Source organism: Cyanobacterium stanieri LEGE 03274 (assembly GCF_015207825.1).
GTDB classification, from domain to species: Bacteria; Cyanobacteriota; Cyanobacteriia; order Cyanobacteriales; family Cyanobacteriaceae; genus Cyanobacterium; species Cyanobacterium stanieri_B.
Genome location: NZ_JADEWC010000004.1, coordinates 57,672 through 115,342, shown reverse-complemented (window position 1 = coordinate 115,342; position 57,671 = coordinate 57,672). Strand labels below are relative to the sequence as shown.

Genomic DNA, 57,671 nt, shown 5'->3' with positions numbered 1-57,671 from the left:
GCGAAGGGGTAAACTTGCACTAGGTGCAAAGGATAATTAGTTATTTTATCCTGCTCCAAATTTTCCATAAAAGATTTACTCGGTATTATGGAAAAAATTTCAGTAAAACAAGATTTTTCAGTTGAAATTTTAATCCTTAACTAAAAGACATAGGTTGAGCTTTTTACTTTGATGGATTTTATTTCAGCAGTAATTATGGCAAAACCTATTTTAAGGTTAAGTGAACTATTAACACTGAATTTGAATTGGAACTTGATGGCAAACAAACAGATGATTACTATCATCCCCATGGGATTTGTTTGAATCGACATGAAGATTTTGTCCCGAAACAGAATTACTTCAATAAATTATTTACAACTTTTTCACTATTAATCTTCAAATATAAAAGGAATAAGAGGAAAACGGCATGACGCAGGCACAAGAAATTTTCGCAACTATTACCCCCACTGACGACATGGACGCACTTTTAGATCTTGAATCAACATCTAAGGGTAAGAGTAAAAGTTCTGTGAACGTAGATACAGAGTTAACGCAAATCATCTCTGAGGCAGATTCTATTGGAGTTGTTGATACGGGGACCAAAAAAGCAACGAAACTTTCTGCTAATCGTCGTCGAACTCAGACTAAGAAAAAGCCTTTTACTGAAGATTCTATTCGTGTTTACCTTCAAGAGATTGGGCGCATTAGACTTTTAAGGGCAGAAGAGGAAATTGAGTTAGCCCGTCAGATTGCAGACTTATTGGATTTAGAATATATCCGAGCTACTCAAATTGAGCATTTAGGACGTATTCCCACCGATGAGGAATGGGCGATTGCCTGTGATATTCCCAATATGCGACAGTTTAACCGTCGTTTGCACATTGGCAGAAGGGCAAAGGATAAGATGGTTCAATCAAATCTGCGTTTGGTGGTATCCATTGCCAAGAAGTATATGAACCGAGGGTTATCTTTTCAGGATTTGATTCAAGAGGGTTCGTTGGGTTTGATTCGCGCCGCTGAAAAATTTGACCACGAAAAGGGTTACAAATTCTCCACTTACGCCACATGGTGGATTCGTCAAGCCATTACCCGTGCGATCGCAGATCAATCCCGTACCATCCGCTTACCCGTGCATCTCTACGAAACCATCTCACGGATTAAGAAAACTACCAAAATGCTCTCCCAAAAAATGGGCAGGAAACCCACTGAGGAAGAAATCGCCGAAGACATGGAGATGACCATCGAAAAACTAAGATTCATCGCCAAGTCTGCGCAATTACCCATCTCCTTGGAAACCCCCATCGGTAAGGAAGAAGATTCTCGCTTAGGAGACTTTATCGAAGCTGATGGAGAAACCCCTGAAGATGAGGTATCCAAAAACCTCTTACGGGAAGACTTAGAAAATGTCCTCGATTCCCTTAGCCCCCGTGAAAGAGATGTCCTCAGACTTCGTTATGGCTTAGATGATGGACGCATGAAAACCCTAGAAGAAATCGGGCAGATATTCAATGTTACCCGTGAGCGCATCCGTCAAATTGAAGCGAAAGCATTACGCAAGTTGCGTCATCCTAACCGTAATAGTATCCTAAAAGAATACATCCGTTAGAAATAATCTCTCTTAATCTTCCCCCATGGTGAATAGATATGGGGGATTGTTTTCCCATTATAGAAAAAGCAATGACCACAAAATCAGATAAGAATTGGCAAGAAAAAATAGAAGAAATTGAAGCAGAAATTTATGAGGCTACCCCATTAAATCCTCCTAATAATGCTCAAGGAAGCGTTATTCCTATTATCCAAGGATGGTTTTCTGGCCTACCCACAGGGGGGAAGGTTATTATTAGCGTGTTTGGGGTAATGTTGTTATTTTCCCTTATTAGTACGGTATTTTCTATCCTTAAATCTTTACTCAGTATCCTTGTGATTGGGGTGGTTTTTTATATTGCCTATAAATTTGTTAATAGTAACAGCAAAGAATAATTGATAATGTAATTATTGGCGTTGATGAGTTAAGGTATGATTTCTTGTTGAGGAAGGGAACGGGGAACTGGGAATAGGGAACGGTTATAATATTTAGAAGTCTCAGTTCATTGTGTAATTCAATAATGTTTCATACTCAAAATCAGCAATGCCTAATTAATTATTTAACCATCGTGCCAAAAGCCCGAACTACAAACATTATTATTTGACCATCGGGCTAAAAGCCTGAACTACGAGCAAAAAATGATGTTTCTTAATCATCTGAATTTTATGTAACTTTTTATGACCAAAAAAGCGTTAATATGTGGCATCTCGGGGCAGGATGGAGCTTATTTAGCTCAATTATTATTGGCAAAAGGCTATGAGGTGGCTGGTACTTCGAGGGATGCTCAGATGTCTTCGTTTAAGAATTTAGAGCTGTTAGGTATTAAGGATCAAATTCAGTTGGAATCTATGGCACTGAATGATTTTCGCAGTGTCTTACAAATTTTGATGAAGACTGAGCCTGATGAGGTTTATAATTTGGCAGGACAAAGTTCGGTGGGTTTATCTTTTGAATTGCCTGTGGAAACCTTAGAAAGTATTGCTACGGGTACTTTAAATCTATTGGAAGCCATTCGTTTTACCCATCGCCCTATTAAGTTTTATAATGCTGGTTCGAGTGAGTGTTTTGGAGATATAGGAGTTAAGGCAGCCGATGAGAATACCCCTTTTCGCCCCCGTAGCCCCTATGGGGTAGCAAAGTCAACGGCTTTTTGGCAGGTAGCTAATTATCGAGAGGCTTATGATATTTTTGCTTGTACGGGCATTTTGTTTAATCATGAGTCATCGTTGCGCCCTCGTCGTTTTGTGACTCAAAAAATTATTGATCGGGTGATTGATATTGTGGAAGGTAGGGAGCAGGTTTTATCTTTGGGTAATATTAATATTAGTCGGGATTGGGGTTGGGCCCCTGAGTATGTGGAGGCGATGTATTTAATGTTGCAAGATGATTCCCCCGAAGATTTTGTTATTGCCACAGGGGTTAGTTATAAGTTAGAAGATTTTGTGGCTTGTGCGTTTGCTTATTTTGATTTAGATTGGCAAAAATATGTAGAGTGCGATCGCACTTTATTACGTCCCACTGATTTAGCCTTTAGTCAGGGTAACCCCCAAAAAGCAAAACAAATATTAGGTTGGGAAGCCCAGTATAAAATGCCCGATGTGGTCAAAGGAATGATTGAGGCAAAGATTAATAAATAAAAAAATTGCCTAAATCCTTGACAAAAAAAAATAAATTCGCCATAATAATAAATGTGCTGATTGCGGGTATAGCTCAGTGGTAGAGCGTCACCTTGCCAAGGTGAATGTCGCGCGTTCGAATCGCGTTACCCGCTTGAATAACTAATCTTCTTAAAAGCCGAGGTCTTCTTTGGCTTTTTTTGCTTCTATCTGAAGTGTGTGATCATCCATAGTTTGCCAGTCGGGTTCACCCACCTCCGCATAAAACTGCTGATCGTAGGCTCTCGTCCTCACCACCACGGGCATAGGCACTGCATGACCTAAGACTAAGGCTTGTTGTTTAGAGTCGAGTTTGGCTAAGACAGAACGTAATCCACTCGCTCCCGAAACCCCTGTAAAGATGGCATCAATATCCTTTTCATCATTCAAAAGACAGGTAACCCTAGTTCCCACCTGCGACATTACTTCATTATCAATACCTGAAGGACGTTGATCTACTACTAATAAGGTTACAAAATATTTGCGCATTTCACGGGCGATCGTACCGAAAATGGTTTGATGAACAATTTTAGAATCAAGAAAACGGTGCGCCTCCTCAATGGTAATGACTAAAGGACGGGGTTTATCCATCACATTTTTAGTTTGTAAGAAAGTCTCTGCTTTTTTCACATAAGCACGGTGAATCCTACGGGTAATCATATTCGTCACCAACATATAAGAAAGCATATTACCCTGAGAGCCAAACTCCACTACCACGTGTTTACCGCCGTCAAGAATGCCCAAAATTTCCTCGATATAATTGTGAGGACATACCGACTTCATATACTTCAGACTTTCTAAACGTTTTAACTTCCTCTGAAGTGCCATAATAGAGCCTTTATGTCCTTGTTTTTCATTACAGAAAAGTTCTATATCCTCATTAGTCATGTTGATGAGTTGATAAATCCAATTTCTGCCAAACTCCCCCGCCAAAATATTGGCATTATCTAAACTCGCTTCCGATAAACCTAACTCCCGACTAATGAGGCGTAAATCTTCGATTTCGATTTGGTCATAACTTAAAAATAAATCCCTTGAATTGGGAACACCTCGACGATGGGTAGATTTAGGATCTAGGGTATAAATTTCTACCTCCTTGGGAAATAATTGTCGTAAACCTTTCACCGTCCTTAAGTTTTTTCCTTCGCTGACGGCTTCCCAACCATATTCGGAGTGCATATCAAACATCAAATTAACCGCTGCCTGTTTACGGATAATGCCTGAAATGAGCAACCTAGTTAAAAAAGATTTCCCTGTGCCTGATTTACCAAAAATACCGTTACTACGTTCTACAAAACGATCTAAATCGATACAGATAGGCACTTCCATATCAAGGGGTTTACCGATGGCAAAATTTTTCTTGTGGGGATCGTCTTCCCAACCAAATACCGAGCGAAAATCCTTTTCGGTGGATTCATATACCTGACTAAAGTGGCTGGGGATGGTTTTTACGGGTAGGAGTTTTAATTGAGTGTCAAATTCTCCAAAGGCATTTTTGATGGTGACAGTGTCAGGATTATCGGCTTCAATGCTGTTGTCTATGGTTAACATAAGCATGGGGGCAATTTCGATGGTGCCGTAGGTGTCGCTCCCTGCTAATACTTCTCGCCAAAAATCGTCTTCGGGATCTGGAGGATGGGTAAAGATTCGGGGGGTAGATGTGCCTAGGGATACGTCGGTAAGGAGACAGAAAAATTTTGATCTGCTTCCTTGTACCACTAAGAATTTACCTACCCGCATTTCTTCTACGGATATATCGGGATGTAAGCGCACTTCTAATCCTTCGCTTAATGATCCTTCAATCACTGATCCTAAAGGCTGATTCAATTTTCCAAGTTCTCCGAAAAGTCAATTTTGTCAATTATATTAACTTTTTGTTGGTAAATTTGATCTTAGATGATAATTTTTCCTTGTCTGAGGATTTGCCAATTATCGTTTTGCCATTTTATTACTGTGGATGGGATGGCTTCGGTTATTTTATTTTCATGGTTTAGCACTGCGACGGTGGGAAATTTAAGGGCGATCGCCCCCATATCTGTCAAAGCATCTTCCCCTGATAAATTCGCACTGGTGGTGGCTAAGGGTCCTGTTTGCCGTAAAATTTCTCGGGCAATGGTGTGATTAGGTACTCTTACCCCGATACTGGTGGGGTTTAGGGGGTTCATGGTGACGGGTATTTTAGAGGATGCGGGTAATACCATGGTTAGCGCCCCGGGGAGGTATTTATGGGCCATTTCCTGCCACATTTTTAGCTCTTGATGGCTACCTTCAACATATTCCCATATGTCTGTAATGTCCCCTGTCATGAGAATGAGGGGTTTTTCGAGGGAACGTTGTTTAAGCTCAAAAATTAAGTCTGCCTTTTCGGGGGCAACCCCTAACGCTGGTACGGTATCCGTGGGGAAACTGACTACTTTAAGGGCGATCGCCTTTTGTACTAACTCTGATTGTGAAACAAGAACCATGGGGAAATAATTGATAATGGAAAATGGAGAATTGATAATGAAATTATAATATCAAGCCGTTGTCCCACCGTGTAAACAATTGACAATGAACAATTAAGTCCCACCGTGTAATGAATTACACGGCTAATGGTAGTTCGTTTAATTTATTGAACTAATTGATATTGCTAATTTGTAAGTGATCAAGCGGACTTGATATAAGAGGTTAAGTTGACGGCTCTACTGCTATCTTTTGACAACTAATTTTTGTTGGGAAAGGGGATTAAACCCCTTACTAATAAACAAAAACTACTTAATTTTTTGGTCAATAATTTTTTGCTCTTTGTCAGTCAACTCAGGGGCTTCACCGATCACCTCTCGATACATTTTAAGATAATCCACCGAAGAACGATACCAACTAAAATCTTGACTCATCGCCCTAATTTGTAGTTTTTCCCAAGCATCTTTAAAGCGGAAACCCTCATAAGCCCTAATCATACAAGTATATAAATCCAGAGGCTCATAACGATCAAAACCATAGCCCAAACCCTCTTCATTGGCAGGATCAAAAAATGGTACAGTATCCACTAAACCCCCTGTTTTGCGAACGATAGGAATAGCTCCATAACGCATTGCCAACATCTGACTAATACCGCAAGGCTCAAAACGAGAAGGCATCAAAAAGGCATCAATGCCGCTATATACTCGACGGGAAATGGTTTCATTGTGCAATAGTTGCACAGAAATGCGACCACGATAACGGGCAGAGATTTCCCATAATTGGGTTTCGTAAAAGCGATCGCCCGTACCCAGTATAATTAATTGAGCATCAGTATAAGCCAAAAATCGCTCCAAAGTCTGTAAAACAAGGTCAATACCCTTTTGTTCCACCAAACGAGTCACCATACCAATTAGAAAGGCGTTACGATTGATTTCTAACCCCGACTCCTCCTGTAACCTAACCTTATTTAGACGACGCTTTTCGATAGTTTTAGGGGTAAAGTTTTGCGCGATTAATCTATCAGTGGCAGGGTTATATTTTTCCGTATCAATGCCATTAATAATTCCCCTCGTCTTGCCACTAATCCAAGACAACAAACCGTGTAAATTCTCCCCATACTCAGGAGTCTTAATTTGTGCTGCATAGGTAGGAGAAACAGTATTTACCAAATCTGCAAACTGTAACCCCGCAGCCATGGCATTATCCCCCTGCATATGCCAAGGACACCATGTAATCTGTTCAAGCATTTCACGACCTGGCCCTTGGTAGGCTAAATTATGAATAGTAAACACAGTGCTAATATCAGGAGAATCACTCATCCACACAGGAATCATCCCCGTATGCCAATCATGACAGTGGATAATTTGAGGTTTCCAATAATTCCAAGCAAACTCCGCCGCCCCATTGGCAAAGAAAGTAAAGCGCCAATACTCATCATCACCGCCATAGACACTACGCCCAGAAAAACAAGGATGTCCAAATAGGTAAAGAGGAACATCCGTCTCAGGTAAAACCGTTTCATATACAGCGAACTTTTGAAACATGGCATCTCCCCACCACACAGGCTCGGTGGGAATATCCACTTTATCAGGCAAAAAGCCATAATAGGGCATAATTATCCTAACATCATGACCTAATTTTCTTAATACTTTTGGTAATGCCCCAACAACATCTCCCATACCCCCAACCTTTGCTATGGGTGACGCTTCCGCTGCCACAAATAAAATTCGCATAGTGATTCAGACTAGATGTGATTTCTTGATTGACTAGGGTGATTGTGACATAATCTTTGCACCTATGCCAAATTATTTTGGCGTTGTCGATTTTTACGAGGATTTTTCATCGAGATGGGCAATAGGCAATGGGCAACAGATAATCATCATTCATTATCGGTATTGCTTAATTATGGTATGAAATATGATTGAAAGACACTAGAAACTGAGGCATCAAAATATTATCACCATTGCCCGTTCCCCGTTCCCTATTCCCTGCTTAAACAAGAAATTATATCTAAAGTCAGCAACGCCTCAATTATCAATTATTCAACTGTCTGAAACCTAACACTTAAACTCTTTGCCTAATTATTCGATTCCAATTTCGTTGGTACGTTTGTATTGACGATAAGCGGCAAAAAATAATCCTAATAAGGTAACGGGAATTAGTCCGATGACAATCCCTAATAATAAAGGCTCTACCATTTTTTTCTCCTAGGTTGTTAACTTTTTTTAACTATAGATACTACTATATCATTGAGTTTGATACTGATTTAGATCAAATTCTTTCTCCATAAAGCTAAAGTTTACTGCCATTCTTCGGTTAGGGTGCGAAAATCAAAATCTGATACCCTAGAATGACATTCAACACAACTGGTGTGACTGACAGGGGAAGGCACTTCAACCCCCGGATGGAGGGCGAAAAAGTACCGGGATTGGGCGATAAATTTTGGTTCGGTTTCGTTGACGGAAATGGGGCGAGAATAGGTACTTAAATACTGCCACATTAATACTTGATTAAAACGGATTATTCCTTCTAGTCTGGTGCCGTAGTGGTTGAGGGGGTTTTCGAGGATGGTTTTCCATGTTTCGGTGGGTAAGACGGCGGGGGGTATGGCAATATGACAGGTGGAGCAGTTTTCAAGATAAATTTCTTTTCCTACTCTATGTCTCTCGGCAACCATATCTACAGATTTTGTACCTATGGGATTTGCCATTGCTTTGGTGGTAATACTGCCCATGATGATACTCCAACTAATGGTTACTATGGAGATTAAGATCAATATATATCTTTTTCTATCTTTGTCTGGTTTCATGGGGCGATCGCACTTTACTTTTGCAAAATAATAAACGTTTATCTATCATAACCTCCGTTGGGGATAATAGTTGTCAATGGGGAGAAGGGAACAGGGAACAGAGAACGGGGAACAGGCAATAGGTAATAGGCAAAAGACAAAAGATAATAATTAATTGTCCATTGTCCATTGTCCATTGTTAATTATCTTGAACAGTTTTATCCTAATTATTAAAATAATTAACTATCTCTTGTGCGATCATTTCAGTACCATTTTTCCTTAACTTTTCATTCGTTAAAGGAGGATTTAATTCTTGTTTCAAAAAAGTCCAATCAGACTCAAAAAATTGTTCATTATTTAATACTTGATGATAGCTATATTTTTTTAAACCATCCATTAATAAAGGAGTTTCCGCAAATCCTAAACGATCTAAAACCACTAACGGTAAATCCAATCTCATGGCTTCGGCGAAGGTACTATAACCAGGTTTAGTCATAATTCTGCCACACAAGGGCATAAAATCTACGGGACGAAGGTAAGTATCTGTTATCTTTAATAAATTGGGTAAATCGGGAGCATTTTTGTCAAAGGAAATGAATTGCCAGTCAGGAAAAAGGGCTAAATTATGATAGGGAATTGATTGTAATCCTAGCCCTCCAAAACTTAATAAAATTGTTTTTTCTTTTGGCTTATGAATGTTAAATTTATTCCTTAATTCTTGTTCCAAATAACGAGGATTACCCCCCGTTAATCCCATATCTTCCTTATGGTTAAAACTACTCATTTCTTCGTGCATGGGTAGGCGTAAGAGGCGATCGCACTGACCATAACAAGACTCTAACCATGATACAATGGGCTTAAAATCATCCCCCCAAGGACGATAAATAAAATCCCAGCCAAAATTACTCATCATCCAACAAGGAATCCCAGCTTTTTTGGCAATTTCTGTCACCATAGCAGGAATATCAGCAAATATAAGAGATACCCCATTAAGATTAATAAACTCTACCTCCCCCGCCACAATTTGCCCCTGACGTTGCCGAAAATCATTCATCTTTTCCAGGGTAGCCCCCAAATCCATCTGAATACTATCCCGCTGAATTACCCCAATATCAAACGCCCGAGGGCGATATATAAAATCACCTTCAATGTATGATTCTAACAACCAACGGGGCGCCGTCGTCACCATTACCAACAAAATTTCAGGGTTTATCCTTTGCACCGCAGCCGCCACCGAAGCCATGCGCACACAATGCCCAAAACCATGATTCGTTATCGCACAATATAATACAGGCCGTGACATAAATAAAAATTAAATCATTGACAGCAAATCTTATCCCATGGGAAATAATTATTTCTTTGTTTTTACTCCCAATTTTCTGAAAACTTTATCCATAAAAGTTGGGGGAGGGTTATAGGGTTTAGGTTTGCCTACCAATTTTGGCATCTTTTCAGGTTCATGTAAATAACGATAATGCAAGAAAATATCTCGATAGGGAAAATCAAGGTTTTCCCCTGCACATACCCTCGTAAAAACACTAGCAGGAATTCCTATGTAGTGCAGATAAGTTAGTCTAATTCCTTTGTCATATAAAAGATTGTTTTTATACTCAAAATGGGGAGAAGTTACGGCATTTCCTGTTATTTCTTCGGGGGGTAATTCAAGGGCGAAGTTATATTTTTGAAGATCAGTTATCATCGTCATGTAATTAAGAATAGTTTGATCAGGGGCCCAAGGATAAATTATTTCAGAGTCTTGATTTGCTATTTTTTGAATTGTATATTTTCTAAAATCTTGACTAAATAAACCTTTTTTTGAACCATAAAATCCAGAACAAAAAATATCAGATTTAATTCTTTCTTCAGGAAAAACTGTGAATAATTGAGGAGAGTTTATATTATATACATGAGATGGATCTTTATGTTGAAAATCATAAACTACAAAATCATACTCTGACAGCTTCTCAAAAATATAATCAAGGGAGTTCAAAATTAAGATGTCTGCGTCACAATAAATAAACTCAGAAAATATACTATGATCATCGAACCCACAAAATCTAGCATGAGTTCCTAATCTGTGAAAATCAAAAATCCCCTTTTTTTCCCAAGTTTTAGTGGCTAATGGGTTACTTTTCCAGACTTTGATTGCAAAATCCTTCCATTCATCTAAAATACTTTTATTATCAAATAATTCAACATTATCTCTTTTTTCAATTTCCTTTTTTACTTTTAAAGTGCGATCGTCATAAGGAATAACACAAACAGGAATATTTTTTCCATAATTAATTTCAATACTATTTAAGAGGGCAATTAATTGATCAAAAACAACATCATTCGCTAATGTATAAATACCTTTCATGAGAATTACTTTTTATTTATTTTATATTATATTGCTCTAATATTTCTGGAAAATATTTATTAATAATATCGCTATAATAGAACATTACTCTATCTTTAACAAAATGATCTGGTAGTTTTTCAATAATATTTATTTTATTTTCATTTCTATTTTCATGTCTAGTTAGTAAAGTATTAGGATTTATCTTTAGAAATTTAGCTATTTTAATATTAGAATGGTTCAGTTCATTAGTTCTTAACAAAAGACAATGATTCTTACATATATTTCCTAAAAATTCTCAATTTATTGATATTTTTTTACTAACAAATAAAAGGTAAGTAATACTATGATCACTTACCCTTAAAATTATATAGTTTTTATTTAATTTTATCCTCTATGGTGCGAGCGCATTTCCACGCAACAGACTACCGATGGTTTTAGCAGTAATCTTGAGTTGAGTTAAAGGATTGGCAGGTACTACGGTTTTGTAAAGGTAGCTATCGAAGGTAATTTTTTGTACATCGATGTCGGCGCACATTTCCACGAAGGCTTCACGGGTGGCATCACTACGATAGAAGACTCTTTGTAAGATGTCTAATACTAAATAGGTAGCACCGTATTGTTTATCCCAACGTTTGAGGTAGGTTTTTAAATCTGCTTCGGTGGGTACTTTTTGACCGTTGTTGCTAGTTTCCACAATCACTTCAGCGCACATTCTAGCGCTCTTAGCGGCGAAATAGATACCTTCCCCAGAAGATTTGGTAACAGTACCTGCGGCATCACCCACAAGGGCTACTCTACCGACTACACGGCGAGGGCGAGGATGTTCGGGGATGGGGTGCGCTTCTACTTTGATGATTTCGCCACCTTCTAGGCGTTTGGCGGCTCTTTGACGGATACCTGCTTGTAAGTCTTTGATCATGGCTTTGTTGACTTTCATGGTACCTGTACCCACAGCAACGTGATCATATTTGGGGAATACCCAAGCATAAAAGTCGGGGGATACATCGTTACCTACATACATTTCGGCTAATTCTTCGTAGTAGGCCATTTTGTCTTCGGGGAGTTTGATTCTTTCCTGGAAGGCGATCGCATAGTTATAGTCCCCTGCATCAATGGCTTTGGCGATACGAGAGTTGGCACCATCAGCACCAATAACAAGATCAACTTTAAGGGTTTTCATTTCCCCTTGGGCGCTACCATTGGAATGATCCGCATAATGAAGGGTATAGGGATCATTGTCGTTGCCTGGAATGTCTAATTGATATACGGTGCCATTGATGAGGTTTGCCCCTAGTTTGGCGGCGCGATCGCGCATAAACCCATCTAAAACTTCACGGCGACACATTCCAATGTATTCGTTATCTTTGAGAGTTTGACCGATGTTTACTTCAATATTAGAAGGGGAAATCATCTTCATCTTACGTACTCGACGATCAATGATTTCGGGAGGTAAATCAAACTCATCAACCATACATAGAGGAATAGCACCGCCACAAGGTTTAGCGTTATCTAGTTTTCTTTCAAACAAATAGGTTTCGATACCCGCTTTTGCTAAAATCTCGGCTGCTGAAGATCCAGAAGGTCCACCGCCTACTACTGCTACCCGAATTGTCACGGTATTCTTGCTCCTAAAATTTATATTTTTTATAAATTGCTTGTTCTATCTATTATAAAAAGGTAAGGGACAATGTCCCCCCTTTGAGAAAATTTTTCCATATTGCAACAGTCCTTAACAAAGAAAGCAATATTTCTTAATATTTCTCATGTTAGGGCAATAGGGAATGGGCAATGATTTTTTGGGGCGTTGCTGATTTTAGGTATGATTTAGGCAGAGAACAGGGAATAGGCAACGGTGAGAATATATGTTTTCACATCTCGATGTCTAATATCATTTAATTATATTTCACACGATAATCAAGCAACGCCTTTTTTACCCGTACTTTCACCATAAAACATTCTAACTGTCAATTGTTCATTGTCAATTGTCAATTATTAACTATATCGATCCAATAATGCTTGTAAACCGCCCTGAAAACCTGAACCCACAGCATTAATACGCCAATCGCCGTCTTGATTATATAATTCCGCCATGATAACGGCAGTTTCTACAGAAAAATCTTCGCTCAAGTCGTAGCGTAAAACCTCCTCTTTGGTTTGTACATCCACTAGGCGGATATAGGCGTTATTCACCTGACCAAAATTTTGTTTTCTTTTATCGGCTTCATAGATGGTAACGGTGATAACAACTTTTTTGACTTCGGGGGGGATTTTCCTTAAGTCAACAATTAAGCCTTCGTCATCTCCTTCCCCTTCCCCTGTGCGGTTATCTCCTAAAAGTTTAACGGATTGATCTGGATCTGGACTAACTAAGTTATTGTAAAAAATGAAATGTTTATCAGAGATAATCTTTTCATTAGTCCCTAGGAGGAAAAGTGAGACATCTAGGTCAAAATCTCCTCCCGTATCGGTAACGTTAACATCCCAACCTAATCCGATAAATCCAGCGACGAGACTAGGTGCTACTTTAGATAATGAAATTCTTTGTCCTTTTTCCAGTGAAATAGTCATAACTTATGAAATTTAGTGATATTGTTAGTCAATTATCCCCTGACAACCATAGTTTAAACGATAATCCTGACCTTAATCCTGAAATTATTTGTATTACGAGGATTCAAGAGACGATCGCCCATAGCCTCAGTTATATTGAGGGCAATAAATTTGCCAAAATGGTGGCTACCACTGCCGCCGATGCTCTTATTTTACCATTAGATAAATCTTTACAGGAACAAGCCACCCAAAGGGGCATTGCATGGCTATCCTCAAAACAACCTCGTCTCACCTTTGCTCGGGCGATCGCCCTTTTTTATCAACCCTACAAACCCTCTTCCGGGATACATCCCCGGGCGGTGATTAGTGAGGGAGTGATTATGGGCAAAAATGTTGCCATTGGTGCTAATGCGGTGATTAGTGAGGGAGTAAAATTAGGGAATGATGTGGTTATCCATCCTAATGTGGTGGTTTATCCTCAATGTGTTATCGGCGATCGCACCGAACTCCATAGTAACTGTAGCATCCATGAAAGAACCCACATGGGTTCAGATTGTGTAATCCATAGCGGGGCGGTAATTGGAGCAGAAGGATTTGGATTTGTTCCCATACCTCAGGGCTGGTATAAAATGCCCCAATCAGGTTATGTCATCCTAGAAGATGGAGTAGAAATAGGGTGTAATAGTACAATAGATCGCCCTGCCTTGGGAACTACAAAAATTGGTAAAAATACTAAGTTAGATAACCTTGTCCATGTGGGCCATAATTGTCAGATAGGGGAAAACTGCGCCTTTGCAGGGCAAGTAGGTTTGGCAGGGGGAGTAGAAATCGGTAATAGGGTTATTTTAGGAGGGCAAGTGGGAGTAGCTAATCAAGCCGTCATCGGTGATGGGGCAACGGCCACAGCTCAAACGGGAATTTCTAGTAGTGTTAAGGCAGGGGACATCGTTTCTGGTACACCTTCGATGCCCCATAGTCTCTACTTAAAATTAGCAGCCCTTTATAAACATATTCCCGAAATGTATAAACTTCATCGCACCTTGAAAAAAAATCTTTAGATAAAGTGCTAATGGGGAATTTGTCAAGCCATTTTTAGGACACAATGTAAATGAATAAATTATGAAATTATTGGTATTGAGTAATGGTCATGGAGAAGATACCATTGCCGTTAAAATCATCAAGGAATTACAGTTAATAGAGCCAGAAATGGTCATCGCCTCTTTACCCCTAGTGGGGGAAGGATTTGCCTACACTCAAGCTAATATACCCATTATTGCCCCCGTAAAACAGATGCCCTCAGGAGGATTTGTTTATATGGACAAAAAACAACTCTGGGGGGATATGAAACAAGGATTGATACAACTGACTATTGCTCAATATCAAGCCATCAAAAAATGGGCTAAGGGTGGGGGAAAAATATTGGCAGTGGGGGATATATTACCCTGTGTGTTTGCTTGGTTAAGTGGCGCTGAATTTAGCTTTGTACCTACGGCAAAATCTGAGTATTTCTGGAAAGATGAGGGGGGATGGTTACCCCATACCAATGGATTAGATCGTTTTTTTGGTAGTGTTTTTTATCCTTGGGAAAGATGGTTAATGAGTCATTCCCGTTGTCGGGGGGTATTTCCTCGAGATACCATCACCGCCCATAGTTTAGCCCAACGGCATATTAACGCTTTGGATGTGGGTAATCCCATGATGGATGGTATTGCTGATCATCATTTTAATCTGGAATTTGATCCCTATGAAAATCATTTAAAAATAGTGCTTTTACCAGGTTCGAGGATGCCCGAAGCCCTTGACAATTGGCAACTTATTCTTCGGGCTGTGGATTGTCTTTTAGAATCAATGGATTATCAATTTTTATTTCTAGGTGCGATCGCCCCTTCCCTACCCCTCGAACCATTTATAGAATCCCTTAATTCTTCATGGCGCCTCCGTAAAACCCAACAAAAACCCTTACCCATCAGGGATCAAAAAATAGTGAACTTTCAAGCAAAACAAGGTACATTAATTATTAGTCAGAGTGCCTATGCCGATTGTCTTCATTATGGCGACATGGCGATCGCCATGGCAGGGACAGCCACAGAGCAATTTATCGGACTAGGAAAAAGTGCCATAACCATTATCGGTAAAGGACCACAATTTAATCGTCAATTTGCCCAAAATCAAAGTTATCTGCTCGGAGATTCCATCAATGTATTAGAGAAACCAGAAGAAATAGTAAATAAAATAAAAAAAACCTTAGAAAATCCAGACTATTGGCAATTAGTAGCCGAAAATGGAAAAAAAAGAATGGGAAATCAGGGGGCATCTCGCAAAATCGCTCACCACTTAATCAATCAATTAATGTAAACGAAAAATCATGATTATGGACATCAAAGAATTAATCGAAAGATATGAAAACGGAGAAACCAACTTTGAAAAATTAGATCTCCATGGTCAAATTTTCAATGGTAATCTTAACTTGAGTCGTGCTAACCTCAAGGAATCTGATTTAAGTGGGGTAGAATTTGTTAACTGCTCATTGATTGAAACCAATCTTAAGGGTTGTAACCTTCAAAATGCCACCCTTCAAGGAGATATGACAGGCATCAACTTAATTACCTCTAACTTGACTCAAAGTAATCTTTCTAAATCTAACCTTACCGATGCTAGTTTACGGGCGGCCAATCTCACGGAGTCTAATTTGAGTGAGTCAAAATTAATTTATGCCCTTCTCCATGATTCCATCCTTAAGGATGCTAATTTAACTAAAGCCCAGATGACAAACTGTCTTTTGAGTCGGGCTAATTTGAGCGGTGCTAATCTTCAGGGAGCAAATTTACAGGGTTGTAACCTCACCAATGCCCTATTACTTAATACTAATTTGGAGGGGGCTAATCTTTCTTTTGCTCAGTTGAATAGTGTTAATGCGGTGGGTATTAATGCCACGAAAACGAATTTTAGTCATGCTAATTTGAGCGCTGGTAATTTTGCTAGTGGGGTTTTTCTTAGTGCTAATTTGACTGATGCCATGGTGACTTGGGTGAGTTTACGTAGTGCTGATTTTTCTAAGGCAAATTTTTCGGGAGCTAAGTTATCATGGTCTAATTTTATGAGGGCGAATCTGACTAATGCTAATTTGATTGATGCTCAAACTAATAATACTAATTTTGAAGGGGCTATCCTTGATGGGGTGGTTTTAAATTAATCTGCTGGATAATTTTACTCTGCATTACTTTTATTCCCTCAATACCTAATTAGGGTTTGTTGAAAAAGTGGAGTCGTCAGGGCGGGGAATAGGTAATGGTTTTTGCTCTTTAACTGTGTTTTTGCAAAAAAAAACATTATTTTTCTGTATTTTTTGATGGTTATAATGTGTTCAAATACTTGATATGTCTAGTTTATAATTCATTCAGAAGACCCTAATTATGGTTCGTTTAAAATCTTGGCAATGGTTTATTTTGGCTACCCCCGCGCTGGTGATGGTGTTATTTTTTGTGGTGGCTACGGGGTTACAGATTCATCGGTGGGGTATAAATTGGATTTGGGCAATATTTGTGGTGTTGTTTGTGGGGTGGCGTTGGCTGTTGGTAAGGTGGACTAAGCCTTTGATGCCTAGTGTGGAAAGTGCGATCGCCTCTGCCCAAGAAAGTTTAAATAATCGTTCTTCTTTTGATAATAATGATCCTGAAATTTTAACAAAACTTGAATCCGCTTTACAAAAGGTTATCCAAGAAAGCAAAGATGATCCTCCTTTGTGGGAAGATTTTCAACTTTTTTTCCAACGTTGTCAAGATTTGGTACAGGCGATCGCCCTTATTTATTATCCTGAAGAAAAATATCCCCTCCTCAATATTTACATACCCCAAGCATACAGTTTAATTAGAGGGACGGTGGATGATATGGATAAATGGATGAATCAATTATCCCCTGCCCTCAATCAAGTGTCCATTGCCCAAGGTTATCAGGGTTATCAACTATATCGTAAACTAGAACCCTCTGCCCGAAAATTAATCAAGGTATGGAATTGGGCGCAATGGGTGCTTAATCCTGCGGTGGCGGTGACTAAAATCGCCAGTAATACCACTACCCAACAGGCTAACCAAGAGTTATTAATTAATCTGAGTCAAATTTTAAGGGAAGTTGCCCTGAGTAATCTTGCTAGGCAAACGGCCTTGTTATACGGTAATGAAAGTTTATCCCTCGATAAGTTTGTTTCCCCTCAAAAAAGCCTTCCTAGCACCAATACTAAAACTTTACAGGAGATTCTTTCTGAGTCTCAAACCCCCGAACAAATTGAGCAAAAACCTGTTAATATTTTGTTAGTTGGTAGGACGGGAGCAGGAAAAAGTAGTTTAATTAATACTTTGTTTAATGCCCATACTGCAGAAGTTGATCTTTTACCTAGCACTACGGATATTAAAAGTTATCAATGGAAAGCTAACACGGGAGAGCAATTAAATCTTCTTGATACCCCCGGTTATGAGCAGATAAATCGCCCTGAATATCAAGAAAAGGTGTTGGATTATGCCCGTCATGGGGATATTGTTTTGCTACTTAATCCAGCCCTTGATCCTGCTTTACAAATGGATCGAGATTTTTTGGTTAAACTACGGGAGAATGCCCAAGATATTCCTATTTTTACTATTGTTACTCAAGTTGATCGTTTACGCCCTGTGCGTGAGTGGCAACCCCCCTATGATTGGCAAGAGGGAAATAAACCTAAGGAGGTTTCTATTCGGGAGGCGTTGAGGTATCGTCAGGAAAATTTAGGCTCGTTTTGTGAGGAGGTTTTACCTGTGGTTACTGCTAGTTATGGTGATGTTGTTCGAGAGTCTTGGTATGATAATATTTTAGCTATTCATATTCTAAGGGCGATCGCCCCTGCTAAACAAATTCGTTTGGCTCGTTTTTTCCGTAACCTAGAGGCTAAAAGCACGGCGGCGGCAAAGATTATTGATAAATATACCCTACAAATGGCGACAACCCAAGGATTAACAGCGCTACTTAAAAGCCCTGTACTACAGTTTATCTCTACTTTAACCACCGGTTCACCCCAATTAGCTTATATCCTTGCGCAAAGAATACCTGTTGAGCAATTACCGTTGGTGATTGGTAAGTTACAACTTGCCTATGATTTATTTTCTCTATTGGCTGAGGATAAACAATCTTTTGATTTACTTTCTTTATGGACTATTTTAATCGAAAATAATGGCACTCCTGATCAAGAAGCATGGGCTTTAGGTCATGGTTTAGTGGAATTTTGGACAAAAAATTTGACTTTTAATCAGTTTAAACAACGTTATCAATATTATCTTACCCAATGGACAATTGACAATTAACAATTAACAATGCACAATTAATAGACTTGTTGTGAATTAAATATCTACGTATCTTAAACCCTTATCAAATAAGAACGAAATTTGGCACAAAACCTATTTCGCAATAACTCAAATAATATTGATCAAAATCTGATAATTTGTTACTAATAATCATTATATTTTTTTACTTTTAAATAATGGCAATTTTACCTTCAAAATTAATTTTAGAACCCCTATTAAAAACTTGGTTATTGGAAGATATTGGCAGGGGTGATCGCACCACAAATGCCATATTCACCGAAGAAAATAGCCACCAAAAAGCCTACTGGCTATTAAAAGAAGATGGAGTAATAGCAGGTTTACCCATAGCAAAAATGGTGTTTCAATTATTAGATGAAAAGCTATTATTCACTGAACAAATAGAAGAAGGTAAATATTATTTAGCGGGGACAAAATTAGTAACCATGGCAGGAAAAATGGATGCCTTATTAACAGGAGAAAGGGTAGCCCTAAACCTCGTAATGCACCTTAGTGGCATCGCCACCATGACGAGAAAATATGTAGAAGCCATTGCCCATTATCCCACCCAATTAGTAGATACCCGTAAAACTACCCCAGGTTTAAGAATTTTAGAAAAATATGCCACCCAGATAGGCGGCGCCATCAACCATCGCATGGGTTTAGATGATGCGGTGATGATAAAAGATAATCATATCGAAGCGGCGGGAAGTATTGCAAGGGCGATCGCCCTTATTCGTGGTAATATACCTTATCCCCTTACCATCGAGGTAGAAACCAATAACCTTGAACAAGTCCAAGAGGCGATCGAACATCAAGCTAATATTATTATGTTAGATAACATGACCATTGCCCAGATGAAACAAGCCGTCACTATTATTAGACAAAGTAATCAAAACATCAAAATAGAAGCATCTGGCAACGTTACCCTTGACAATATTCAACAAATAGCCCAAACAGGTATTGATTTTATTTCCACTAGCGCCACCATCACTCGCGCCCCTTGGTTAGACTTAAGCATGAAATTTTAAAGTAAAGTTTTGATCACATTTATTTAACATCTCAGAGGATTACGTTAAGATAAAGTTAAGGTTTGGTTAAGGATTGATTAATCCAAGATTAACTTTTCAACGTAAATAAGTACCATAGAGGTTAAATGATGAAAAATCTTCCCACAACTTCCCGAGATGATTTTCTATTCCCCAAAACCCCTTATCACGGGCAAGATTATTTACAGGGATTTCTTTTTAACAGCAACTTACAAGAATTTACCCATCGAGTCGGTTATATTTCCGCCCTCCATAGCAATGGGAAACTATCATCCCAACAAGCCTATCATTATATTGAACAACTTTGGGACAAAATAGAACTTTCACCCCCAAAACCCTGGCGCTCATCAAAATAGGTATAAGTACAACCATTTTCTTTCCAATAATCTCTTAAGTCATGGTGAGGAGTATGCAAACTTGCTTTGGCTTGATAGAGAATTACTTTGCGATGATTACCGATTAAGACTCTTTTACTCGAATCAACGGTGATGAGTGTGCCTCCTAATACTCTGATAAAAGTTTCAAATCTTTCTATCATCGAATATTCCACCGTTTCAAGAATAAAAAAACTTCCGCTACAAATAAGATGTTTACTTTTTATCCATGTTTGCAGTTTACGAATTGCTGTGGATTGACTAATTTTTTTATCCTTATTCGAGACTCTCATTATAATACGTTCAGTTTCAAAAAAAATGCTTGGAGACTATAATCTAGTTAACAAAAAACAGGATAACCAATAATTAATAGTTATTTTTTATTAATCATCAGTTATCCTTAAGTTATTAAAAGTTAGTTAATGGGTGTAATAGATGCGATCGCCGCACCTTGCTTATGAATTCTTTGATACAATTCAGATAACTGACTATAAGAAACCATGTGAACTTTGTTAGGACGAGAGAATTTAGGTATCCGATTAAAAGTTTTAGCACGATAACCAGTCACCTCCACACGGAAAATTCTTCCATCCTCATCAGCGCCAACCCCCTGACGGGTAGCAGAATCAAGGGGAGTGCCTTGGAATGCCCAACCATCACCGGCAGCGCCCCCAGAAGGAGGTTTGATGGAGATAGGAGTTTGAGTTAAAACATTTTTATGGATGACAGGGGAAGTTAAATTTGCACCATAATCACTACTAGCCACACCGCGCAACATCGCAAAACTATGGGTAAATTCCACCATGGTGCGATTGTTATCGGTTTTATAGCCACGGAAATAGGGTACAATGTCATCCCCAAAGGCTTCAGTATATTCTTCACTATCGATATAAGCATTTATATCAGTCTCATAACCGTAGTTATCAAGAATATCACTATGAAATCTCATCTCATCTTGGTTTTCAGGGGTGCGCCCCAAAAGATGTTTAAAATTTAACTCCGTAAAACGATAACGGGGGCAGGTTTCAAAGAAACGACGACGATAAGCATCAGAATTGGCGATCGCCCGTACTAATTCCCTGACATTCAACTGACGATTACGAAAACGAGACTCCGCATTAATCACTCGCTCACTTTTCATCACATAAGAATTACCCAACACCTGACGATATACAGCGTTGATAATTTGATTAGTGCGCTCATCAGAATCATTGGGCTTTCTTTCAATGATATTGTCTTCTTCATAAAAACTTAAGCCTAAGTTAGCGCTTCTTTCTAAAGACATTTATGTTTCTCCTATGTATGTGGATTAATCTATTTTTAAGTTTTGTTACAAAACTTTACATCTTGTTTACAAGTATCTGTTTAATCAGCCTGTGACTAATCAAAAAACATCTTGTTAATTGGTAGATAATAAAATGGTGTAAGTCTTGATAGGTAAGGACTTTATATTTTTTTCCTTTCCATATCAGGTTATAAAAGGTGTTTTTGCTATGGTTTCAGTTTTATTAAACTGACAAGTCATTTATACAATGAATTAAGCATTTTGATCATCAAGAATTGTAAATAACTTTACAAAAAAAAATCGATTTTTGGTCAGCATAAGCAATACTTTTGGCAAAACTTAACATTATATTCACATTTCTTTACAAAATGAGCAAAAAATACCAAGAATAACTATCCATGATTAATTCTTATTTCCCCTCAACCCTTCCCCCAAAAAACAAGTAGCCTCTTTCGCATTCATCGGTTTACCAAAATAGTAACCCTGCATTGTGGTGCAATTTAAATCCCGTAACAATTTAAGTTGTTGGGCATTTTCGATGCCCTCTGCCACTACCTGTAAATTCATTCCCCTACCAAGAATTACCACCGCCGAAATAATCGCCAAATCTTCCTGTTTATTTTTCAACTCCCTGACAAAACTTTGGTCAATTTTTATCTTAGAAAAAGGAAACTTTTTTAAATATCCCAAAGAAGAATAACCCGTGCCAAAATCATCCATGGCTACCACTATACCTAATTCATCTAATTGGGTAAGAATTTTTTTCGCTAAATCAGGATTTTGAATAATACTACTCTCCGTAATTTCCACTTCTAAAAATTGAGGAGATAAACCATTTTTAGTCAGAATATTAGCGATGGTATAAACAAGATTTTTATGTTGAAATTGCCTAGCAGAAATATTAACAGCAACCTTTAAATCACCATAACCTAAATCATGCCATATGCTATTTTGACGACAAGATTCTTCTATTACCCATTCCCCGATGGGGGCGATTAATCCTGTTTCCTCAGCAATAGGGATAAAATTATTGGGCGCAACTCTACCAAGTAAAGGATGATTCCAACGAATTAAGGCTTCCATTCCGACAATTTTTTGTTTAGTAATATCTATTTGCGGTTGGTAATATAATTCAAATTCTTTATTTGTGAGGGCATCATATAGATAACTTTCCATTTGTAACAACTCAGTATGTTGTTGATTCATGAAAGGTTGATAATATTGATAGCTATTCCCCCCTAACTCCTTAGTGCGATATAAGGCGACATCGGCATTTTTTAATAAAGTATCGGGGTTATCTCCATCTTGGGGATAAATAGCAATACCTATACTCAAACTGGCATATAATTGAAACTCTAAAATTTGAATAGGTTTTTTTACACTGTCTAAAATTCTTTGGGCTACCTTTGCTACTTCGTCACTGGTTTTGATGTTAGATAATAATATCGTAAATTCATCTCCCCCCCATCTAGCGATAAAATCTACATTTCGTAAACTTTTTTCTAGTCTTTTGGCTACACTTTGTAAAAATTGATCTCCAATGTGATGCCCTAAGGTATCATTGATATTCTTGAAACGATCTAAATCAATAAATAATATGGCGATTTTTTGCTCATAGGTACTGGCATTGGCGATCGCCTTGTATAATTGTTCATTAAAGAAATTACGATTACCCAACTTAGTCAATAAATCATGGGATGCTTGGTAACGTAACATCTCCTCAGATATTTTTCTTTCCGTAATATCCCTTACCGCATAACAGATAACCTCTTTGGCACTATAAAAAATCATACTAATATTTACCTCCACAGGAAGTAAACTACCATCTTGGCAACGATGAAGGGATTCTTGCACCAAATCAAGTCGATAATGATGAATTTTATCAATAATACTATCAATAATTTCTTTATCCACCGCCATTAAGTCATAAATTTTCAGGGATAAAATATCCTCACCACGATACCCCGTTAAATCACAATAAGCGCTATTGGCTTCTAAGATTTCTTTTGTGATAGGATCAACTAGGACAATTCCTTCTGATATTTGTCTTACCACCGCCCGATATTTTTCTTCACTTTCTTGCAGGGCTTTTTCTACCTGATTATGATGGGTAAATTCAAAAATATGACTAATGATAATATCATCGTCACTAAGATAAGCTGATTGCGTATATCGATGACTATCGTAGGTTACTTCACGGATGAAAATTTGCTCTTGTTTTTTATTAACTTCTTCCACAAGATTAGTTAAAAAAGGATTATCTTCTGGATTGACTAAAAGGTTAGCAAAATATTGCTCAAAAAAGTTATTTGTCTTGATGATGATTCCCTTTAAATCTATTTCAATAATCCCATAAGCTAGTTTGTCTTTTTCACTGTGAATTAACCTTAAAATTTCTTTGATTAAATAAAGCCTTTCTTTCCTAAATTTAGTGGGGGTAGATTCAGAATAGGTATCTTGAATTAAAGTGTCTCTCTCCTCAATTTTTAAGACATCATCTTTAACAAAGGTATTAGTAATTAAAGGTTGTGTTTCTTCCTCCTCATCATCATCACGATTAGGGTTAATTAAATCATAGGATAATAAAACCTTTTGTCCTCCAATGCCGATACTATCCCCGCATTTTAATTCATGGGATAAACATTTATTACCATTAATATATAAGCCATTAGCACTTCTATTGCCTTTTAAGTCTCCGTCAATAATCCAGAATACTTTTTTACCTCTATTTTCTTTATATTTGACGGGTAATATTGTACAATGATAACGGGAAATCGTTGGATGATGAATAACGATAGTATTGCTAGAATGACGACCAATAGAATATACCTGATTGTTTAAGATAATTAGTTTTTGTTGATTATCATATTCGATGGTAATTCTATGTTGAGAGTCTTGACTAAATGCAACCATAATAAATCATTGAAGGAGAGTTAATGGGAAGTTGAGATATACATAAAAGATTTATCCCATAAAGGTTTATATAATTAAATGTTGTTTCAATCTATATTGAACAAATCTAAAATAGATTAACTAATCTTAAATATAGCTCAATTAATCTATATCATCATTACTTTAAGATAATTTTTTAATCTTGTAATATAACTAATTTCTATCTAAAATTTTTATTAAAAAAAGATAAAGAAAATACCTTGGATAGTATCTTTAAACCTTAGAAGTTAGTAAAACCTTTGAGGGTTTGTTTTCTTTCCGTTTCCCTTAAGTTTTTCCCTTGTAGTAACACATAAAAACCGCCCAAACCTTGAGGGTTAATTAATTCGTGAAGTTGATTTCGACGTTGCCACAATTCTGATAATAATATTTTACCACTGGATAAGTCATTAAGGCGATCGCCCAGTCCTAATTCCATTAAAAATAAAGCCTGTTGCGTCAATCCTAAATTATCTAAACCAAAATTTAATCCTGATTCTACCAAGGCAGTAAAATTAACATGGCTAGTAATATCTTGAATACCAAGATTAACATAAGGATTATGATGATGACGATGTTGATAATAACATTTTAAAGTTCCCTCATATCTTTGCGGATGATAAAACTTTTGGGCATCATAACCATAATCTACCGTTAAAACATAACCTCGTTTTAATTTCTGAGCAATTTTTGCCAAAATCTCCAAGGAGAATAAATTTACTTCTGTTTGATAATTATGAGGATAGCTATCCTCCCTCAAATTAACGTGATTAATCATTAAATATTCTTCAATTTTATCCGTAGAAAAATTATTGTATATTTCTCTTAAATTACCATCCTCCACTGTTACATAAATTTCTTTTAACTCCCCCTCATCTTTAATGATACGATGGACAGGTAAAGCATCCATTAACTCGTTACTAATAAAGCAACCGATAATCGACTCCGAGTCAATTTCCTGCCAATCTTGCCAAATAATAGGATACTTTGTGGGGTTAACGGTTTCTTTTTGTTTGATTTTTAAAGCCGTTGACTTTTCAATAATTAAGTATTGAATACATTCATAAAAAGAAGGAAACTTACTTTGTAGATAATCTAAAATAATTTTAGCTAAAATACCTTCTCCTGCCCCCATTTCTACTATTCTAAAAGACTTAGGTTGCCCCAAAACCTGCCAAAACTCCTCCATTTGTATTGCCAATAACTCTCCAAAATCAGAAGATATGGAAGAAGAAGTAAAAAAGTCTCCCTCAGGGCCAATGGCGATCGACTTTGACGTATAATATCCATACTGCTCATCATATAGACACATATCCATATACTCAGCAAAAGTTATCTTTTTCTCTGGTGAAGCGTTAATGCGATAAATAACCTTATCAAGCAACGAAGAATTATTAGAATTTAGCAACATAAAAACAATGGGGAGTCAATGGATAGTAAGAAAAAGTTACTTAACTTACATTGATTGTAAAGATAATTTTACCAAAAAACGATCGCCCCTATCCCTTTTAAAAGTATTATAAAGAATAAACAGAAATAACATTTCAGTGCTTAAGACTTCATTCAAAAAATACTTTAATCAAAATAAGTATATAAAGACTAGCTTAAGAAACGGATAAATTTATCAGCTAATAGAAATTAATTATCCATTACTTACCTTAATCCTCCTTTGCTAAATAAAGCTAACATAAATCATTACCCCCCTCCATAAATCTTTATTAATCAACTAACACCAAATCCGCCCATGAGACTACATCGATAAAATTAATATACAAATATTCCCCAAACAATGAATTTTAATTTAATTTATTAAATATTTTCTATTCCCTATGTAATTTATTAGAGGATAGGTGATGGTAAAACTTACCAATCAAATTTTTCATAAAACCCCTCAATAAAAAACTAAATTGAAAAATTATCTCCAAAATTATTACGCCACCATCACCAAAACCCTTAGGAAGTAAAACAACCACCAAAAACCATAAGATAAACCTTTGATTTCCCATGACAAGGAAAACTCACAGCAAAAAAATAAACCTAAAAAACTACTCACTACTTTTGTCTATTATATTTATTTCCCTCACAGGCTATCTATACTTACAATCGAGACTAATTGCCCAAAACACATACCAACAATCACAACAAGAAGAAATAAAAAAAATAGCCCAGTCAGTAACCTTCACCATATCTCCTAGAAACAATAACATGAACACAGGCGGTTCAGGAGTCTTAATCAATAAAGAAAATAATAACTATTATGTCATTACCAATAACCATGTCGTAGAAGACATCACCATTCTTTATCAAATAAAAACACCCGAAGGAAATACTTATCCAGCCCAAATTATTGCCCAAAATAATCAAAACTCCATCGTCGATGACTTAGCCTTACTAAAATTTACCTCTACTACCAACTATCAACCAGTTACATTAAGTCAAAATGAAAATATTAGTCAAAATCAATCAATCATCGCTAGTGGATTTCCCTTTGACGAAAAAGGAATACAATCCACAGACATCAAACATACCCTAGGAAAAATTAAACTAATCTTACCCCAACCCCTCAAAGGTGGTTATCAATTTGGTTATACCAACGAGATATATAATGGTATGAGTGGAGGGGCAATTTTAAACATTCAGGGAGAATTAGTAGGTATTAACGGATTAGGAAAATATCCCGCCATCGGTAACCCTTACGTATATCAAAATGGTGCAGAAATTGACGACTTTTCTTGGGATAAAATGAGTCAAATGAGTTGGGGTATTCCAATAAAATCCATTAGATTATTTATATCTGATTCCCAGTACCTCTCACCATAACACTTCTTATCAAACCCTAATTAATACCATACAACTTAATGATTAAAAGGGGAACTAAAAAAGTAAAACAAATAGTTAAAGGTAAACCCACACGGGTATAATCCAAAAACTTGTAACCCCCTGGCGCATAAACCATGGTGTTAGTTTGATAACCAATGGGCGCGAGATAACTATTAGAAGCAGCAAAAGTAACCGCATACATAAAAGCAAGGGGATTTAAACCGACAATTTCCGCAACCTTCACCGCAATGGGAATCATCAACACCACCGCCGCATTATTGGATAATACCTCCGTTAATAAACAAGTAGCCAGATAAAATAAAACTAAAATCCAATAGCCCGGTAAATTACCACCGATAATTAATAGATTATCCGCTAACCATTCATTAGTGCCAGAATTATCCATGGCAATACCCAAAGGAATCAACCCTGCGAGTAAGAAAATAATATCCCAGCGCACCGCGCCATAGATTTCTCCCGGCTTGAGACAACCTGTAATTACCATTAATACTACCCCCGTTAAGCTAGTAACGAGGATGGGTGCTAAGTTAAACCCGGCGATCGCAATTACCCCTATAATAATTGTAAGCGCAATATTAGCCTTATCCGTGCGCAAACCTTCCCTATCCTTTTCCTCCAAAACTAATAATTCCCTCGTGGTTTGTAAACCGATAAAACTTTCTTTAGGGGCTTGAATTAATAATAAATCACCAAATTTAAGGGGTGTTTTGCCCAATCTTTCCCTAATTAATTCTTGCCCTCTCCTAATAGCTAAAACAGTGCCATTATAACGTTGTCTAAATCTTAAATCCTTTAAAGTAGTACCAATCAAACGAGAATTTGATAAGATTAAAACCTCCGCAATTTTTTCTTCTTGAATAGAATCATCATCCTCTAAATTGCTCGAACTAAATTTAAAATCAGCTAGAATTTCTACTCCCCTTTCATCTTTAATATTAAGTAAATTAGTACGACTACTTCTTACCAACAAAATATCGCCCACCGATAAAACTTTATCCGCTAAAGGAGGGGCAAAATGAGTGTCATTTCTAATAATTTCCAACACATCTAAATCAAATTTTCTTTGAATTTGACTACTGCGTAAAGTTTGCCCAATTAAACTAGAATTAGGAGGAATAATCATCTCACTAACATATTCCTTGATTTCATAATCTTCACTCAAAGACTCTCCCCCCGGAGGTTTACGGGCAGGTAAAATTTTAGGAGCAAAAAAACTAAGATAAGCTAAACCAATAATAAATACGGGTAAACCTAACTTTGTGAACTGAAAAATGGTAAATTCAGGATAACCTAATTGTACTGCTACACCACTGGCTAAAATATTAGTAGAAGTACCAATTAAAGTAATTAAACCACCTAAAATGGTCGAAAAAGAAAGGGGTATTAAAAGTTTGGAAATAGATACTTTTGTTTGTTTACTCCACTGCTCAATTATTGGTAAAAAAATTGCCACTACTGCGGTATTATTAATAAAAGCACTAATAGAACCGACAATAGAACCCATTACAAAAATTTGCCTAGAAGGATGATTTCCTCCCCATTTTATTAGCCAATCTCTGACTATATTTAAAATTCCTGTTTTCGTAATCCCTGCACTTAAAATAAACATCGCCATCACCGTAATAGTGGCAGAATTGCCAAATCCTGATATTCCTTCTTCGGGAGATACTAACCCTAATAACATTAATACAATGGCAACGGAAAGGGCTGTTAAATCTACGGGTAACCACTCACCAATAAAAGCGGCTAGGGTTAAAATTAAAATGGTAATAGTTAGGAATATGGGTGATATTTCGGGCATTTTAAGTAAGTTTAAATAAATTGATTTTAGATGTTATAAATCAGATTTTAGATGATGATATTTCTTGTGTTTAAATAGTTATATAAAAAATAATATGTAATTATTAAATGGTTATTCTCTTATTAGAATGCAAATATAAATAGACTTCGATGGTTAGGTTTAAGTTATTATTTATAGTTAATCAATATTAGAATGAAACGCTATCAAATCTCAATATTTTTACAAAAATAATATCCTACGATTTTTATTATTGTGGAATGAATTATATAGCTAGTATTATTTAGTAATAAAAATTGACTTAAATTAAGGGTAATAATAAAACTATTTAATATCTATTAGCTTAATTTTCGCCAAATAAATAAACAATATTTTTTACTGTCTTTATAAAGTAAAACTATATCTAATTAACTAATATAAATGACTTATTTGTTCATATATTTGCCTTAAGAAAATATATCTTTAAAAAAGTTAATTCTTTCCTCCTTCGATTCTGGCCCAAAATTCCATAAACTTTCATAGAAAAAGAAAGAAACTCCCCCATAATTTTCTGCACGGGTACGATGGACTTGTTGTTTTATCATCTCCAATGGTACTTGTCGCCCCTTTAAGCCACTTAAAATAGCGATCGCACTGGGGATCTTATTTTTAGCATTTCGGATGTCTTCTTGGGCAATTTCTCGGTTGAAAGCGATCATATTATCTCGATAAACCTGTAATAATAACTCATCTATTAAACCCATTTTTTGCCATTTTGCCCAATCCAATAAATATTGTTCGAGGGAAAACTCTTGGGGATTAGGAGAAATCGAAATAACTATTTCTGGTTTAATCGCCTTAATTTGTTGATGGAGAGTAGCCAGATATTGAGTAATTTTATCCGCGCGCCATTGTATCCATTCCCCATTTAAGGCATTAGGAGGGGGCAACTGGCCATCATGTTCTTGACGATATAACCTCACCGTATAAGGATCATAACCCAATTCAGAAGGATAACCAAAATGATCATCAAATTGGATACCATCAATGTCATAATTACGGACAATTTCCAACACCAAATCAGTGATAAACCCTTGTACTTCAGGATTAAGGGGATTTAACCATACCCTCTCATGGATTCCCCCCTCCAACCATATCTCACTTTTATCAATGCGTCTGGTAATCCACTGGGGATGTTTTTGGGCAAGGAAAGAATCCGCAGGCGCCATAAAGCCAAACTCAAACCAAGGAATTACCCGTAAATTCCGTTTATGTCCTTCTTCAATAATTTCCTGTAATACATCTCGGTTTTGTAACCCCTCCGTAGGATCTAATCTTACTCCCGTGGCTTCCTGGTTAACTTGGCTAGGATAGAGGGTATAACCCCAATTCCAAACGGTGGGATAAACCGTATTAAATTTAGCATCCGCCAAAAGTGCGATCGCACCTTGGGTATTTTCACGACTAAACAAAACATCACTATCAACATTAGTCAACCACACCCCCCGAATTTCATCCCCAGAAATAGGCTGAGAAGAAACCCCCCAAGGCATAGTCACCGTAAGCCACACCGCACACAAAAACAGAAGACAATGGACAATGGACAATGGAAAATGGACAATTAAACCTTTTTTAGGCATTGTATGCTTATTTTTTATTCTCGGGATAATTTGCTTTTAGCCTGTTCAAAAGCTGATTATATCTCGCAAGGGTGCAAAAGAATTTTGTTAGACAGCATTCACATTGCTTAAAGTTTCAGCAACAGTAGAATTTTCATAATGGGTAGGAGTATTAACAGGATAAAAAGGTTGATGAAGACTAATTAAATTAGCAAGGGTTTTTTTCAACTGTGTACGAGGTACAATGGCATCCACAAAACCATGTTTTAATAAATACTCAGAAGTTTGGAAATCATCAGGTAACTTTTCCCGTAAAGTCTGCTCAATTACCCTTCTTCCCGCAAAACCAATGGTAGCACCCGGCTCAGCCAAAATCAAATCCCCTAACATCGCAAAACTAGCCGTAACTCCCCCCGTGGTAGGATGAGACAGGATAGGAATATATAATAACTTCTTCTCCTTATGACGTTCTAGCGCCCCCGAAATTTTCGCCATCTGCATCAAACTCAACATCCCCTCTTGCATCCTAGCGCCCCCAGAAGCACAGATGATGATAACAGGTAAACCATTAGCAGTGGCATATTCAATCAAACGAGTCAATCTTTCCCCTACCACCGAACCCATACTACCCCCCATAAAGCGGAAATCCATCACCCCTAGGGTAAAGGGTAAACCATCAATTAAGCCCTTTCCTGTTTGCACAGCGTCACTTAAATTAACCTTTTGTTGTAATTCTTTGATACGATCCTTATAGGCTTTACGATCAACAAAATTTAGAGGATCAGTGGGTTGTAAATGATGATTTAAAGGTTGCCAAGTGTCAGGATCAACCAATTGTTCAATTCTTTCATTACTGTTGACCATCATATGATGACCACATTCCGAGCATACCATATTATTGCCCTGTAGATCTTTGGTGTAGGTCAAAACTCCACAACTAGGGCATTTCGTCCATAAACCGTCCGCTATTTCTCTTTCCTGTTGAGGTTTTATTTCAGGTTCGGATTTTCTCAAATTATCAAACCAATCAAATAATGACATTTAACAACAAATAATAACAATATATAATAATATATCGTAGATCATCTCAGGAAAAGCTATGGTCAATGGAATAATCGGATGATAACCCAAAATGAAGTCATGGTATTAGTTGATAATTGACCATAAATAATTAATAACGGTTTTTTACCTATTTTTTGAGACAAATAATATATATTCCCCCCTTTAAATCAAAACTTCTAGTTTATTTGCCAAAGCCTTAATCAAAATCAAGTTTTATACCCCATCACCTTTACCCTTCCATAATCCATCACCCTAACACCTTTGATTGTTAATCAAGAGTTGTTTAAGGCATAATCAGAAAATTGTTATATAAAATTTGCCACAAAGAAACCCAATGATAATTAATAAATTTTTTAAACAAACTAAGGTTTTTCGTTATCCTGTTATGGTTGGTGCATTAACTGCCATGGTATTAGGATGTGGACAACAACCCGTTGCCAATGAAGGGCAAGTAGAATTTTGGACGATGCAACTACAACCCAAGTTTACTCCTTATTTTGAGAATGTTAATCAAACTTTTCAAGGGGAGAATGAGGAAGCAAGTATCCTTTGGGTGGATGTGCCTTGGGATGCCATGGAAAGCAGAATTTTAACGGCCGTTTCGGCGAATAATGCCCCTGATGTGGTAAATCTTAACCCTGATTTTGCTTCCCAGTTAGCTTCTCGTAATGCTTGGTTAAATTTAGGGGAGGAAATTCCTGAGGATGTGAGGGGGGAATATTTATCTAAAATTTGGGAGGCTAATCAAATCGAAATTTGTGCCACGGAAAATGATTGTACTACTTCTATTTTTGGTATTCCTTGGTATTTAACCACCACCGTCACGGTATATAACAAAGATTTACTACAACAAGCTGGGGTGGAAAATCCCCCTGCCAATTTTGAGGAGTTGGCCCAAGTTGCCCAGAGGGTGAAGGATGAAACGGGTAAGTATGCCTTTTTTATTACTTTTGTGCCAACGGATTCTAATGAGGTGTTAAATTCTTTGGTGCAAATGGGGGTAAGTTTGTTGGATGGGGAAGGTAAGGCGGCATTTAATACTCCTGAAGGGGAAAGGGCTTTTTCCTATTGGGTGGATTTATATCAAAGGGATTTACTTCCCCCCGAAGTTTTTACTCAAGGGCATCGCCATGGGGTGGAGTTATACCAAGCTGGGGAGTCAGCAATTCTAGGCACGGGAGCGGAATTCTTGAACACCATTGCCACTAATGCACCTACGGTGTATGCCCAGTCGGCGGTTGCCCCTCAGATTACTGGGGAAACGGGTAAGCGTAGTGTTTCGGTGATGAATTTGGTAATTCCTCGCAGTAGTGATAATCCTCAGAAGGCTATTGATTATGCTTTGTTTGTTACTAATAGTGAGAATCAGCTTAATTTTGCCCAAGAAGCCAATGTATTACCTTCTCATACAAGGGCGATCGCCTCTTACATCGAAAACCTAGAGCAAGAATCAGAGCAAAACACCCTCTTGGAAGCAAGAAAAATAAGCGCCATGCAACTAGATTCGGCGGAAGTTTTAATTCCTCCATCTCCCAATATTAATGAGTTGAAAAAAATTATCTATGAGAATTTACAATCAGCGATGTTAGGGGAAAAAACCGTCCAACAAGCGCTCGATGATGCCCAAGCACAATGGGATAATATGTAATATCAAGTCTGCTTGATCACTGACAAATTAGTAATATCAATATCTTAGTTCAATTTATTGAACGAACCATAGTTAGCCGTCACCTACGGTAACTCTACTCCTTCTCGTTATTTAATGGGAGTCTTACGTCAACACCATAAAAAATGGGGAAACTATTGCCTATTCCCCATTCCCTATTTCCTAATTGGTAATCTTCAAAACAGCCATAAAAGCCTCTTGGGGTACATCCACAGTACCTAAAGACTTCATCCGCTTTTTACCTTTTGCTTGTTTTTGGAGGAGTTTTTTCTTACGACTAATATCCCCCCCATAACACTTGGCTAAAACGTCTTTTCTAAGGGCTGGAATATGTTCACTAGCAATAACTTTTGAACCGATCGCCGCTTGAATAGGCACTTTAAATTGGTGACGAGGAATCAATTCTTTAAGTTTTTCCGTCAAAGCTCGTCCAACCTGATAGGCTTTATCTCGGTGGACAATCATGGCTAAAGCATCCACAGGATCTTTATTTACCATAATATCTAAGCGAATTAAATTATTTTCTCGATAACCAATTAACTGATATTCCATACTGGCATAACCCCGAGAACGGGACTTTAATTGATCGAAAAAGTCCGTTACCACTTCTGCTAGGGGTAATTCATAGATTAAATTAGTACGGTTAAGGGTAAAGTATTTCATATCCACAAATACCCCCCTTCTGGTTTGACACAAATCCATCAAAGTACCCACATAGGTTTCAGGGGTAATCATTTCAATCCTGATATAAGGCTCTTCGATTTTTTGGCGTTTTTGGGGATCTGGTAATAAACTGGGATTATCCACTTGGATTATCTCCCCGTCGGTGGTGGTAACACGGTAAATTACCGAAGGCGCGGTGGTAATCAGATCTAAATTATATTCTCTTTCCAATCTTTCTTGGACGATTTCCATGTGCAACAAACCAAGGAAACCACAACGGAAACCAAAGCCCATGGCGCTGGAGGTTTCAGGTTCATAGGAAAGGGCGGCATCGTTTAATTTTAGTTTTTCGAGGGCTTCTTTGAGATCTGAATATTGATCGGCATCGATGGGAAAAAGCCCACAGAATACCATGGGTTTAGCCTCTGTATAGCCCGGTAAGGGTTCTTTGGCGGGTTTGGTGGCGAGGGTGATGGTATCCCCTACCCTAGCGTCTTCCACGGCTTTGATGGAGGCGGCGAGATAACCCACTTCCCCTGCGTGAAGTTCATCCACGGGGATTTGGTTGGGGGATAAAATACCAATATCATCTAAGTCATACTGTTTTCCCGATGCCATGAGTAAGATGCGATCGCCCTTTTTGAGAGAACCATCAGTGACACGGAAATAAACAATTACCCCCCGATAAGGGTCATAATAACTATCGAAAATCAAAGCTCGAAAAGGCTTCTCTACGGTGTCTGCTGGGGGGGGAACACGATCAATAATTGCCTGTAAAATATCATCAATACCAATACCATTTTTAGCCGAAGCCCGAATAATATTAGTACAATCTAAGCCCACAACTTCTTCTATTTCCTCAATGACTCGTTCAGGTTCAGCCCCCGGTAAATCGATTTTATTGAGTACGGGGATAATTTCTAAGTCATTCTCAAGGGCTAAATAGACATTAGCAAGGGTTTGTGCCTCCACCCCTTGGGAAGCATCCACCACCAACAAAGCCCCCTCACAGGCCGCCAAAGAGCGGGAAACCTCATAGGAAAAGTCCACGTGTCCGGGGGTATCAATTAAATTTAAAACATACTCTTCCCCATCCTTACCCTTGTAATTCATACGGGCGGCTTGGAGTTTGATGGTAATACCTCTTTCCCTTTCTAAATCCATGTTATCGAGAAATTGCTCTTTCATCTCCCGATCTGCTACCGTATCGGTAGTTTGTAACATACGGTCTGCCAATGTTGACTTACCATGGTCAATATGGGCAATAATAGAAAAGTTGCGCAGTCGTTTTACGGGAGCGTCTGTCATAGCTGTTATATCGATATTAGTTTTTAGAAAGATTGAGTTTTAATATTTCTTCATTTATTTTAATATCATTTTGCTCTGACTGTGTGAGGAATTAACAATTAGGCTCATTCGGCGTTGGTGAAGTAGGATATGATTTTTGGTTTAGTTCGGCAATAGGCAATGGGCAATAGGCAATAGTAATAATAGTTTTGGCATTGCTGATTTTGAGTATGAAACATTATTGAATTACACAAAAAACTAAGACTTCTAAATATTATAACTGTTCCCTATTCCCCGTTCCCTGTTCCCTTCCTCAACAAGAAATCATACCTTAATTCACCAACGCCATAGTTTTAATATTATCTAAGTCTGAGTTTGTCTTTCCCTCGATAAAAGAAGTTGCTTTAAGACTTGCATCTAACATGTGCTGTAATCTGATGCGATCATTTTTTGCTAACATATTGCACCAATGCTAAATCCAGAACTTTTGGCGAAAATATTATCACCGTTGCCCATTCCCTGTTCCCTATTCCCTGCCTAAATCAGAAATAATATTTAAAATCAGCAACGTCCTATTATCCCTTAACCGCAATACATTCGATTTCCACTAAAACATCCTTGGGAAGACGGGCAACTTCTACACAGGCACGGGCAGGGGGATTTTCGGGGAAGTATTGGGCATAAATTTCGTTCATGGGAACAAAGTTGGTTAAGTCACTGAGGAAAACACTGGTTTTGACGACCGCGGAAAAGTCCACCCCTGCTTCTTTAAGGATAGCTTCTAAATTTGCCATGACTTGCTTGGTTTGGGCTTGTATATCCCCTTCTCCTACCATTTCTCCTTGGGCATTGAGGGGAATTTGTCCTGCTACAAAGATTAATTCACCGGTAACTGCGATCGCCTGGTTATAAGGGCCGACAGGGGCAGGGGCTTGATTGGTATAAATAACTTTTTTGCTGGTCATTGTATCGAAATAAGATGAGCAAAGCTAATTATACCAGTTATTGTAGTGCTATGAACTTTTGTTGATTGTTAGTCAGGGTGGTTAGGTGGTAGGGTACGTACCATGGTACGTCCGTACAGGTTTAATTTTTCTCAATTACAAAATTTTAGGAAAAACCATTGCCCATTGCCTATTGCCCTAAAATACCTAACACTTTTACCACTAACCTAGGATATAAAAATATATTAATACGCTAGACCCATACTGCGGGTAGTTTCAGCACCTAAATAAACACGGATACTTAAGAAGTCCGTAGGACAAGCAGTTTCACAACGTTTACAGCCCACACAGTCCTCAGTACGAGGGGAGGAGGCAATTTGTCCTGCTTTACAACCATCCCAAGGTACCATTTCTAATACATCGAGAGGACAAGCCCGAACACATTGAGTACAGCCAATACAGGTGTCGTAAATTTTTACACTATGAGACATAAAAAAAGATGCTCCTTACCGAGTTTTGTTTTTTATTAATGATTTCTCAATTTCAGCTTTACTTTATCGCAGTATAGGCTCTAGGCTACCTTTTCTGATATATAACTTTAAACTCTGTAACAATTTTTATTTTTTCTTTTCATTCTCGGGGATTCAAGCTACTATGGTCTTTGGCGAAGCAGATTCCACAGATGCCCCATCGCTCTAGCTCTCCTAGGGGAGTAGGTGTTTGACAGCGAGGACAAGGGGGTAAAGAGTGCGATCGCCCTTTAATTTTGTTTAACCACTGTTCTAGGGCTTCTTGGGGGGTAACGGGAGAAGATTTTTCGGGGGGTTGGTATTGGTCATGGAGAATGCTAGGATTTACCAAATGGGTTTCTTCTTCGGGATCAACCCAACTTTTTTGATACCATTTAGTAGTGGTAAAGCGTATATCTTTGATAGACTCATTTAAACGACGGTTAATCTTTTTGAGTAACGTATATCTTTGTAAGGATAAGTTTTGCGCATAGGCACTACTAGAAGTGGATACCCATAAAATGTCATCCCTAAGGGCGATCGGTTTGGTGTGTTGTGCTACCCTATGATTAACTACCGTAAACCAACATCTTACCAGTTGCTGGTATCTTCTTTGGGTTTCCCACTGAGGTTGAGCTAAAATGGCATTTAATAACTTATCAATTGATTCAAAAGTCATGAGTTTATGAGCGAGAAAGAAACATCCATACATCCCCTTGTTCAACTTACCCTAAAAAACATCGATTTTGACTTAAGTTTTGAACTTCAACAATTTGAAGAATCCCAACAAAAAAAAGTGGAATCTTTGGCGGTAGTGGAATCATCTCCCATACCCCATGACTTACCAAAGCAACCCATCGACTATCACTATGTTTCTTCTCCCCCCCCAGAGGAAGAAGACGATAATATTCCCGTTGCCTCGCGCATTATCCCTGATAAATACAGTCTCAAGGAGATTATTTTCACCCCTTGGGCTATGTTTGGCTTAATCATTTTTATTGCTACCAACGCTTTAGTTTTTATCAATTGGGATTTAAATTCTTCTCAAACCGATATGGTTGAAAATAATAATTCTTTGGTGGAGGAATCGACTAATAATCAAACCCCTGAAAATAATTTACCCGTCGTATCTAGTGGGGAAGAAACATCGACTAATTCTACCCCTCAAGAGGAAGTTAGTTTTGAGTTACCATCTCCCCCTGATTTACCTTCTCCCTTACCCCCTAACGAGAATGGAAACAATGCTCAAAGTAATGTTAATAATCAAAATGAAGATAATAATCTTTATCCCAATCTAAAAACAGCCCTTCTTAGTGAGGCTGTGATGTATTTAGCAGAATCTAACGGTGAAAATTTATCTCCTGTTAATATGCCACAGGGTGACATGGTGGGTGGAAATTCTCCCCAATATCATCTTATTACTGATTATAAAAGCCCAGAACATTTTGCTAGGGTGCGCGAAAAGATACCCAGTGCGGTGGTTACTAATGTTAATCAAGAAATCAAAATTCAATTGGGGGTTTTTGATAATAATTCTTTGGCACAACAACAGGCACAACAAATTCAACAAACTCAACAGTTAGCTGTTAATGTCATTGCTACTAGGTAATAGTTAGGCTAAGGATATTTTTTGTAGAAGCAGGATTCAAAGTGATGATATTTGAGGATGGCTCAATGATATTTCATATCGTATGTTGTACAACCTAATTTTTTCCCTTGGTTTGAAAATCGTGGCGTTGCTGATTTTAAATATGAAACATTATTGAATTACTTCAAATATTTAATATTAAAACTATTTTTACCATTGCCTATTCCCTAACTAAACTATAGGTTATACCTTAATTCACCAACACCAAAATTATTATTTTTTAGTGAAGGTTAAATAATAAGATTAAACTTATATATTTTCCCCAAAAAAGGATAAAGATAAAGTATTCGTTTTGTTGATGAATGAGAATAAAAGTGCTGAAAAAACATACAAAGTAAGAAGTTAAAACGGAAAATAAAGAGCCATGCCAATGGTTAAATTGAATCAAATAAAATAGGGCAATTCCTAAGGTAATAAAACTCAGAATACAAAAAAAGTAGCCCCATGATTTTGGATAGGTTATCCATGGAGGTTTTATCATCATTTCTCCTAAAGTATAGCCACAGGCGATCGCCATGGGAATGTATAATGAAAGTAAACTAATATAATGATGGGTTGGATTTAATAATAAAGTTATAATTAAAGATATAAAAAACCAAATTAAACATAACTTTCCCCAACTATAATTTTTATTTTTTAGGGCGGAAATAAATCCAAAACAACCAATTAAAACCCAAGAGGAAAAATTACTTAAAACATTAACAATAGAATATTGGGAATAATATAATATATCCACTGTAGGCAATTCAATATTAATGAGAGGATAATTATCCACCTTCGTATGTAAATATTCTCCTCCATACCACAACACAGCGGGGATGATGCCCAATATTATTCCTAGCCAAAAATAAGTAGAGGTTAATAATCTTGGTGTATCATACCATAAAAAAATAAGGGCGATCGCCCCTAACATCATAGCAATATCCCAGCCTAAGCCAAGACAAATCAAAGTTAAACTAATCCCCACCGGCAAAGCCCAACGCAAATCACGACGGGAAATAAGAATAGATAGAAAGAAAAAAATTTCAAAACATAACCTCGCCCCATCAAACATTGCCAAACGCCCATAAAACATAATGGGGGTAGAAGTAAGATAAACCAACGCCCCAAATAAAGCATAAAAGCGAATGGGAAATAACTCCCTAGCTAAACAGTAAATCAAAGGCACAGACAACGCCGTTAACGTAGCCCCAAAAATGCGCGTAGCAAACTCATTGAAACCCCACATATCATAAGCCAAAGCAGTTAATATGTGCATCAAAGGAGGTTTCACCTCATAAAGACTCTCGGAATAATGGGGAAATAACCAATTAAAGTCATCTGAAAAAGAATGATTAATTTTACTAGAAATTTCCGCAAAAAAGTATTCTCTACCATCATAAAATGGCAAATTACCAAGATTAACAGTACATAAAAAAAAAGCTCCTAAAAATAAAAAAGAAATAATTAATAATTCTTGTTTATAGTATATTGAGCCAAATTTATAGCGAAAAATTCCGCCTAAAAACATCGAAAAATATAATTATAATTACTATTAATAAAATTACAGAATAATTAAAAAACAATTGTTTGTCTTTTACAAAATATTCTTAACACCCCCTAGCCTAACACAGATTCAAATATTATTTCATTTCAAAACCTATGTAAATTACATCAACCAATAAAACAAAACAAGGGGACTAAAACCCCTTGCTATAATTTTTTTGTACTTATTCTGCCTCTAATTAACGATGAATTCTCGCTAAAAAAAATCCCATAAGAATAAAGTTATTAGCTACCACAAAATAACCTAAAACCATTAATAATCAATTCTCCATTATTAATTCTCAATTATTAAACCTACATTCTTTCCAATACTGAAATCCCCAGTAAAGATAAACCTAATTGTATTGTTTTCGCCGTCAAATCAGCTAAAATTAAACGGGACAATTTAACCTTTTCTTCAGCCTGTAAAATAGGACATTGATCATAAAATTGATTAAACTTTTGACTTAATTCAAATAAGTATAAACAAAGTCTATTAGGTAATAAATCCTTCTCCACTTCTTTGATAACATAATCTAGTTGTAGCAAATGTTTTGCCAAAACTAACTCACTATCTTCCTCAATGATAATTGGTTGATCAATAATTAGATTGTCTAAATCTATATTACCCTTACGGCTAACCCCTTGCACCCTAACATAAGCATACAGCAAATAAGGAGCAGTATTACCCTGTAAAGCCAACATTTTATCAAAACTAAATTTATAATCAGTAGTTCGATTTTGACTTAAATCAGCATATTTTACAGCACTCAAGCCCACCACTTGACTAACATGATTAATAAAACTTTCATCTTCATTTCTTCCCTCACTTTCGAGACGGTTTTCTAAGTCTTTTTTAGCTCGATTAATAGCTTCATCTAATAAGTCTTTTAACCTAATAGTTTCCCCAGATCTAGTCTTGATTTTTTTACCATCTTCTGCTAAAACTAACCCAAAAGGAACATGGGTTAGCTCAACATTTTCGGGAACAAAGTTAGCCTTTTTTGCTACTTGAAAAACTTGAGTAAAATGATTACTTTGTCCTGCATCCGTGACATAAATAATTTTAGTTGCTTCATCTTGTTCGATACGATATTTTAAACAAGCTAAATCAGTGGTAGCATAGTTATAACCCCCATCGGACTTTTGCACAATTAGAGGCAAAGGATCTCCTTTTTTATTAACAAAATTATCGAGAAATACACACTTTGCCCCTTGATCTTCTACCAATAAATTTTGTTGGTCTAAAACATCTATAATTTCTGGTAAAAAGGGATTATAAAAAGATTCTCCTCTTTCGATTAATTTTATGTCTAAAAGATTATAAATAACCTCAAACTCTTTCCTTGATTGTTCGCACAAAAGTTGCCATGCCTTGATGCTTTCAGGATCTTTGCTTTGTAGTTTTACTACCTCTTGACGAGCTTTTTCTTTAAACTCTAAATCTTGATCAAATTTTAATTTTGCCTGTTTATATAGACTAACTAAATCACCAATGGCAACGGCATTTGCGGTAGTTAATACCTCGGGTTTTTCCTCTCGCAAAAAAGCAATTAACATTCCAAATTGAGTACCCCAATCACCCACATGATTTAATCTTAGGACATCATGACCCCTAAATTCTAAAATCCGAGCAATACTATCACCAATAATGGTTGAGCGTAAATGTCCTACGTGCATTTCTTTGGCGATGTTAGGGCTAGAAAAGTCAATGATGGTTTTGCCCTCTGACTCTATTTTTGTTACCCCCAAACGCTCATCTTGATAGGCTGAGGTAATTTTTTTGGCAATGTATTCGGGTTTGATGGTGATATTTATAAATCCAGGCCCAGCTATTTCTAGGGGTTGACAAAATTCATCTAAGTTTATATTGCCAATTATACGCTGGGCGATCGCCCTTGGATTATCTTTCAATTCTTTGGCAAGGGGAAGCGCCACATTACACTGATAATCACCAAAGCGAGGGTTAGTAGCAGGTACAACTAAAGGTTCGACTAAAGTAACATCATCACCAAAGGTTTGTTTAAGGGCAGTGGCAAAAACTTGTCTAAGATTATCAATCATCGGATTTTAATTAAGATAAATAAAATTATTTTGGAGCATATAAACTGGATAGTGCATTGTTAATTGTTAATGCTCAATGGTTAATTGTCAATTATTCATCTACTCCAAAACAAATCCCCTTGGTTAATTTCCCGCCCTAAACTCATCATGGCCAAAAGGATTATGGGCTTGGGTGACAAATTCCTTGCGTAAACAGGCTTCTAAAAATTTAATCTTATAAAGATACCAAAATCGACTCGGTTTCCACACTGACTGCTGGGCATCATGACAAAATAAAGGTTGATTGAGATATTGCCATAAAGCAATGCTAATATTTTTGAAACGGTACACCATATAAACCTCCGTTAGACAATAGTTAGGGAACTATTCATAGCAAATAAAATGACTATATTGATAAACCATGGATGACGAGTAATTGATAATTACTTTTATCGCTAATTTATGGCGACGAATTTTTTATAGTCTCATATCCATCCTAGTAGAATATTTTGACTACGGTTATCCCTAATAAAGTTCACCCATCATTCATAATCTAGTCATCAGAAAAAATAGCCTTCTAGCTTATACTTACTAATTTGACCATTTTTCAAGGGGTTTATATCATGGAGAAAATAAGAGTAAAATAGAGCTAGAAGACGATAAACTTTTTAAGACGAAGATTTTGCCGAAATATGACCTCAAAAAATTGTAGTAATAGTTGACAAACAGGTTAATTTTTGCAAAGCCTATTGACTTCTGGTAATATCTATAGTAATAGAGCCACTAAAATCAGGAATAGGGGGCGCTGGTTTTGATAATCTTACCCTCACTTTGTTAACCAAGTCTATTTTTAAAACATCTTCAGCAATCACATCGGCTAACTTTTCAACAAGGGCAAATTTTGCTGTTTTAATAATATGTTGAATCATGGTTATGGCTTGACGATAATCCACGGTTTTTGTGATGTCATCACTTTTCGCCGATGGCTCTAAATCAAGCCAAATGGTTAAATCTACCTCAAACCATTGTCCCAATGTTCTTTCTTCTGGTAATAAACCTGTGTAACCATAGGCACGAATGCCATTTACGTCGATGGAATCCATTAATCTTTATAGTTGTTAATTTGATATTCTGTTATCTATGATACAAGTTAAGCAAGAAGAAATAAGGCATTGCTGATTTTGAGTATGAAACATTATTAAATTAAAGTAAATGTATAGTATTAAAACTATTATTACTATTGTCCATTGCCCATTCCCTATGGCCAAACTAAACTAAAAATCATACCTTAATTCACCAACGCCAGAAATAAGAAAATAGTTGTCTATGGTTAATTAACGCATTGCCATGGTGATAATCCCCTGTTGGCCCAATAAAACTTCACGGAGAAGGGTAAAAATGCCCAACCAGATAATGGGAGTAATATCAATACCACCGAGGGGAGGAATAACTTTACGAGTGGGAATTAAAAATGGTTCTGTGGGTAGATAAGCAATTTTGTAGGGAAATTTATTAACATCAATGTTGGGATACCATGTCATGACAATACGGAATATGAATAGAAGGGTCATGATTAATAACAATATACCTAATACTATGGTGCTAATGAGGGCTAAATTCATCGGTTAAGATAGTTTATTTTTGCTTAAATTCATTTCTATTCTAAGGTAAAATGGATTAGACCATATTTTAGAAAATACACAGTATAAAAAATTTATGACTCCTTCTTTATCTAATTTTCTCTGGAGCTTGGTATGGGGTGGTGCAATTGTTGTAATCCCCGCAACGGTTGGTTTAATCCTCGTTAGCCAGGCTGATAAAATTCGCCGTTAGTTAACACTTTGGGGGGTTGCCTTTCAACCCCTCTTTTTTATTTGTGGTTAAATAGTTTTTGACGATGGGATTGAGATGTTATTTAATCTGATGGGTGAATCTGGTTAAGATAGAAAAAAGATAGCAAAGCAATTTTTTAGTGATGGTTAATTTTATTTTTACATCCCCGAATATTTTGGGTATGGTGAATTTTGGTCTTAATTCTGCCAGTATTTTAGGTATATTTTTGGCGGTGGCGGGGGGTGGATTGTATTTGATGCGATCGCTCCGTCCCGAAATCTCAAGGGATCATGATATTTTCTTTGCGGCGGTGGGTTTGTTGTGCGGTGGTATTTTGTTATGGCATGGATGGCGATTAGATCCGATTCTGCAGTTTAGTCAATTGTTATTAGCTGGTTCGGCGATCTTTTTTGCCATTGAAACCATTCGTTTACGGGGGGCTACCAATGATCAAGCTAAGCGCAGTAGTTCTTATGTGGAAGACGATCGCCCCGTGAGCCGGGTATATCGTGCGGAATTGGATCAATATGATTCCTATGAGGAAGAAGAAGAGCAGCGGGAAATTATTCCCCGTCGTCGTCTTGAAGGTAGTCCCGATAGGACTTCTAGTCGTCGCAGTAGTTATGTAGAAGACCCCCCCCGCAGCCGTAGAACCCGTCGAACTACCGAAGGATATGGAGATGACATTTCCCGTCCTCGCCGTCCCTCCTCCCCTTCTAGTAGGGGTTATGAGTCTGATTGGGATGAAACCCCAGACCATTGGGATGATAATCCTCCCCGTCGTAGTCCTAGAACTTCTAGGGGCGATCGCCCTTCATCTCCCCCCCCAGAATCTAGCCGTCGCCCCAGCAGAAGACCCCCTGTTCGTCGTCCTCGCTCCCCCGAAGACATGGTTTCTTCCATGGGTAGTGAATATGTAGATTATCAGCCCATTGATGGTAATAATGATTACGATAATCAACCTGACAATGAACCTCCTACCCCTCGCAATGATCGTCCTTCTAATGCCCCTGATTTTGACTATTAACCCATAATTGTGTTTTGATTAGTCCTTTGAAACTAATTTCTATCTTATTTTTGCTAGGCTCTACTTTGATGGTGGGTGGTTGTGGCTCTAGTAGTGTTTCGGTGGTTTCCAATGCCCTCAATAGCCGTTACAATGACGAACAACCTGCCATCAGTGGGGATGGACGTTGGTTAGCTATGGTTTCTAATCGTTATGGACGCAGGGAAATTCTTCTGTTTGATTTACAACAACGCTCCCTTGTGGATTTACCTGGATTAAACAAAGACGGTGCGATCGCCGATAGTCCTAGTATCAGTAGAACAGGTCGTTATCTGGTTTATCTTTCTAGTATTCAAGGGCGTCCTGATATTTTCCTTTACGACCGAGCCACCCGCCAAAATCAACTAATTACCCAAGGTTATCGCAGTTGGTTAAGAAATCCTCGCATTAGTCCCGATGGACGTTATATCATCTTTGAAACTGCCCGTAGGGGACAATGGGATATAGAGGTCATTGATTTAGGTCCGAATATTGAATTAGATGAACCTGATGGCTTAATTTCTCAACCTCAGTAGCTATGGCACATATTCCGCTCTATGAAACTTACTCAAACTTGATCAATTAGTCAAGTTCCCACTCTTCATGGGATGGATGTTCACTTCCTGCTTCACCGAATCCTTAACAGACTTGCTATTAAGTTGGTCTGATTCTCCACAGGCTTTACTTCCCGACAAGCTATCGGTAGTTGGATATAACTCCAAATTGATACTAGCGTTCAAATCACGATCAATTTTTAGACTACAATTTTCACACTCATAAACTCTTTTAGAAAGAGATATTTTTTGTCTATTTTGACAGTTTGAACATAACTGAGATGAGGGGTAAAATCTATGGGCAATGATTAATTTTGACCCATACCATTCTGTTTTATATTCTAACTGTCTTCTAAATTCATAAAAGCCACAATTCGCTATGGCACTGGCAAGACGATGATTTTTAAGCATTCCTGACACATTCAAATTCTCAATCACAATTTCCCTGTGGTTTTTAGCTAACCATGATGTTAATTTATGAATAGTATCTTTTCTTATTTGGACTACTTTTTTATGTTGTCTAGCCAATTTTAATTTAGCTTTTTTACGATTTTTACTTCCTTTTTGTTTTCGAGCTAAATTTCTTTGCAATCTTGCTAATTTGCGTTTATGTTTACGGTAGGCTTTTCTATTTTTAACTACTGTACCATCACTACAAGTTGCCAAAGAATTAATGCCAATATCTACTCCTATTCTTTCTCTTATTTTGGGAGTATTTTGCTTATCTAACTCGTATTTAAAAGAGATAAACCATCTATCTGCATGACGAGAAATTGTGACATTTTTAGGAGTAACACAAGGTAAATTTTCATGAACATTAACCCATCCTATTCTTGGTAGTCTAAAACGATTACCACTAATTTTAATTGAACCATCTAAATAGAAACTATCATGGTGTCCTTTTTTCTTAAATCTTGGTTTTTTAGTATACTTATGAACCCACCAGTTTTTAAAGGCAGTGGACAGATTTCTCAAGGCTTGTTGAGGGCTACATTTTGAAACCTCATAATACCATTCGTATTTACTTTTTACCTCCGCAACCAATCGTTTATGTAAATCAATAGCTGTAAGTAATTTCTCTCCTTTTTCTAATGCTTGAAAACAAGTGGCAAGACCCCAATTATAGGCATGACGTGCCACCCCAGCGTGTTTAGCAAAGAGAATTTTTTGTTTGTTATTAGGTTTTAATTCAGTCTTAAAGCTGACGAGTGGCATCTCTTAATTCCTCCACTAACTTACGATTTTTATGACTTCTTGAACCATATAACCTAGCACTAAAAACAGTGATAATTTCTAACACATCATTCGCTAAATCTTCTTCAAAAGAAGAATCTTCTGTTCGATTAATTATAACTACTTCAGTGCCAAAAATTTCACAAAGACTAAAAACCAATTCACTACCAAATCTTAATAATCTATCTTTATGAGTTAAAACCAATCTTTCGACTTGATTATTCGTGATTAAAGTTATTAATCTTTTGAGACCTTTTTTAGAGTAGTTTAAACCACTACCCAAATCTTTAATAATTTCAATTTGCCAACCATTTTGGGCAGAAAATAATTCTAAAACTTGGATTTGTCGTTCTAAATCATCTTTTTGCTCATGACTAGAAACACGGGCATAACCTATCGTAAAAGATAGTGCTTTTTTGACACCTAAAAGTTGATTTAAGTCATATCGTCTATGACCATTGGCAGTACGTTCAGGAATCAAAATCCCCTCTGCTTCCCATCTTCTTAGAGTTGAGACGCTAACACCCTTTAGTTTTGCCGCTTCAGAAATAGATAATTTACTCATTCTTAGAATGTAGCTCAATAAATGAGTAGATTTAAGAAGATTTAAGTAAATTTTTGTTAACTGTTATCGGCCCTTCAAATAACAATGAATTTTCTATCCTAGGAGAGATCGAGAGCATTATAATTATAAATCCAAGCGGTTTTTTGATTAAGTAATTGTCCATTAACCATAGAAATCAAGCCTAAACCCATATCCCTCACCATAGCTTTAATACCCGTAGCGTGAAAAATATCGGCGTTGTTGCGGGAAGTTTGTTGTACTTTGGCGGTACGTTTTAGCCTCAAGTCTTGGTATTTGATAAATGCTTCTTCGATGGTGTTTTTTTGGTCAATACATCGGGCTAATATATAAGCATCTTCCATGGCCATGGCCGCTCCTTGAGCCTGAAAAGGTAGCAAAGGATGGGCAGAATCTCCTAAAAGGGTAATTTTGCCCTGAGTCCAAAAAGGTAGGGGTTGATGGTCGAATAAACCCCATTTGTAGCAAGGTTCGGGGTTGGATACCAAGTCAGTTAAAATAGTGTTTAGTAATTTCGATTTGTTTTGGAAACTTTTAGCGATTTCTTGTTTGTCCGCAGGAATTGTCCACCCCTGCTCTTGCCATTGGGCATTTTTTACCACCAAAACGAGGTTTAACCAAGGGTTTTGATTGCCGTTGGGGTAGGCAACGACGTGATGATTTTCTCCCATCCATACGGTGGCTTTGTCCATGAGGGAGTGATATTCTGTTTTGAAGGGTAATATGGCTCGATAGGCGGCATATCCTGCATATTGGGGTTTTTCTTGGGGGAAAAGGGTTTTTCTAACGTGCGATCGCACTCCATCTGCTCCCACGAGAGCGAAAACTTTTACAGAGTCTTGGTTTTGGAAATTTAAAGTAATTTGCTCATCTTTTACCTGATAGGATTGCAATTTTTGAGCAAAACTGATTTTATTTTTATTTTGTAGGGAATTGTATAATAATTGATGTAAGTCAGCTCGACGACATTGATAATAAGGGGTGTCACTATCCAACTTCCATTGGGCTAAGGTGCGATCGGTCTCAAAAGATCTTAACTCAAATCCTAAACATCGATGGGATATAGCTTCTAATTCCTTACCCATGCCCAAATCTTGTAATATTCTCACCACATTGGGGCTTAACTGCAACCCATAACCCAATGCCTCAAAGGAGTTTGCTTGTTCATATAAGTGAAAGTCTATCCCTTTTTTCTCTAAAGCGAGGGCGAGGGTTAAACCTCCGATTCCTGCCCCAATAATAGCGATTTTTTCTGACATGGTTTGGAAGATAATTGATAATTGATAATGAAGAATGGATAATTGATAATAATAGTATCTTCCCCATAGCCTATTGCAATAGTGTCCATTCCCTGAAGACTCCAAAAAATTTTATCCCGAACTCAGGTTAATTATAAAAAAGTCCCCCGTCACTGGGGAATTTAGGGGACAAAATAAATTTTAAGCGTTGACGGTTTCGGAAGTAGTACCGGCTTGGGTAGTAGCTACATTTTCAGACTTGATAGCTTTGAACATCCCAAAACGACATAAACCAGCTCCAAAACCCACACGCATTAATAACATGGTAGGCACTTCACGCAAAGACTTAATAAAACCAGAAACCCCAAAACGGATAATACCTTCAGGTCTTACAATGCCTTGCCAGATGGACTCTAACCAAGAAGGTAGGGTTTCTTGCGTCCAATCAGCGTTAATTACTTCCCCTTCTACCATACCAGTTTCGGCAATTTGTTCAGAAAAGCCTTCGATGCTGGAGAAGGAAGGATGGGACCATTGATCCAATAATTGACGCATTACCACCTTTTCCCATCCGTTGAGGGGTACTTGGCGATCGTCTCTTTGGTTCCAATCTGCCACCACTAAAGTTCCACCAGGCTTAAGCACTCGCATCATTTCTTGAGCATATTTTGCCTTGTCGGGCATATGGGGACCTGCTTCGATGGACCATACCACATCAAAACTGTTGTCGGGGAAAGACAAATCTAGGGCGTTATCTACCTGAAATTTAGCGCTAACGCCTTCGGGGGTTAATTCTGTGGCTCTTTGTACCTGTTTAGGGCTAATGGTAATACCTGTGGCATCAAAACCATAGCTTTTGGCCAAAATACGGGTACTGCCACCTATACCACAACCTACGTCTAACACTTTTGTGCCTTCGGGTAATTTATCTAAACCGCCCCATTTCACCATTTCATGGACAAAGTCGGCTTTGGCTTCTAAAAAGTCTTTTTTTCTTGGTGGTGAGCCGTAATGTCCTAGGTGGATATGTTCTCCCCAATAAAATTCTAAGATACCGTCATCGGTCCATTCATCGTAAGAGTTAGCCACGGTGTCGGGGGTTTCAAAACTGCGGGGGGTTGCTAAATAAATTACGATTCCTACCACTAAGAGCAGGGCGATCGCACCTAATATGTAATATAGAGACATTAATATAAACCTTTCAACCTTAATATTTGTTTACAATTTTCTTATAATATCATTTTTTGCAAGGATTCAGCACTGCTCCCTTAAAGCCAATCCATTGACAATAAACGATGGATCTTGGAAAATAAAGCTCAAAGGAAAGTAATTAATAATTTATCTCCTGATTACTTATTACCCTAAATATTCCATGAATTTAACAGCGGAAGAAGTTAAACAAAAAGCTAAAGAAATTGGCTTCCATGAAGTGGGCATTGCATCGGTAGAAGAAGTAGGGGATTATCATCAAAGGGCTGTTAATAATTTGCAAAATTGGTTAGATAAAGGTTATCAAGCTGATATGGCATGGATGAGCAACCCTAAAAGGCAAAATATTAAGGAGTGTATGGCGGGGGTACAATCAGTTATTTCCGTGGCTCTCAATTACTATACTCCCCATGAACGTTCGGGCAACCCAGAGGATGCCAAAATTTCCCGTTATGGTTGGGGTAGGGATTATCATCGCATTATTCAGAAAAAGTTAAAGATTTTTGCTCAGTGGTTCAAGGATAAGAATATTGAAGCGAGGTATTATGTGGATACTGGCCCAATTCAAGATAAGGTATGGGCGCAAAAGGCTGGTATTGGTTGGATTGCGAAAAATGGTAATGTGATTACCCGTAATTATGGTAGTTGGGTTTTTTTGGCAGAAATTTTAGTTAATATTCCCCTAGATGTGGATAAACCCCATACTAATCATTGTGGTACTTGTAGCCGTTGTATTTCTGCTTGTCCGACGGATGCCATTAGAGAACCTTTTGTGGTGGATGCAAATCGGTGTATCGCTTATCATACCATTGAAAATCGCTCGGAAAAATTGCCTGGGGCGATCGCCCTTAACCTTAATAATTGGGTGGCAGGATGTGATATATGTCAAGATGTTTGCCCATGGAATCAAAGATTTGCTCAACCCACGGACGTAGAAGATTTCAACCCCTACCCCGAAAACCTCAACCCAAAATTAAGGGAATTGGCCAAACTCTCCGAGGAGCAATGGGATCAAAGATTGACCGCCTCAGCCCTCAGAAGGATAAAACCTGCCATGTGGCGCCGTAATGCCCAAGCCCAATTGGAGAGTAGTGATCATGAGGGGTAAAGTTAGTTATTCATTCTCCATTATCAGAAGTTGCCTAATCATTGACTGAAATATAAATAAATCTTGTTTCAATAATATACTAGGGTGGGGAACAGGGAACAGATAATAATTGTTTATTATCAATTGTTATACGGTGGATAATAGTAAACCTTAGAAATCTGATTTGGTGTAATATCAAGTTCGGAAAATTAGTTATAAATAGATTGTATCTTTGCCCCACCGTGTAAAATAAATTACACGGCTAACGATATTCCTAATTATTGATTGCTAATGGTAGAAAAAGGAAAAGTCTGACTCGGATTAATGGCAACTCCTTCCACATTGTTTTGGGCAAAAGCATATTCTTTAGTCTGCCAGATGGGAATATAAGGAACTTCTTGAGCCAAAATTTCTTGAATTTCCCGTAAATCCTGTTCCCGTTGACTAGGATCATTTGTACTTCTAGCATTATTAATTAACTCATTAACTCGCTCATTATAGAAAAAAGATCCTTGATTTTGGGCGCCTCCTTCAATGCAACCGTCCTCTTGGTTTCCTTCAGGGCAACTGAGGAAAGGATGAACATAATTATCAGGATCTAAAAAGTCGGGATACCAATCCCCCAAAAAGGTTTGATAAGTACCTTGACTGAGGTTACTAAATGCCGTGGCACTTTCCACCCCTTGGGGCTGAAATTCAATGATACCGTCTAACTGTTGCTGGGCGATCGCCCTTAGGGTATTAGCTACAGCGGTACGAGGGCGAGAAGTGGAAGGATACCAAATTTCGATTTGGGCAGGATTTTCCGCCGAAAAACCAGCTTGGGTTAACAACTCCTTAGCTAACTGTGCATTATCATCTCGATACATCTGCTCAAACACAGGTTGATAAGCATCAAACGCCCCCGGAATCATCGAATAAAGAGGCTCCGCCAAACCCTGGGTTACCCTCTCCATCATTAACTCCCGATTCATTATAAGGGCGATCGCCTGACGTACTTCCAATTGATCCAAAGGAGGTTGATTACGATTCAAAGACATATAAGTAATAACCGTGCCTTGCCCCTCCAAGGCTTGAAAATCTCCACCTTGGGCATCTTCCAATAAACTAATGGTTTGCTCAGGGGCAAAAGACTGATAAGCCACATCCACCGCCCCAGTAATAAAACTGTTATAAAGATTAGCCGAATTATCCGCAAAAATTTGCATATCAATGCCCTCATTACTAGGCATCTCTCCCCAATAATCTTCAAACACGTCTAACCTTGCCGAATCACTATTAAAAGAAGTGAGACGATAAGGCCCGGTTGCCACCAACTCATTAGGTTGAAACTCCCCCTCTCCAATGGTGTAATAGGCGGGAGAAACCGCACAAGCCCCAGGAAAAGCCAACAAAGCAGGAAAAGCAGAAAAAGGCTGTTTCAATCTAATTTGTAACTCATACTCATCGGTAGTTGCAACCTCCTCAATAATATCAGTCAATAAAAAAGAAGGTTTACCCCCATTTTCCATAAATCTATCCAAAGAAAACTTCATTGCCTCCCCATTAAAATCAGTGCCATCATGGAACTTAACCCCTTGTCGTAGGGGAATAGTATAAACCAAACCATCATCACTCACCGTAGGCATTTCCGTTGCCAAAAGTGGCACTAAATCCGTTGTACCCACATCATAAGTGTAGAGACTTTCCCCCACATTATAGATAAGGTTCATTCCTGCCAAATCATAACTATCCGCAGGATCTAAAGTTCTGGCTCTTAAGGTAGTACCAAAACTAATTCTGCCATTATTTTCGGTCTGATTATCGACATTATTATTCACCGTGGCAGTATTGTTACAAGCCACAATTAAACCGCAACAAATAACCCCAAGAATTAAATATTTAAATTTTTTGAAAATTTGCTTCATTTTGTTGATTCCATAAAAAATTAAAACTTAATAGATTATTGCCCCATTACTGGGAAATATTAATCATATATTTAAGTATGCAAGTATTTTTGAGTAGTAATTTTTATAACAATTAATATTAGTCTGGAAATATTGTGGGCAGGTTTGTTAATTCTTCATAGTTAGCTATATGATAGGTAGTGTAAAGTTTTATTGAGTAAGATTAAATTAATGGTTGCAGCAGCTCCCACGTTAAAATACGACATTAAAGATATTAATTTAGCTGATTTAGGTCATCAGAGAATTGAATGGGCAGGAAGAGAAATGCCCGTATTAAAACAAATTAGAGATCGTTTTGCCAAGGAAAAACCCTTCGCAGGTATTCGTATCGTTGCTTGTTGTCATGTTACCACTGAAACCGCCCACTTGGCGATCGCCCTTAAGGCAGGTGGTGCAGACGCGCTCCTTATTGCCAGTAACCCCCTCTCTACCCAAGATGACGTAGCCGCTTGTTTAGTAAGAGATTACTCCATCCCTGTCTATGCCATCAAAGGGGAAGATAACGACACCTACCATCGCCATGTCCAAACCGCCCTCGATCATCGTCCTAATATTATCATCGATGATGGTTCTGACGTAGTCGCTACCATGGTAAAAGAAAGACAAGAGCAACTCGGCGATTTATTAGGTACCACCGAAGAAACCACCACAGGTATCGTGCGCCTAGAAGCCATGTTCAAAGATGGGGTGCTAACTTTCCCCGCAATGAATGTAAACGATGCCGACACTAAACATTTCTTCGATAACCGCTACGGTACCGGGCAATCTACCCTAGACGGTATTTTCCGCGCCACTAACGTATTATTAGCAGGTAAAAATTTAGTAGTAGCAGGTTACGGCTGGTGTGGTAAAGGGGTTGCCATGCGTGGACGTGGTTTAGGCGCCAACGTCATCGTTACTGAAATTGATCCCATCAAAGCCATTGAGGCCGCTATGGATGGTTTTCGAGTAATGCCCATGGATGAAGCCGCCAAAGTTGGTGACGTATTCGTAACCGTAACAGGTAACAAGCACATCATCCGTCAAGAGCATTTTGCCTCCATGAAAGATGGGGCAATGGTATGTAATGCAGGACATTTTGACATTGAAATTGACCTCAAATCCCTTGCTAACATGGCAAAAGAAGTTAAGGAAGTACGTAACTTTACCCAACAATATATTCTCGAAAATGGTAGATCCGTTATCGTTTTAGGAGAAGGACGTTTAGTTAACCTCGCCGCCGCTGAGGGGCATCCTAGCGCAGTTATGGACATGAGTTTTGCTAACCAAGCCCTTGCCTGTGAGCATTTGGTTAAAAATCAAGGTTCTTTAGAACCAGGTTTACACTCCATTCCTACGGATGTGGATAAAGAAATCGCCCGTCTCAAACTTCAGGCTATGGGTATCACCATCGATGCTTTAACCCCTGAACAAATTGAGTACATGAACTCTTGGACTGTGGGAACTTAATTTTTATTCTTGGCAAGGGGTTTAAACCCCTTGTTGTATCAAATTTGTTTAAAAACTTATAATTTAAGTCCCCCAAAATTGGTAAGGGTTATTCAAAATAGGAATATAAAAACGCTCAGACTATTACCAGTAAAACAATATAGCGTTTTAGAGTTTTTAGGATTAAGAAGTAGTAAAAAATGTTTAGGTTATCAATTTATAACCATAAACCATTGAAAACTATTGCCTATTGCCTATTGCCTATTCCCTGGTTTATTTATCCTAACATCTAATACCTAATATTTAACTATGCGTAAAATACCTGCTTTTTTTTGTGCCATTATTTTAGTGTTATCCGTGATTGTACTACCTCAAGGGGCGATCGCTGCTAGTTCTAGTTTCGTAACCTCCACCTTTGAAAGCAAAAGCCTAAAAGGAGAAGACTTCACCGAGCAAAACTTACAACTAGCAGAATTTACCAAAGTAAACCTAGAAGATGCCAAATTTAATGATAGCGATCTAAGGGGCGCTGTATTCAACGGGGTTAATGCCGAAAGAGCAAACTTTTCTGGGGTAGATATGAGCGATGGCTTAGTCTATGTCACCAGTTTAAATAATACAAATCTCAGCAACGCTATTTTTAGAGATGCCATCATGCTACGTACAACCTTCAAAAATGCCAACGTAGAAGGTGCAGACTTTACTTTTGCCGTGCTAGATAGCGAACAAGTAAACGAATTATGTAAAAACGCATCAGGTGTTAACCCCGTAACCAATGCTAGTACCAGACAATCATTAGGTTGCCCATAACACTCCTAAGGCTATGCACTCCCCATCAAAAGATAACTATATGTTAAAGTCCCCCAGAACCCCTGCAGGGGTGATTCATTCTAAAATTTTTAGTTAGGTTAGAGTAATGAGTAAAGAGTAATAAGTAATGAGTATTGATTATTGACGATTGTAAATTGATAATCTCAGCGACTTTTACTATTTCTTAATCTCAAAGTTAGTAAAACGCTATATCCTTATATTGGTAAAGGTTTTAGAGTTTTTTCTTTCCTACTTTGAATCACCTCTGCCCCAGAATTGGGGGATATAAGGGGCGAACCTAATCAGTCATCACCGTCAAAACTTGAGGAGGAGTAGCATCAGGAGGATAAAGAAAATCCACCGACACCAAACGATTACCATTGGGCGGTAAAGTCACCGTTACCAAATTCTGCCCTTCTTCTCCCCTTCTTTGTACTAAATGAAAATAACGCCAACGGGGTAAACCCTCATCATCGGTATATTTCACCTGTACCAAGCCCCTAAAAAATACTTGTGGCCCTGGCTCATCCAAAAATTCCAAATTCCCCACATCCTTTTTAATGGGCGTGGAAATTTTAACCCTCACCGTTTTTTCCTCATCGGTAGGATTATATAACGGTAAAGTCAAACTATACTGTACCCCATAATTTCCATGGGCTTCTAAAGCCGTATCAGAATATCTTACCGCCAAAGGAGCAGTCTGCACTTGCTCAGAACCCAAACGCCCCCTCACAAGGGTACTTAAACCATAGGAAAAAGCCTCGCCACTATTAGGAATGGTTAACACCTGACTATTATCATCCACTAAGTCGGCTTTCCACATATTACCCATCGAAACCCCTGCCACTCGTCCATATCTAAAAGCACCTTCTGCATCCAGGGGAGTTGGGGCTAAATCCCGAGGGGAAGATAACTCCCCATTGGTTAACATTTCCTGCCATTCCGAGATTGCGGGGGCATCGTCTTCATCCTCTCGATACATTGCCAAACTTGCCATATATATTTGTCCATCACTTCTTAATCTGACATAGGTAGAGCGGCCATTCAGGGGAGGAGTTAAACTATGGATAGGAATGGGTACATTTAATAGCATACGACTTTCCCCCGCAGGAATAGTAATACTTTCAGGAAAAATATCCTGTCTTTTGTTTTGTAATATATCGCCCATGACTCTGCTTCCAGGCCCGGCAAAAATATTACGCCCTGATACCTGAGAAGGTAGGGAAACAAAAGGGGCATCGGGTTGGCTTAGATAACTTGCTCCTTGCAAGACATAAATATTAACGTCCTCATCGGTGGGATTGTGCATTAAAATCCCAATATAAAGGGTTCTCATGTCTCCTTCTTCGGGGGGGCGGGAAACGTGGTGGGCAAATACATCAAATTCCCCATTAAAAGCAAAGTCTAAATGGGCATCGGGATTATTTTGATTTCCTTTGGGAAAGGTGGAAAGTAAAATTCCTTCTCCTAGCACTAATTCTGGACTATTACTATTAAAGACGGGAACTTGATTTAGTTCACCATTTAAGGGACGAATTTGATTCTCTGTGTTTTGTTGCGCTTGGTTTGTTTGAGCTGTATATATCGCTTTGGGCTGTTGTATTGAGGGAGATAGATTGACAGGGATTAGTAGTGAAAGTAACTCTAACATAGAAAATTAGTTTATTGAGGTTGTATAAGTCCAAAATTAGATTTTAAATATAATTTCTCCATTTGACGATCTTTTTGTTTGAAATGTGTCTCATTGATAGGAAATTTATAACATACTGACAATTTTCTTTTGTTGCTAAGGTGCGCTGTTATAAATTAAATTTGTGATGAGATTGTCTTATCTTTTTATTTAACCACTGTGACTATAAACCGAATTAAGTGAAATAGCTTCGTAGCTAACCCTTAATCTTTTTTTCAAAAAACTGTGGACATAATGAAATATATTTGCAATAATAAAGTTAACCAAAAAGTTATTGCTAAAGATTAGCAGGAAGAAAGAATGTACGTTTGTATTTGTAACGCTGTAACAGAAAAGGATATACACAAGGCAGTTAAACAGGGCGTATCTTCCATAGAGCAGTTGTCTGAGCAAACTTCTGTTTCTCTTCGTTGTGGTAGTTGTCAATCTCGTGCCTGTAAGGTTTTAGAAACCGCGCTATCTAACTCTTGTGTTAATTAAGATAATTTGATAGTATTTATTCGCAATATAGATAAAACTAACTAATTCCATGTTGGTGATCAGCATTGATCATATTTAATTATTAGAAATTGCTTTTTTTCTTGAAATTAATAATGTGCGATCCTAAAAATTTTCAGATCGAAACCAATATTCAATGGCTTGGCTCATATTATATGTAATTAAATCAATGGATAAGGTCTTTATTTTTCGTGTTTCTAACGGACTAACATCCACTGCTAAATTTTTAGTAATTTCATCTCCTAATGTTTTAGCAAAAATAGGAATTACAGCGTTACCAATTTCCCGAAACCCATGCCAAATTGTTTCATGAAATAAAAACCAATCAGGAAAAGTATGTAATCTAGCTCCTTCTCTAACAGTAATACATCGAGCTTGTTGATAGTGGATGGGACGTGGGGCTGTGTAAGAGCCTTTATCGCTACTGGTACCTGCCCTTAGGGTATTACATAATCCGTTGGGGGAGAGTTTGAGAAAACGACTAATTTGATCTTTTTTTCCAGGTGATAGTGATTGAAAGCGCTGTTTTGATTTTTCTGTATGGTTTGAACCTACATGGTTATATATTAAGTTATTCCTTTCTCTTCGGTGACACAGGGAATAAATACCTTGAGGTTTTAAAGCAAAATTATTT

51 protein-coding genes and 1 tRNA gene (1 of these 52 only partly in view) are annotated in these 57,671 nt (G+C 37.7%); 20 read left to right on the top strand and 32 right to left on the bottom strand.

What is annotated here, in order from left to right; genetic code table 11:
- Nucleotides 1–406 precede the first annotated feature (406 nt).
- From rpoD to IQ215_RS03125, 4 genes are all read left to right on the top strand, one after another.
- A complete protein-coding gene (gene rpoD / locus IQ215_RS03140; RefSeq protein WP_193799867.1) occupies nt 407–1,585 on the top strand; it encodes an RNA polymerase sigma factor RpoD in 1,179 nt (392 codons plus the stop codon).
- 71 nt (nt 1,586–1,656) lie between these two features.
- Complete coding sequence (locus tag IQ215_RS03135) at nt 1,657–1,959, top strand: hypothetical protein (RefSeq protein ID WP_193799866.1); 303 nt, start codon at nt 1,657–1,659, stop codon at nt 1,957–1,959.
- Between the two features lie 282 nt (nt 1,960–2,241).
- Entirely contained in the window at nt 2,242–3,201 is a 960-nt protein-coding gene (locus IQ215_RS03130) for a GDP-mannose 4,6-dehydratase (RefSeq protein ID WP_193799865.1), read from the top strand.
- Between the two features lie 62 nt (nt 3,202–3,263).
- A tRNA-Gly gene (locus IQ215_RS03125) sits at nt 3,264–3,335 on the top strand.
- 16 nt (nt 3,336–3,351) lie between these two features.
- Here the strand turns inward: IQ215_RS03125 and IQ215_RS03120 are convergent.
- From IQ215_RS03120 to IQ215_RS03080, 9 genes are all read right to left on the bottom strand, one after another.
- The gene (locus IQ215_RS03120; RefSeq protein WP_193799864.1) at nt 3,352–5,046 is read right to left on the bottom strand and encodes a helicase HerA domain-containing protein; all 1,695 of its coding nucleotides are present in this window, start codon (nt 5,044–5,046) and stop codon (nt 3,352–3,354) included.
- Between the two features lie 65 nt (nt 5,047–5,111).
- Entirely contained in the window at nt 5,112–5,684 is a 573-nt protein-coding gene (locus tag IQ215_RS03115; protein ID WP_193799863.1) for an L-threonylcarbamoyladenylate synthase, read from the bottom strand.
- 285 nt (nt 5,685–5,969) lie between these two features.
- Entirely contained in the window at nt 5,970–7,394 is a 1,425-nt protein-coding gene (gene glgA, locus IQ215_RS03110; RefSeq protein WP_193799862.1) for a glycogen synthase GlgA, read from the bottom strand.
- A gap of 348 nt (nt 7,395–7,742) precedes the next feature.
- Nucleotides 7,743–7,859 (bottom strand): cytochrome b6-f complex subunit V, encoded by a 117-nt coding sequence (gene petG / locus IQ215_RS03105; protein ID WP_015221511.1) that lies wholly within the window; start codon nt 7,857–7,859, stop codon nt 7,743–7,745.
- A 101-nt stretch (nt 7,860–7,960) separates the two neighbouring features.
- A complete protein-coding gene (locus IQ215_RS03100) occupies nt 7,961–8,470 on the bottom strand; it encodes a dihem cytochrome c family protein (RefSeq protein WP_193799861.1) in 510 nt (169 codons plus the stop codon).
- Between the two features lie 202 nt (nt 8,471–8,672).
- On the bottom strand, nt 8,673–9,752 hold the full coding sequence (locus IQ215_RS03095) for a glycosyl transferase (protein ID WP_193799860.1): 1,080 nt from the start codon (nt 9,750–9,752) through the stop codon (nt 8,673–8,675).
- A 48-nt stretch (nt 9,753–9,800) separates the two neighbouring features.
- The gene (locus IQ215_RS03090) at nt 9,801–10,808 is read right to left on the bottom strand and encodes an Npun_R2821/Npun_R2822 family protein (RefSeq protein ID WP_193799859.1); all 1,008 of its coding nucleotides are present in this window, start codon (nt 10,806–10,808) and stop codon (nt 9,801–9,803) included.
- Between the two features lie 373 nt (nt 10,809–11,181).
- A complete protein-coding gene (gene chlP, locus IQ215_RS03085; protein WP_193799858.1) occupies nt 11,182–12,405 on the bottom strand; it encodes a geranylgeranyl reductase in 1,224 nt (407 codons plus the stop codon).
- Between the two features lie 377 nt (nt 12,406–12,782).
- The gene (locus IQ215_RS03080) at nt 12,783–13,358 is read right to left on the bottom strand and encodes a TerD family protein (protein ID WP_193799857.1); all 576 of its coding nucleotides are present in this window, start codon (nt 13,356–13,358) and stop codon (nt 12,783–12,785) included.
- A 5-nt stretch (nt 13,359–13,363) separates the two neighbouring features.
- Between IQ215_RS03080 and lpxD the strand changes: the two genes are divergently transcribed.
- The 6 genes from lpxD (at nt 13,364) to IQ215_RS14545 (ending at nt 20,066) form a co-directional block, all read left to right on the top strand.
- Entirely contained in the window at nt 13,364–14,395 is a 1,032-nt protein-coding gene (gene lpxD, locus IQ215_RS03075; RefSeq protein WP_193799856.1) for a UDP-3-O-(3-hydroxymyristoyl)glucosamine N-acyltransferase, read from the top strand.
- A 61-nt stretch (nt 14,396–14,456) separates the two neighbouring features.
- Nucleotides 14,457–15,692: a lipid-A-disaccharide synthase-related protein gene (locus IQ215_RS03070; RefSeq protein WP_193799855.1), complete on the top strand. Its 1,236-nt coding sequence runs from the start codon at nt 14,457–14,459 to the stop codon at nt 15,690–15,692.
- 16 nt (nt 15,693–15,708) lie between these two features.
- Entirely contained in the window at nt 15,709–16,530 is an 822-nt protein-coding gene (locus IQ215_RS03065; RefSeq protein ID WP_193799854.1) for a pentapeptide repeat-containing protein, read from the top strand.
- Nucleotides 16,531–16,750: 220 nt separating this feature from the next.
- A complete protein-coding gene (locus tag IQ215_RS03060; RefSeq protein ID WP_193799853.1) occupies nt 16,751–18,664 on the top strand; it encodes a GTPase family protein in 1,914 nt (637 codons plus the stop codon).
- 182 nt (nt 18,665–18,846) lie between these two features.
- Entirely contained in the window at nt 18,847–19,692 is an 846-nt protein-coding gene (nadC, locus tag IQ215_RS03055) for a carboxylating nicotinate-nucleotide diphosphorylase (RefSeq protein WP_347239015.1), read from the top strand.
- 125 nt (nt 19,693–19,817) lie between these two features.
- Nucleotides 19,818–20,066: a DUF7219 family protein gene (locus tag IQ215_RS14545; protein ID WP_431355517.1), complete on the top strand. Its 249-nt coding sequence runs from the start codon at nt 19,818–19,820 to the stop codon at nt 20,064–20,066.
- Here the strand turns inward: IQ215_RS14545 and IQ215_RS03050 are convergent.
- The 4 genes from IQ215_RS03050 to IQ215_RS03035 form a co-directional block, all read right to left on the bottom strand.
- Nucleotides 20,000–20,377, bottom strand: a complete 378-nt coding sequence (locus IQ215_RS03050) for a hypothetical protein (protein ID WP_193799851.1) — start codon at nt 20,375–20,377, stop codon at nt 20,000–20,002. The two genes, IQ215_RS14545 and IQ215_RS03050, sit on opposite strands and share 67 nt — an antisense overlap.
- A gap of 122 nt (nt 20,378–20,499) precedes the next feature.
- A complete protein-coding gene (locus tag IQ215_RS03045; RefSeq protein WP_193799850.1) occupies nt 20,500–21,369 on the bottom strand; it encodes a phycobilisome linker polypeptide in 870 nt (289 codons plus the stop codon).
- Nucleotides 21,370–21,771: 402 nt separating this feature from the next.
- Nucleotides 21,772–24,282, bottom strand: coding sequence for an EAL domain-containing protein (locus IQ215_RS03040; RefSeq protein WP_193799849.1), 2,511 nt, complete (start codon nt 24,280–24,282; stop codon nt 21,772–21,774).
- A gap of 259 nt (nt 24,283–24,541) precedes the next feature.
- The gene (locus IQ215_RS03035) at nt 24,542–25,711 is read right to left on the bottom strand and encodes a class I SAM-dependent methyltransferase (protein ID WP_193799848.1); all 1,170 of its coding nucleotides are present in this window, start codon (nt 25,709–25,711) and stop codon (nt 24,542–24,544) included.
- Nucleotides 25,712–26,358: 647 nt separating this feature from the next.
- Here IQ215_RS03035 and IQ215_RS03030 point away from each other — a divergent pair.
- Nucleotides 26,359–27,120, top strand: a complete 762-nt coding sequence (locus IQ215_RS03030; RefSeq protein ID WP_241735238.1) for a S1 family peptidase — start codon at nt 26,359–26,361, stop codon at nt 27,118–27,120.
- Nucleotides 27,121–27,136: 16 nt separating this feature from the next.
- On the opposite strand, the gene IQ215_RS03025 is transcribed toward IQ215_RS03030, so the two are convergent.
- From IQ215_RS03025 to accD, 3 genes are all read right to left on the bottom strand, one after another.
- A complete protein-coding gene (locus tag IQ215_RS03025; protein ID WP_193799846.1) occupies nt 27,137–28,942 on the bottom strand; it encodes an SLC13 family permease in 1,806 nt (601 codons plus the stop codon).
- Nucleotides 28,943–29,385: 443 nt separating this feature from the next.
- Nucleotides 29,386–30,558 carry a glycoside hydrolase family 10 protein gene (locus tag IQ215_RS03020; RefSeq protein WP_193799845.1) on the bottom strand — a complete coding sequence of 391 codons (1,173 nt, stop codon included), beginning with the start codon at nt 30,556–30,558 and terminating at the stop codon, nt 29,386–29,388.
- A gap of 87 nt (nt 30,559–30,645) precedes the next feature.
- Entirely contained in the window at nt 30,646–31,578 is a 933-nt protein-coding gene (gene accD / locus IQ215_RS03015; protein WP_193799844.1) for an acetyl-CoA carboxylase, carboxyltransferase subunit beta, read from the bottom strand.
- A 355-nt stretch (nt 31,579–31,933) separates the two neighbouring features.
- Between accD and IQ215_RS03010 the strand changes: the two genes are divergently transcribed.
- The gene (locus IQ215_RS03010; protein WP_193799843.1) at nt 31,934–33,247 is read left to right on the top strand and encodes an ABC transporter substrate-binding protein; all 1,314 of its coding nucleotides are present in this window, start codon (nt 31,934–31,936) and stop codon (nt 33,245–33,247) included.
- Nucleotides 33,248–33,427: 180 nt separating this feature from the next.
- On the opposite strand, the gene lepA is transcribed toward IQ215_RS03010, so the two are convergent.
- The 4 genes from lepA to IQ215_RS02990 all read right to left on the bottom strand — a co-directional run bounded on the left by lepA (nt 33,428) and on the right by IQ215_RS02990 (nt 37,347).
- Nucleotides 33,428–35,236: a translation elongation factor 4 gene (lepA, locus tag IQ215_RS03005; RefSeq protein ID WP_193799842.1), complete on the bottom strand. Its 1,809-nt coding sequence runs from the start codon at nt 35,234–35,236 to the stop codon at nt 33,428–33,430.
- 554 nt (nt 35,237–35,790) lie between these two features.
- Nucleotides 35,791–36,180: a RidA family protein gene (locus IQ215_RS03000; RefSeq protein ID WP_015223961.1), complete on the bottom strand. Its 390-nt coding sequence runs from the start codon at nt 36,178–36,180 to the stop codon at nt 35,791–35,793.
- A gap of 224 nt (nt 36,181–36,404) precedes the next feature.
- On the bottom strand, nt 36,405–36,650 hold the full coding sequence (psaC, locus tag IQ215_RS02995) for a photosystem I iron-sulfur center protein PsaC (RefSeq protein WP_012307203.1): 246 nt from the start codon (nt 36,648–36,650) through the stop codon (nt 36,405–36,407).
- Between the two features lie 139 nt (nt 36,651–36,789).
- Nucleotides 36,790–37,347 (bottom strand): DUF721 domain-containing protein, encoded by a 558-nt coding sequence (locus tag IQ215_RS02990; RefSeq protein WP_193799841.1) that lies wholly within the window; start codon nt 37,345–37,347, stop codon nt 36,790–36,792.
- 6 nt (nt 37,348–37,353) lie between these two features.
- On the opposite strand from IQ215_RS02990, the gene IQ215_RS02985 reads away from it, so the two are divergent.
- Complete coding sequence (locus tag IQ215_RS02985; RefSeq protein ID WP_193799840.1) at nt 37,354–38,277, top strand: hypothetical protein; 924 nt, start codon at nt 37,354–37,356, stop codon at nt 38,275–38,277.
- 259 nt (nt 38,278–38,536) lie between these two features.
- Here IQ215_RS02985 and IQ215_RS02980 read toward each other — a convergent pair whose 3' ends face one another.
- The 5 genes from IQ215_RS02980 to IQ215_RS02960 all read right to left on the bottom strand — a co-directional run bounded on the left by IQ215_RS02980 (nt 38,537) and on the right by IQ215_RS02960 (nt 43,505).
- The gene (locus IQ215_RS02980) at nt 38,537–39,826 is read right to left on the bottom strand and encodes an ArnT family glycosyltransferase (protein WP_193799839.1); all 1,290 of its coding nucleotides are present in this window, start codon (nt 39,824–39,826) and stop codon (nt 38,537–38,539) included.
- A 329-nt stretch (nt 39,827–40,155) separates the two neighbouring features.
- Nucleotides 40,156–41,904, bottom strand: a complete 1,749-nt coding sequence (gene argS, locus IQ215_RS02975) for an arginine--tRNA ligase (protein ID WP_193799838.1) — start codon at nt 41,902–41,904, stop codon at nt 40,156–40,158.
- Nucleotides 41,905–42,027: 123 nt separating this feature from the next.
- Nucleotides 42,028–42,237 carry a hypothetical protein gene (locus IQ215_RS02970; protein ID WP_193799837.1) on the bottom strand — a complete coding sequence of 70 codons (210 nt, stop codon included), beginning with the start codon at nt 42,235–42,237 and terminating at the stop codon, nt 42,028–42,030.
- Between the two features lie 392 nt (nt 42,238–42,629).
- Nucleotides 42,630–42,986 carry a dihydroneopterin aldolase gene (gene folB, locus IQ215_RS02965; RefSeq protein ID WP_193799836.1) on the bottom strand — a complete coding sequence of 119 codons (357 nt, stop codon included), beginning with the start codon at nt 42,984–42,986 and terminating at the stop codon, nt 42,630–42,632.
- A gap of 231 nt (nt 42,987–43,217) precedes the next feature.
- On the bottom strand, nt 43,218–43,505 hold the full coding sequence (locus IQ215_RS02960) for a YggT family protein (RefSeq protein ID WP_193799835.1): 288 nt from the start codon (nt 43,503–43,505) through the stop codon (nt 43,218–43,220).
- A gap of 94 nt (nt 43,506–43,599) precedes the next feature.
- Between IQ215_RS02960 and psbX the strand changes: the two genes are divergently transcribed.
- From psbX to IQ215_RS02945, 3 genes are all read left to right on the top strand, one after another.
- Nucleotides 43,600–43,716: a photosystem II reaction center X protein gene (gene psbX / locus IQ215_RS02955; protein WP_193799834.1), complete on the top strand. Its 117-nt coding sequence runs from the start codon at nt 43,600–43,602 to the stop codon at nt 43,714–43,716.
- A gap of 181 nt (nt 43,717–43,897) precedes the next feature.
- Nucleotides 43,898–44,743, top strand: coding sequence for a Ycf66 family protein (locus IQ215_RS02950; protein ID WP_193799906.1), 846 nt, complete (start codon nt 43,898–43,900; stop codon nt 44,741–44,743).
- A gap of 68 nt (nt 44,744–44,811) precedes the next feature.
- Nucleotides 44,812–45,297: a TolB family protein gene (locus tag IQ215_RS02945; protein ID WP_193799905.1), complete on the top strand. Its 486-nt coding sequence runs from the start codon at nt 44,812–44,814 to the stop codon at nt 45,295–45,297.
- 42 nt (nt 45,298–45,339) lie between these two features.
- Here IQ215_RS02945 and IQ215_RS02940 read toward each other — a convergent pair whose 3' ends face one another.
- The 4 genes from IQ215_RS02940 to IQ215_RS02925 all read right to left on the bottom strand — a co-directional run bounded on the left by IQ215_RS02940 (nt 45,340) and on the right by IQ215_RS02925 (nt 49,557).
- The gene (locus IQ215_RS02940) at nt 45,340–46,530 is read right to left on the bottom strand and encodes an RNA-guided endonuclease InsQ/TnpB family protein (protein WP_193799833.1); all 1,191 of its coding nucleotides are present in this window, start codon (nt 46,528–46,530) and stop codon (nt 45,340–45,342) included.
- The gene (locus tag IQ215_RS02935; protein WP_193799832.1) at nt 46,511–47,113 is read right to left on the bottom strand and encodes an IS607 family transposase; all 603 of its coding nucleotides are present in this window, start codon (nt 47,111–47,113) and stop codon (nt 46,511–46,513) included. Before IQ215_RS02935 ends, IQ215_RS02940 begins: the two co-directional genes overlap by 20 nt.
- A gap of 98 nt (nt 47,114–47,211) precedes the next feature.
- Complete coding sequence (locus IQ215_RS02930) at nt 47,212–48,390, bottom strand: FAD-dependent monooxygenase (RefSeq protein WP_193799831.1); 1,179 nt, start codon at nt 48,388–48,390, stop codon at nt 47,212–47,214.
- 180 nt (nt 48,391–48,570) lie between these two features.
- A complete protein-coding gene (locus IQ215_RS02925) occupies nt 48,571–49,557 on the bottom strand; it encodes a methyltransferase domain-containing protein (RefSeq protein ID WP_193799830.1) in 987 nt (328 codons plus the stop codon).
- A gap of 184 nt (nt 49,558–49,741) precedes the next feature.
- Between IQ215_RS02925 and queG the strand changes: the two genes are divergently transcribed.
- Nucleotides 49,742–50,686, top strand: coding sequence for a tRNA epoxyqueuosine(34) reductase QueG (gene queG, locus IQ215_RS02920; RefSeq protein ID WP_193799829.1), 945 nt, complete (start codon nt 49,742–49,744; stop codon nt 50,684–50,686).
- 257 nt (nt 50,687–50,943) lie between these two features.
- On the opposite strand, the gene IQ215_RS02915 is transcribed toward queG, so the two are convergent.
- Entirely contained in the window at nt 50,944–52,572 is a 1,629-nt protein-coding gene (locus tag IQ215_RS02915) for an ABC transporter substrate-binding protein (protein ID WP_193799828.1), read from the bottom strand.
- 210 nt (nt 52,573–52,782) lie between these two features.
- Between IQ215_RS02915 and ahcY the strand changes: the two genes are divergently transcribed.
- Together ahcY and IQ215_RS02905 are read left to right on the top strand one after the other, a co-directional pair.
- Nucleotides 52,783–54,060: an adenosylhomocysteinase gene (gene ahcY, locus IQ215_RS02910; protein WP_193799827.1), complete on the top strand. Its 1,278-nt coding sequence runs from the start codon at nt 52,783–52,785 to the stop codon at nt 54,058–54,060.
- A gap of 288 nt (nt 54,061–54,348) precedes the next feature.
- Entirely contained in the window at nt 54,349–54,849 is a 501-nt protein-coding gene (locus IQ215_RS02905; protein WP_193799826.1) for a pentapeptide repeat-containing protein, read from the top strand.
- A 298-nt stretch (nt 54,850–55,147) separates the two neighbouring features.
- On the opposite strand, the gene IQ215_RS02900 is transcribed toward IQ215_RS02905, so the two are convergent.
- Nucleotides 55,148–56,500 carry a DUF3370 domain-containing protein gene (locus IQ215_RS02900; protein WP_193799825.1) on the bottom strand — a complete coding sequence of 451 codons (1,353 nt, stop codon included), beginning with the start codon at nt 56,498–56,500 and terminating at the stop codon, nt 55,148–55,150.
- A 339-nt stretch (nt 56,501–56,839) separates the two neighbouring features.
- Here IQ215_RS02900 and IQ215_RS02895 point away from each other — a divergent pair, with 339 nt between their 5' ends.
- Nucleotides 56,840–57,019: a (2Fe-2S)-binding protein gene (locus IQ215_RS02895; protein WP_193799824.1), complete on the top strand. Its 180-nt coding sequence runs from the start codon at nt 56,840–56,842 to the stop codon at nt 57,017–57,019.
- 123 nt (nt 57,020–57,142) lie between these two features.
- Here the strand turns inward: IQ215_RS02895 and IQ215_RS02890 are convergent, their stop codons facing one another.
- On the bottom strand, nt 57,143–57,671 hold the final stretch of the coding sequence (locus tag IQ215_RS02890; protein ID WP_193799823.1) for a DNA cytosine methyltransferase. Its footprint extends 704 nt past the window's final position; 529 of the gene's 1,233 nt are visible here — the last part of the coding sequence; its start codon lies beyond the right edge, outside the window — the gene reads right to left on this strand; its stop codon occupies nt 57,143–57,145.

Coding starts and splice junctions, on each gene's coding strand:
- glgA (WP_193799862.1), bottom strand. CDS start 7,394: ATGCGAATTTTATTTGTGGCAGCGGAAGCGTCACCCATAGCAAAGGTT.
- IQ215_RS03035 (WP_193799848.1), bottom strand. CDS start 25,711: ATGTTGCTAAATTCTAATAATTCTTCGTTGCTTGATAAGGTTATTTAT.
- IQ215_RS02970 (WP_193799837.1), bottom strand. CDS start 42,237: ATGGTGTACCGTTTCAAAAATATTAGCATTGCTTTATGGCAATATCTC.
- ahcY (WP_193799827.1), top strand. CDS start 52,783: ATGGTTGCAGCAGCTCCCACGTTAAAATACGACATTAAAGATATTAAT.
- IQ215_RS02985 (WP_193799840.1), top strand. CDS start 37,354: ATGAGCGAGAAAGAAACATCCATACATCCCCTTGTTCAACTTACCCTA.
- IQ215_RS03135 (WP_193799866.1), top strand. CDS start 1,657: ATGACCACAAAATCAGATAAGAATTGGCAAGAAAAAATAGAAGAAATT.
- rpoD (WP_193799867.1), top strand. CDS start 407: ATGACGCAGGCACAAGAAATTTTCGCAACTATTACCCCCACTGACGAC.
- lpxD (WP_193799856.1), top strand. CDS start 13,364: ATGAAATTTAGTGATATTGTTAGTCAATTATCCCCTGACAACCATAGT.
- IQ215_RS02930 (WP_193799831.1), bottom strand. CDS start 48,390: ATGTCAGAAAAAATCGCTATTATTGGGGCAGGAATCGGAGGTTTAACC.
- IQ215_RS02960 (WP_193799835.1), bottom strand. CDS start 43,505: ATGAATTTAGCCCTCATTAGCACCATAGTATTAGGTATATTGTTATTA.
- psaC (WP_012307203.1), bottom strand. CDS start 36,650: ATGTCTCATAGTGTAAAAATTTACGACACCTGTATTGGCTGTACTCAA.
- psbX (WP_193799834.1), top strand. CDS start 43,600: ATGACTCCTTCTTTATCTAATTTTCTCTGGAGCTTGGTATGGGGTGGT.
- IQ215_RS02940 (WP_193799833.1), bottom strand. CDS start 46,530: ATGCCACTCGTCAGCTTTAAGACTGAATTAAAACCTAATAACAAACAA.
- accD (WP_193799844.1), bottom strand. CDS start 31,578: ATGTCATTATTTGATTGGTTTGATAATTTGAGAAAATCCGAACCTGAA.
- queG (WP_193799829.1), top strand. CDS start 49,742: ATGAATTTAACAGCGGAAGAAGTTAAACAAAAAGCTAAAGAAATTGGC.
- IQ215_RS02905 (WP_193799826.1), top strand. CDS start 54,349: ATGCGTAAAATACCTGCTTTTTTTTGTGCCATTATTTTAGTGTTATCC.
- IQ215_RS02980 (WP_193799839.1), bottom strand. CDS start 39,826: ATGTTTTTAGGCGGAATTTTTCGCTATAAATTTGGCTCAATATACTAT.
- IQ215_RS03100 (WP_193799861.1), bottom strand. CDS start 8,470: ATGAAACCAGACAAAGATAGAAAAAGATATATATTGATCTTAATCTCC.
- IQ215_RS03045 (WP_193799850.1), bottom strand. CDS start 21,369: ATGTCTTTAGAAAGAAGCGCTAACTTAGGCTTAAGTTTTTATGAAGAA.
- lepA (WP_193799842.1), bottom strand. CDS start 35,236: ATGACAGACGCTCCCGTAAAACGACTGCGCAACTTTTCTATTATTGCC.
- IQ215_RS03070 (WP_193799855.1), top strand. CDS start 14,457: ATGAAATTATTGGTATTGAGTAATGGTCATGGAGAAGATACCATTGCC.
- IQ215_RS02900 (WP_193799825.1), bottom strand. CDS start 56,500: ATGTTAGAGTTACTTTCACTACTAATCCCTGTCAATCTATCTCCCTCA.
- IQ215_RS02925 (WP_193799830.1), bottom strand. CDS start 49,557: ATGTCTCTATATTACATATTAGGTGCGATCGCCCTGCTCTTAGTGGTA.
- IQ215_RS03040 (WP_193799849.1), bottom strand. CDS start 24,282: ATGGTTGCATTTAGTCAAGACTCTCAACATAGAATTACCATCGAATAT.
- petG (WP_015221511.1), bottom strand. CDS start 7,859: ATGGTAGAGCCTTTATTATTAGGGATTGTCATCGGACTAATTCCCGTT.
- IQ215_RS03130 (WP_193799865.1), top strand. CDS start 2,242: ATGACCAAAAAAGCGTTAATATGTGGCATCTCGGGGCAGGATGGAGCT.
- argS (WP_193799838.1), bottom strand. CDS start 41,904: ATGATTGATAATCTTAGACAAGTTTTTGCCACTGCCCTTAAACAAACC.
- IQ215_RS03065 (WP_193799854.1), top strand. CDS start 15,709: ATGGACATCAAAGAATTAATCGAAAGATATGAAAACGGAGAAACCAAC.
- IQ215_RS03115 (WP_193799863.1), bottom strand. CDS start 5,684: ATGGTTCTTGTTTCACAATCAGAGTTAGTACAAAAGGCGATCGCCCTT.
- IQ215_RS02935 (WP_193799832.1), bottom strand. CDS start 47,113: ATGAGTAAATTATCTATTTCTGAAGCGGCAAAACTAAAGGGTGTTAGC.
- IQ215_RS03095 (WP_193799860.1), bottom strand. CDS start 9,752: ATGTCACGGCCTGTATTATATTGTGCGATAACGAATCATGGTTTTGGG.
- IQ215_RS03025 (WP_193799846.1), bottom strand. CDS start 28,942: ATGCCCGAAATATCACCCATATTCCTAACTATTACCATTTTAATTTTA.
- IQ215_RS03080 (WP_193799857.1), bottom strand. CDS start 13,358: ATGACTATTTCACTGGAAAAAGGACAAAGAATTTCATTATCTAAAGTA.
- IQ215_RS03000 (WP_015223961.1), bottom strand. CDS start 36,180: ATGACCAGCAAAAAAGTTATTTATACCAATCAAGCCCCTGCCCCTGTC.
- IQ215_RS03020 (WP_193799845.1), bottom strand. CDS start 30,558: ATGCCTAAAAAAGGTTTAATTGTCCATTTTCCATTGTCCATTGTCCAT.
- IQ215_RS02895 (WP_193799824.1), top strand. CDS start 56,840: ATGTACGTTTGTATTTGTAACGCTGTAACAGAAAAGGATATACACAAG.
- IQ215_RS02990 (WP_193799841.1), bottom strand. CDS start 37,347: ATGACTTTTGAATCAATTGATAAGTTATTAAATGCCATTTTAGCTCAA.
- IQ215_RS02945 (WP_193799905.1), top strand. CDS start 44,812: ATGGTGGGTGGTTGTGGCTCTAGTAGTGTTTCGGTGGTTTCCAATGCC.
- IQ215_RS03050 (WP_193799851.1), bottom strand. CDS start 20,377: ATGAGAGTCTCGAATAAGGATAAAAAAATTAGTCAATCCACAGCAATT.
- IQ215_RS03090 (WP_193799859.1), bottom strand. CDS start 10,808: ATGAAAGGTATTTATACATTAGCGAATGATGTTGTTTTTGATCAATTA.
- IQ215_RS14545 (WP_431355517.1), top strand. CDS start 19,818: ATGATGAAAAATCTTCCCACAACTTCCCGAGATGATTTTCTATTCCCC.
- IQ215_RS02950 (WP_193799906.1), top strand. CDS start 43,898: ATGGTGAATTTTGGTCTTAATTCTGCCAGTATTTTAGGTATATTTTTG.
- IQ215_RS03060 (WP_193799853.1), top strand. CDS start 16,751: ATGGTTCGTTTAAAATCTTGGCAATGGTTTATTTTGGCTACCCCCGCG.
- IQ215_RS03010 (WP_193799843.1), top strand. CDS start 31,934: ATGATAATTAATAAATTTTTTAAACAAACTAAGGTTTTTCGTTATCCT.
- folB (WP_193799836.1), bottom strand. CDS start 42,986: ATGGATTCCATCGACGTAAATGGCATTCGTGCCTATGGTTACACAGGT.
- IQ215_RS02915 (WP_193799828.1), bottom strand. CDS start 52,572: ATGAAGCAAATTTTCAAAAAATTTAAATATTTAATTCTTGGGGTTATT.